General features: G+C 70.3%; 46 protein-coding genes and 2 tRNA genes. 15 read left to right on the top strand and 33 right to left on the bottom strand.

From position 1 onward, the window contains the following. Positions 1–567 precede the first annotated feature (567 nt). Complete coding sequence (locus tag Vlu01_RS26685) at positions 568–795, top strand: hypothetical protein (RefSeq protein ID WP_204004711.1); 228 nt, start codon at positions 568–570, stop codon at positions 793–795. A gap of 5 nt (positions 796–800) precedes the next feature. Here the strand turns inward: Vlu01_RS26685 and Vlu01_RS26680 are convergent, their stop codons facing one another. The 6 genes from Vlu01_RS26680 to Vlu01_RS26655 all read right to left on the bottom strand — a co-directional run bounded on the left by Vlu01_RS26680 (position 801) and on the right by Vlu01_RS26655 (position 6,231). Then, positions 801–1,598, bottom strand: coding sequence for a carbon-nitrogen hydrolase family protein (locus tag Vlu01_RS26680; protein ID WP_204004708.1), 798 nt, complete (start codon positions 1,596–1,598; stop codon positions 801–803). A 61-nt stretch (positions 1,599–1,659) separates the two neighbouring features. Next, positions 1,660–2,955 carry an ATP-dependent Clp protease ATP-binding subunit ClpX gene (clpX, locus tag Vlu01_RS26675; protein WP_204004705.1) on the bottom strand — a complete coding sequence of 432 codons (1,296 nt, stop codon included), beginning with the start codon at positions 2,953–2,955 and terminating at the stop codon, positions 1,660–1,662. A 208-nt stretch (positions 2,956–3,163) separates the two neighbouring features. Beyond that, a complete protein-coding gene (locus tag Vlu01_RS26670) occupies positions 3,164–3,826 on the bottom strand; it encodes an ATP-dependent Clp protease proteolytic subunit (RefSeq protein ID WP_093411492.1) in 663 nt (220 codons plus the stop codon). Between the two features lie 14 nt (positions 3,827–3,840). After that, positions 3,841–4,482, bottom strand: a complete 642-nt coding sequence (locus Vlu01_RS26665; RefSeq protein ID WP_169600058.1) for a ClpP family protease — start codon at positions 4,480–4,482, stop codon at positions 3,841–3,843. A 171-nt stretch (positions 4,483–4,653) separates the two neighbouring features. Next, positions 4,654–6,000: a trigger factor gene (tig, locus tag Vlu01_RS26660; RefSeq protein ID WP_204004702.1), complete on the bottom strand. Its 1,347-nt coding sequence runs from the start codon at positions 5,998–6,000 to the stop codon at positions 4,654–4,656. A 157-nt stretch (positions 6,001–6,157) separates the two neighbouring features. Beyond that, positions 6,158–6,231: transfer RNA gene (locus Vlu01_RS26655), tRNA-Pro, on the bottom strand. 293 nt (positions 6,232–6,524) lie between these two features. On the opposite strand from Vlu01_RS26655, the gene Vlu01_RS26650 reads away from it, so the two are divergent. Beyond that, positions 6,525–6,598: transfer RNA gene (locus Vlu01_RS26650), tRNA-Gly, on the top strand. A 140-nt stretch (positions 6,599–6,738) separates the two neighbouring features. Beyond that, positions 6,739–7,095: a hypothetical protein gene (locus Vlu01_RS26645; protein ID WP_204004698.1), complete on the top strand. Its 357-nt coding sequence runs from the start codon at positions 6,739–6,741 to the stop codon at positions 7,093–7,095. 101 nt (positions 7,096–7,196) lie between these two features. Here the strand turns inward: Vlu01_RS26645 and Vlu01_RS26640 are convergent, their stop codons facing one another. Next, a complete protein-coding gene (locus Vlu01_RS26640; protein WP_204004694.1) occupies positions 7,197–9,677 on the bottom strand; it encodes an IPT/TIG domain-containing protein in 2,481 nt (826 codons plus the stop codon). Between the two features lie 438 nt (positions 9,678–10,115). Continuing rightward, positions 10,116–11,129 (bottom strand): fatty acid desaturase family protein, encoded by a 1,014-nt coding sequence (locus tag Vlu01_RS26635; protein ID WP_204004691.1) that lies wholly within the window; start codon positions 11,127–11,129, stop codon positions 10,116–10,118. A gap of 195 nt (positions 11,130–11,324) precedes the next feature. On the opposite strand from Vlu01_RS26635, the gene Vlu01_RS26630 reads away from it, so the two are divergent. Then, positions 11,325–12,545 (top strand): sensor histidine kinase, encoded by a 1,221-nt coding sequence (locus tag Vlu01_RS26630; RefSeq protein ID WP_308440988.1) that lies wholly within the window; start codon positions 11,325–11,327, stop codon positions 12,543–12,545. 21 nt (positions 12,546–12,566) lie between these two features. On the opposite strand, the gene Vlu01_RS26625 is transcribed toward Vlu01_RS26630, so the two are convergent. From Vlu01_RS26625 to Vlu01_RS26615, 3 genes are all read right to left on the bottom strand, one after another. Continuing rightward, positions 12,567–13,625: a hypothetical protein gene (locus Vlu01_RS26625; RefSeq protein WP_204004686.1), complete on the bottom strand. Its 1,059-nt coding sequence runs from the start codon at positions 13,623–13,625 to the stop codon at positions 12,567–12,569. Continuing rightward, positions 13,622–13,966, bottom strand: coding sequence for a PadR family transcriptional regulator (locus Vlu01_RS26620; RefSeq protein WP_239096145.1), 345 nt, complete (start codon positions 13,964–13,966; stop codon positions 13,622–13,624). Before Vlu01_RS26620 ends, Vlu01_RS26625 begins: the two co-directional genes overlap by 4 nt. Positions 13,967–14,241: 275 nt before the next feature. Beyond that, a complete protein-coding gene (locus Vlu01_RS26615) occupies positions 14,242–14,781 on the bottom strand; it encodes a hypothetical protein (RefSeq protein WP_204004683.1) in 540 nt (179 codons plus the stop codon). Between the two features lie 112 nt (positions 14,782–14,893). On the opposite strand from Vlu01_RS26615, the gene Vlu01_RS26610 reads away from it, so the two are divergent. After that, complete coding sequence (locus tag Vlu01_RS26610) at positions 14,894–16,126, top strand: GNAT family N-acetyltransferase (RefSeq protein WP_204004680.1); 1,233 nt, start codon at positions 14,894–14,896, stop codon at positions 16,124–16,126. A gap of 126 nt (positions 16,127–16,252) precedes the next feature. Next, on the top strand, positions 16,253–16,582 hold the full coding sequence (locus Vlu01_RS26605; protein WP_204004677.1) for a hypothetical protein: 330 nt from the start codon (positions 16,253–16,255) through the stop codon (positions 16,580–16,582). A gap of 111 nt (positions 16,583–16,693) precedes the next feature. Here the strand turns inward: Vlu01_RS26605 and Vlu01_RS26600 are convergent, their stop codons facing one another. From Vlu01_RS26600 to Vlu01_RS26590, 3 genes are all read right to left on the bottom strand, one after another. After that, a complete protein-coding gene (locus tag Vlu01_RS26600; RefSeq protein WP_204004675.1) occupies positions 16,694–17,161 on the bottom strand; it encodes a ribose-5-phosphate isomerase in 468 nt (155 codons plus the stop codon). A 71-nt stretch (positions 17,162–17,232) separates the two neighbouring features. Further along, on the bottom strand, positions 17,233–18,438 hold the full coding sequence (locus Vlu01_RS26595; RefSeq protein ID WP_204004672.1) for a DUF1015 family protein: 1,206 nt from the start codon (positions 18,436–18,438) through the stop codon (positions 17,233–17,235). Between the two features lie 693 nt (positions 18,439–19,131). Then, complete coding sequence (locus tag Vlu01_RS26590) at positions 19,132–19,755, bottom strand: mycothiol-dependent nitroreductase Rv2466c family protein (protein WP_204004671.1); 624 nt, start codon at positions 19,753–19,755, stop codon at positions 19,132–19,134. A gap of 218 nt (positions 19,756–19,973) precedes the next feature. Between Vlu01_RS26590 and pepN the strand changes: the two genes are divergently transcribed. Further along, a complete protein-coding gene (pepN, locus tag Vlu01_RS26585) occupies positions 19,974–22,523 on the top strand; it encodes an aminopeptidase N (RefSeq protein ID WP_204004670.1) in 2,550 nt (849 codons plus the stop codon). 186 nt (positions 22,524–22,709) lie between these two features. On the opposite strand, the gene Vlu01_RS26580 is transcribed toward pepN, so the two are convergent. From Vlu01_RS26580 to Vlu01_RS26515, 14 genes are all read right to left on the bottom strand, one after another. Further along, positions 22,710–23,123, bottom strand: coding sequence for a DUF5130 family protein (locus Vlu01_RS26580; protein ID WP_204004669.1), 414 nt, complete (start codon positions 23,121–23,123; stop codon positions 22,710–22,712). Further along, entirely contained in the window at positions 23,110–23,418 is a 309-nt protein-coding gene (gene ctaJ, locus Vlu01_RS26575) for an aa3-type cytochrome oxidase subunit CtaJ (RefSeq protein WP_444543448.1), read from the bottom strand. Before ctaJ ends, Vlu01_RS26580 begins: the two co-directional genes overlap by 14 nt. A 46-nt stretch (positions 23,419–23,464) precedes the next feature. Beyond that, positions 23,465–24,928, bottom strand: a complete 1,464-nt coding sequence (locus Vlu01_RS26570; RefSeq protein ID WP_204004667.1) for an amidase — start codon at positions 24,926–24,928, stop codon at positions 23,465–23,467. Between the two features lie 220 nt (positions 24,929–25,148). Further along, on the bottom strand, positions 25,149–26,174 hold the full coding sequence (locus Vlu01_RS26565; protein WP_204004665.1) for an amidohydrolase family protein: 1,026 nt from the start codon (positions 26,172–26,174) through the stop codon (positions 25,149–25,151). Beyond that, a complete protein-coding gene (locus Vlu01_RS26560) occupies positions 26,174–26,698 on the bottom strand; it encodes a 3-hydroxyanthranilate 3,4-dioxygenase (protein ID WP_204004663.1) in 525 nt (174 codons plus the stop codon). Before Vlu01_RS26560 ends, Vlu01_RS26565 begins: the two co-directional genes overlap by 1 nt. Beyond that, a complete protein-coding gene (locus Vlu01_RS26555; protein WP_204004660.1) occupies positions 26,695–27,123 on the bottom strand; it encodes a RidA family protein in 429 nt (142 codons plus the stop codon). The genes Vlu01_RS26560 and Vlu01_RS26555 overlap by 4 nt, the downstream gene beginning before the upstream one ends. A 123-nt stretch (positions 27,124–27,246) precedes the next feature. After that, positions 27,247–28,020 (bottom strand): 2-keto-4-pentenoate hydratase, encoded by a 774-nt coding sequence (locus Vlu01_RS26550; protein WP_204004657.1) that lies wholly within the window; start codon positions 28,018–28,020, stop codon positions 27,247–27,249. Continuing rightward, entirely contained in the window at positions 28,017–29,072 is a 1,056-nt protein-coding gene (gene dmpG / locus Vlu01_RS26545; RefSeq protein ID WP_204004655.1) for a 4-hydroxy-2-oxovalerate aldolase, read from the bottom strand. The genes Vlu01_RS26550 and dmpG overlap by 4 nt, the downstream gene beginning before the upstream one ends. Next, complete coding sequence (locus Vlu01_RS26540; protein WP_204004653.1) at positions 29,069–30,052, bottom strand: acetaldehyde dehydrogenase (acetylating); 984 nt, start codon at positions 30,050–30,052, stop codon at positions 29,069–29,071. Before Vlu01_RS26540 ends, dmpG begins: the two co-directional genes overlap by 4 nt. Then, entirely contained in the window at positions 30,049–30,855 is an 807-nt protein-coding gene (locus tag Vlu01_RS26535; protein ID WP_204004650.1) for a 2-keto-4-pentenoate hydratase, read from the bottom strand. The genes Vlu01_RS26540 and Vlu01_RS26535 overlap by 4 nt, the downstream gene beginning before the upstream one ends. Further along, entirely contained in the window at positions 30,852–32,333 is a 1,482-nt protein-coding gene (locus Vlu01_RS26530) for a 2-hydroxymuconic semialdehyde dehydrogenase (RefSeq protein ID WP_204004727.1), read from the bottom strand. Before Vlu01_RS26530 ends, Vlu01_RS26535 begins: the two co-directional genes overlap by 4 nt. 20 nt (positions 32,334–32,353) lie before the next feature. After that, positions 32,354–33,685: an FAD-dependent oxidoreductase gene (locus tag Vlu01_RS26525; RefSeq protein WP_204004645.1), complete on the bottom strand. Its 1,332-nt coding sequence runs from the start codon at positions 33,683–33,685 to the stop codon at positions 32,354–32,356. Beyond that, on the bottom strand, positions 33,682–35,037 hold the full coding sequence (gene kynU, locus Vlu01_RS26520) for a kynureninase (RefSeq protein WP_239096144.1): 1,356 nt from the start codon (positions 35,035–35,037) through the stop codon (positions 33,682–33,684). Before kynU ends, Vlu01_RS26525 begins: the two co-directional genes overlap by 4 nt. A 16-nt stretch (positions 35,038–35,053) precedes the next feature. Further along, positions 35,054–35,953, bottom strand: coding sequence for a tryptophan 2,3-dioxygenase (locus Vlu01_RS26515; protein WP_204004643.1), 900 nt, complete (start codon positions 35,951–35,953; stop codon positions 35,054–35,056). A 148-nt stretch (positions 35,954–36,101) separates the two neighbouring features. Between Vlu01_RS26515 and Vlu01_RS26510 the strand changes: the two genes are divergently transcribed. The 3 genes from Vlu01_RS26510 to Vlu01_RS26500 all read left to right on the top strand — a co-directional run bounded on the left by Vlu01_RS26510 (position 36,102) and on the right by Vlu01_RS26500 (position 38,020). Beyond that, positions 36,102–36,551 carry an Lrp/AsnC family transcriptional regulator gene (locus tag Vlu01_RS26510; protein ID WP_204004641.1) on the top strand — a complete coding sequence of 150 codons (450 nt, stop codon included), beginning with the start codon at positions 36,102–36,104 and terminating at the stop codon, positions 36,549–36,551. Positions 36,552–36,625: 74 nt separating this feature from the next. Continuing rightward, complete coding sequence (locus tag Vlu01_RS26505) at positions 36,626–37,171, top strand: hypothetical protein (protein WP_239096143.1); 546 nt, start codon at positions 36,626–36,628, stop codon at positions 37,169–37,171. 12 nt (positions 37,172–37,183) lie between these two features. Beyond that, positions 37,184–38,020 (top strand): class F sortase, encoded by an 837-nt coding sequence (locus Vlu01_RS26500; protein WP_204004639.1) that lies wholly within the window; start codon positions 37,184–37,186, stop codon positions 38,018–38,020. Positions 38,021–38,211: 191 nt separating this feature from the next. Here Vlu01_RS26500 and Vlu01_RS26495 read toward each other — a convergent pair whose 3' ends face one another. Beyond that, positions 38,212–38,745, bottom strand: coding sequence for an HNH endonuclease (locus tag Vlu01_RS26495; RefSeq protein WP_204004637.1), 534 nt, complete (start codon positions 38,743–38,745; stop codon positions 38,212–38,214). Between the two features lie 250 nt (positions 38,746–38,995). Between Vlu01_RS26495 and Vlu01_RS26490 the strand changes: the two genes are divergently transcribed. The 3 genes from Vlu01_RS26490 (at position 38,996) to Vlu01_RS26480 (ending at position 42,141) form a co-directional block, all read left to right on the top strand. Beyond that, positions 38,996–40,048, top strand: a complete 1,053-nt coding sequence (locus Vlu01_RS26490; protein WP_204004634.1) for a mechanosensitive ion channel family protein — start codon at positions 38,996–38,998, stop codon at positions 40,046–40,048. Positions 40,049–40,270: 222 nt separating this feature from the next. Continuing rightward, the gene (locus tag Vlu01_RS26485; protein ID WP_204004631.1) at positions 40,271–41,650 is read left to right on the top strand and encodes an MFS transporter; all 1,380 of its coding nucleotides are present in this window, start codon (positions 40,271–40,273) and stop codon (positions 41,648–41,650) included. A 62-nt stretch (positions 41,651–41,712) separates the two neighbouring features. Next, positions 41,713–42,141, top strand: coding sequence for a globin (locus Vlu01_RS26480; protein ID WP_204004628.1), 429 nt, complete (start codon positions 41,713–41,715; stop codon positions 42,139–42,141). A 36-nt stretch (positions 42,142–42,177) separates the two neighbouring features. Here the strand turns inward: Vlu01_RS26480 and Vlu01_RS26475 are convergent, their stop codons facing one another. The 4 genes from Vlu01_RS26475 to ettA form a co-directional block, all read right to left on the bottom strand. Next, on the bottom strand, positions 42,178–42,765 hold the full coding sequence (locus tag Vlu01_RS26475) for a type III secretion system chaperone family protein (protein ID WP_204004625.1): 588 nt from the start codon (positions 42,763–42,765) through the stop codon (positions 42,178–42,180). A 130-nt stretch (positions 42,766–42,895) separates the two neighbouring features. Further along, a complete protein-coding gene (locus tag Vlu01_RS26470; RefSeq protein ID WP_204004622.1) occupies positions 42,896–43,576 on the bottom strand; it encodes a DUF8185 domain-containing protein in 681 nt (226 codons plus the stop codon). After that, entirely contained in the window at positions 43,573–44,019 is a 447-nt protein-coding gene (locus tag Vlu01_RS26465) for an acyl-CoA thioesterase (RefSeq protein ID WP_204004619.1), read from the bottom strand. The genes Vlu01_RS26470 and Vlu01_RS26465 overlap by 4 nt, the downstream gene beginning before the upstream one ends. A gap of 14 nt (positions 44,020–44,033) precedes the next feature. After that, the gene (gene ettA / locus Vlu01_RS26460) at positions 44,034–45,710 is read right to left on the bottom strand and encodes an energy-dependent translational throttle protein EttA (protein ID WP_204004616.1); all 1,677 of its coding nucleotides are present in this window, start codon (positions 45,708–45,710) and stop codon (positions 44,034–44,036) included. Positions 45,711–46,051: 341 nt separating this feature from the next. On the opposite strand from ettA, the gene Vlu01_RS26455 reads away from it, so the two are divergent. Together Vlu01_RS26455 and otsB are read left to right on the top strand one after the other, a co-directional pair. Continuing rightward, a complete protein-coding gene (locus tag Vlu01_RS26455; RefSeq protein ID WP_204004613.1) occupies positions 46,052–47,452 on the top strand; it encodes an alpha,alpha-trehalose-phosphate synthase (UDP-forming) in 1,401 nt (466 codons plus the stop codon). Positions 47,453–47,493: 41 nt separating this feature from the next. Beyond that, on the top strand, positions 47,494–50,055 hold the full coding sequence (otsB, locus tag Vlu01_RS26450) for a trehalose-phosphatase (protein ID WP_204004721.1): 2,562 nt from the start codon (positions 47,494–47,496) through the stop codon (positions 50,053–50,055). Positions 50,056–50,151: the final 96 nt, after the last annotated feature.

The raw sequence follows: 50,151 nt of genomic DNA, 5'->3' as shown, positions 1-50,151 counted from the left end.
AAACCCAGCCTCACAAAGAAACTGCGTTTGGGGCAACCGCTCCAAACTATCCGAACCGTGCTTCGAGGTCAACCTGATGATCAGGCATCTCGTAGCTAGCTCGGACCCACGCCATCGACCGCCTTTCGGCGGTCAGAACTGTCGCGGAGAGCCGCAGACCGGCCGATTGCCACTCAAGGCAACCCGCCCGGCTCCTGCCGGCTCCAGAACCTTACCCGGTCGGCTTCGCGATCGCAACTCCATCTTGCAGAGTCGCTCCACACCGCCCGGCCTCAGCCTCGCGCCGACGTGGTCGGTGCGTTGCTGGCGCCCGTTCTCGGCCGGTTTGCCCGGCCTCCCGCGTGCAGAGAGAAAGTTACGCGGACGCCTCGGATAAGGCAAATCAGTGCTCATCGATGCAATCGATGCGGGTTCGTCAGGACGTTGGTTGTGCTGCCGTCGCCCCAGGTGGTCGGCCCGTCCGACGGCTCGGCGGGCCAAGCCGGGGGTCAGATGCGGAGGCGGGTCGCGGCGGAGTGTCTTCGCGTCGACGACCACGAGGGGTTCCGGCGTGCCAGAGTGTCTGGCATGGATGACGTGTCCCGGCCCGCAAGCTCGGTCCTCGCCGAGGACGCGCTGCTCGGCCTCCTGTTACCGATCTGGCAACTGGTCATCGGGGCTTTCGTGCTCTTCGCGGTCCTCGTCTCTATCCGCCGCCTGGCCCAGCGTGGCCCGTCCCGAATGAGCACCGCCCTACTGATCACCGCCGCCGCCATCGCCGGCTTCGCGTTGGTCGGCGTACTGCTTCAGGGATAGCAGCGTCAGAGCCGACGGTTCGCCAGACTCGGCAGCTCGGCACGGATCCGGTCCAGGCAGCTCAAATCGATGTCACTCACCGCGAACCCCGGGCCGTCGGGGACCTGCGACAGGACCGTCCCCCACGGGTCGATCACCATGCTTCGTCCGTAACAGGTGCGGCCCGGCTCGTGATCACCGGTCTGTCCAGCTGCCGCGACGAAGCACTGGTTCTCGATGGCGCGGGCCCGCAGCAGCACCTCCCAATGGTCCCGCCCGGTGTGCATCATGAAGGCCGCCGGCACCACGAGCAGTTGGGCCGCGCCGACGGTCGCCAGCTGCCGATAGAGCTCCGGAAAGCGCAGGTCATAGCAGATGGACAGGCCCACCCGGAGCCCTTCGACGTCCACCACGACCGGCTGGTCACCGGGTGCGACGGTCGCGGACTCCCGATAGGAGACGCGGCCGGGAATCTCCACGTCGTACAGGTGGATCTTGCGGTAGGAGGCGGCAAGCGTGCCGGAGCGGTCGAAGACCAGCGTGGTGTTCCAGGTGCGGTCCGGGTCGGGGCCCGCCTCGTGGAAGGAACCGACGATCAGCCAGACGCCACATCGGCGAGCGACAGCGGCGAAGAACCGACCCACCTGGCCCTCTGCGGACTCCGGCGCCGGCATTCCAGCACTCGGACCGAGATAGTCGACGTACTCCGGCAGCAGCACCAGGTCCGCGCCGGCCCCGGCGGCACGATCGATCAAGGCTTCCGCGGCGGCCAGATTCGCCTCGCGGTCGTCGCGGGAGTTCAGTTGGCAGACGGCGACGCGCATGGCTGCCAGCGTACGGGTGAAGGGTTGCCGGCCGCAGCGTGCGGACGCCGCGCAGGTCGGATCAGGCCGACTTCTCCTCGCGCTCGCGTCGGGCCCGGCGACCCGTAAACTCCCGCGGAACGATCGTCGGGTTCACGTTTTCCAACACCGCCTCACGGCTGATCAGCACGCGGGCGGCATCGGGGTTGCTGGGTACCTCGTACATCACGGAGAGCAGCACCTCCTCCATGATGGCGCGCAGCCCACGAGCACCCGTACCACGAAGCATGGCCTGGTCGGCGATGGCTTCGAGGGCCGGCCGCTCGAACTCCAGCTCGACGCCGTCCAGCTCGAACAGGCGCTGGTACTGCCGGACCAACGCGTTGCGTGGCTCGGTGAGGATCTGTACCAGCGCGCTGCGGTCCAGGCTCCGGACACTCGTGATCACCGGCAGTCGGCCGATGAACTCAGGAATGAGCCCGAACTTGAGCATGTCCTCCGGCATGACCTGACTGAAGATGTCGTCGGTGGAACGATCGGAGACCGCGCGGAGCCGAGCGCCGAAGCCTGTGCCTCCGTGCCCCGTACGCGCCTCGATGATCTGATCCAGACCCGCGAAGGCCCCACCGCAGATGAACAGCACATTTGTGGTGTCGATCTGAATGAACTCCTGGTGGGGGTGCTTGCGGCCGCCCTGCGGGGGCACGTTCGCGACGGTGCCCTCAAGCATCTTCAACAGCGCCTGCTGGACGCCCTCACCAGAGACGTCCCGGGTGATCGACGGGTTCTCCGACTTGCGGGCGATCTTGTCGACCTCGTCGATGTAGATGATGCCGGTCTCGGCCCGCTTGATGTCGTAGTCCGCTGCCTGGATCAGCTTGAGGAGGATGTTCTCCACGTCCTCGCCGACGTAGCCGGCCTCGGTGAGCGCCGTGGCATCGGCGATCGCGAAGGGCACGTTCAGCATCCGGGCCAGGGTCTGGGCCAGGTGGGTCTTGCCACAGCCGGTCGGCCCCAGCAGCAGGATGTTGGACTTGGCCAGCTCCACCCCGTCGTTGCCGGCACCCGGCGCGCCGGCCGCCTCGGCCTGGATCCGCTTGTAGTGGTTGTAGACGGCGACGGCGAGCGCCTTCTTGGCCTGCTCCTGCCCCACGACGTAGTTGTCGAGGAACTGGCAGATCTCCATCGGCTTGGGAAGCTCTTCCCACTTCACCTCGCCGGACTCGGCCAACTCCTCTTCTATGATCTCGTTGCAGAGATCGATGCACTCGTCGCAGATGTAGACCCCGGGGCCCGCGATGAGCTTCTTGACCTGCTTCTGCGACTTCCCGCAGAAGGAGCATTTCAGTAGGTCGCCGCCGTCACCGATCCGTGCCACCTACGTTCTCCCTGCACTCATCGGCCGGAGCTCCGGCCACGACCTGCGGACGCTGACGCTCCGCCCGTCTTCCTCTCACCCCGCCGGTCGCCCGGCGACGCGGTACGGACCCGACGTTACCCGCTGCCGGAGGTTTCTCCGACCCCCAAAACGGGTGTGTCAGAGGTCGGCCGGCAACGAGCCCGGCCGACCTCTGCCCCGGTAGCGGTCAGCTAGCCGCGTTCGCGGCCAACAGACCCTTCTTACGACTGGTGAGGATCGTGTCGACCAGCCCGTACTCACGGGCCTCTTCGGCCGTCATGATCTTGTCGCGGTCGATGTCCTTGCGCACCAGGTCGACCGGGCGGTTGCAGTGCCGGGAGAGCATCTCCTCCAGCTGCGTACGCATCCGCAGGATCTCCTTGGCCTGGATCTCGATGTCCGATCCCTGCCCGTAGCCGCCCTCGGTGGCCGGCTGGTGGATGATGATGCGCGAGTTCGGCAGGGCCATCCGCTTGCCGGGAGTGCCGGCCGAGAGCAGCACCGCGGCGGCCGATGCGGCCTGGCCGAGGCAGACCGTCGAGATGTCCGGCCGGACGTACTGCATCGTGTCGTAGATCGCCGTCATCGCGGTGAACGAGCCACCCGGCGAGTTGATGTACATGATGATGTCCCGGTCAGGGTCCGTCCCCTCCAGGGTGAGCAACTGGGCCATCACGTCGTTGGCCGACGCGTCGTCCACCTGCACGCCGAGGAAGATGATGCGGTCCTCGAAGAGCTTGTTGTACGGGTTGGACTCCTTGACCCCGTACGACGTCCGCTCGACGAACGACGGCAGGACATAGCGGTTGTGCACGGCCGCGAACTGGGGCGGCAGGCTGAGGTCGGTCATCGTCTGCTCCTCGATCAGCTCAGGGTCCCGGCGCCCTCGGGAACCTGAGCGGCCCCCGTGATCACCTTGTCGATGAAGCCGTAGTCGACGGCCTCCTGGGCGGTGAACCAACGGTCCCGGTCCGAGTCCGCCTCGATCTGCGCCGGCTGCTGACCGGTGTGGAAGGCGACGCGCTCCTGGAACATCCGCTTGGTGTACAGCATCTGCTCGGCCTGGATCGCGATGTCGGCGGCGGTGCCGCCCATTCCGCCGGAGGGCTGGTGCATCATGATCCGAGCGTGCGGGAGGGCGTAGCGCTTGCCCTTCGTACCCGCGCAGAGCAGCAGCTGACCCATGGACGCGGCCATGCCCATCGCCACGGTCGACACATCGTTGTCGATGAACTGCATCGTGTCGTAGATGGCCATGCCGGAGTAGACCGAGCCACCCGGCGAGTTGATCCAGAGATTGATGTCGCGGTCCGGGTCCTCCGCGGCGAGCAGCAGCAGCTGCGCGCAGATGCGGTTGGCGACCTGGTCGGTCACCTCGCTGCCCAGGAAGACGATCCGCTCCTTGAGCAGCCGGTTGTAGACCGAGTCGTCGAGGTTGCCAATGGTGTCACCGCCGCGGGCGTCAATCGCCCGAAGTGGCTTCGCTGGGATGTGCATGTCGGTCATGGCAGCCCTTCGCTCTCCGTACCGTCGTGTCCGACACTAACCGCTGGGCCGGGCACCAGACTCCCGGTCCGGGCACTGTTCGCTCTCAGCGCAGCAAGGTGGAAGGCGTACCCGGAAAAGGGATCGGGCCACCACCCACCACGACCGGCGGACGGTGGCCCCACCCGGCGATCAGTGCTCGTGGGAGTGCTCCTGCTCGCTCGCCTCACGCAGCGCGTCCATGGTCACCGCGTTGCCGGCCGAGTCCTTGATCGTGATGCGCTCCATCACCGAGGCCAACGCCTTGCCCCGCCGAACGTCACCGTAGACCGCGCCGGCGGTGCCGGAGCGGACGAGCTGGTCGTAGTACTGCTGGGGGGCCATGCCGGCACGCTGGGCGCGGTGCACGATCTCGTGACCGAACTCGTCGTCGGAAACCTGCACGTCCTCGGCGTCGGCGAGGGTGTCCAGCAGCAGCTGAACCTTGACGCCCTGGGTGGCGGCGTCGTTCAGCTCGGCGTCGATCTGCTCCTCGGTCTTCTCCTCGGCGGCGAGGTAGTCCTCCATCGAAGCGCCGATGCGCTCCAACTGGTCGACCATCGCCTGCTTGCGGCTCTCCACCTCGTCGCGGATCACGCCCTCCGGCGCCGGCACGGAGGCGGCCTCGACCAGCTGCTCCAGGGCCTTGTCCCGGGCCGCGTAGATCTGCTCGACCCGCTTGCCCCGGCTGACCCGCTCGCGCAGGTCTCCCCGCAGCTCCTCGATCGTGTCGAACTCGCTGGCGAGCTGGGCGAACTCGTCGTTCAGCTCCGGCAGCTCCTTCTCCTTGACCGTACGCACGGTCACCAGCACCTCAGCGTCACGACCGGCGAAGTCGCCGCCGACGAGCTGGGTGGTGAAGGTGGTCTCCTCGCCGGCGGACAGGCCCACGACCGCCTCGTCCAGCCCCGGCAGAAGCTGCTTGCTGCCCACCTCGTGCGAGATGTTGGTGGCCGAGCCGCCCGGCACCTCCTCGCCGTCGACGGTCGCCCGCAGGTCGATCTGGACGTAGTCGCCCTCAGCCGCGGCACGCTCGACGGTCTTCAGGGTGGCGAAGCGCTCACGCAGGCCGTTCACCTGCTCGTCGATCTCGCTGTCGTCGATCTGCAGCTCGTCGACGGTGACCTCGATCGAGCTCAGGTCGGGGACGGTGATCTCCGGCCGGACGTCCACCTCGGCGGTGAAGTTCAGCGAGTCACCATCGTTGAACTCCGTGATCTCGACCTCGGGACGACCCAACGTCTTCAGGTCGTGCTCGCGTACGGCGGAGAGGATGTTCTGCGGAATGGCCTCCTGCACCGCCTCGTTGAGCACGGTGCCCCGGCCGACCCGCTGGTCGATGATCGCCGGCGGCACCTTCCCCTTACGGAAGCCGGGGATCTGGATCTGCTGGCCGATCTCCCGGTACGCCTTCTTGAGGCTCGGCTCGAGCTCGACGAACGGCACCTCGATGGCGAGCCGCACGCGCGTCGGGCTCAGAGTCTCGACGGTGCTCTTCACAGGCGTACTCCTTGACGGATCTCGGTTGAATCTGGGCGCACTTTCGGCCCATCGAGTGTAGGCGAGCCGACACGGCGGACCAGCAGCACCCAGGGCCGGCGGCGGGCCTGCCCCGCGTGCCGGTCTTCCAGGCGCCGCCGTCCGGTGCTTGCGGCAGTCGGGGTGGCGGGATTTGAACCCACGGCCCCTCGCTCCCAAAGCGAGTGCGCTACCAAGCTGCGCCACACCCCGTGGCGACGAGCAGTCTATGCCGTCCCTCCGACACCAGGTTGCCGGGGAGTCACCCAACGCGCCGAACGAGGACGAACCCGACATCCAGGCGGCAGGCGGCAGGCGGCAGGCGGCAGGCGGCAGGCGGCAGGCGGCAGGCGGCAGTTTCCCGGATGTTGCGGCCTCCACAGGGGCGCACGGCCGCAACATCCGGGATGTTGCGCGGATCGATGCGGCGCAGCACGGGGATACGGCCGCGCGCCCGCCGTGGGTATTGGGTAGGCTGTCGGGCGCACCCGGTCCTCCGGGTGTACGCGGGCGTAGCTCAATGGCAGAGCTTCAGTCTTCCAAACTGACGGTGCGAGTTCGATTCTCGTCGCCCGCTCCAGCAACACCGGCCCAGGTCAACGGCGCGATCGCCGAACCTGGGCCGTTTCGTTCCAGTCTTCTTTGATCTTGCCCAGTCCCTGCCCGCTTGGCCACGTCGGGCCGGGAGCACATGAGCGTTGGTTGGTTAGGCTGCGCCGGGTGAGCGAGGGACGGGTGCAGACAGTCGAGGAGGCACTCGCCGTCTTGCGAGGCGAGTTCGGGTGCGATGACGGGTCCTTCCTGATGCAACTGCGCATCGATCTGGAGTGGGATCGGGCGGCATTTGCACGTCTGGAGGCGGCGCTGCGGGTCGTCTGCGAGAGGTACGACCGCCGGGAGGCATCCGACGAGTGGTTGACGGAGAGCTGTCGGTCCATTCCGAACTGGGTCGCCGGGCATACCGCGCACCCCAGCTTCCCGCGTCCGCAACCTGAGAGCTACTACAGGGACAGCCTCGACCGCCTGCGAGCACTCGCCGCCTGGTTCCTCCACGGTGTACCTGCTGAACAGGCTTGAATCACTGAGGCACCGGGCACCATCGTGTCCACTTGAGATACAGCAGGCGGTCCGCACGTCCCGGCCAGGACCCGGTCGGGGTCCTGGCCGGGACTATCCGGTCAGTCGATTCGACCGGTGCGCTGCCCGCGACGGGTCAGCAGCAGCAGTACGGTGCCGAAGAGAGCGAGCGTCGCGCCGATGGTCAGGGGCGCGGCGAGGGTGTCACCGGTCACCGGCAGGATCCGCGTGACGTAGCGGAAGGCGAGCCCGTTGGAGGCTCCACCGTCGGTGCTCACGACGACCGTGGTGTTTCCGGCCGAGCAGGGCGGCGTACGGAAGGTCAACGAGCGGCCGTCCGCCGTCACCGTGATCTGGCTCGCCGGGATGGTCCGACCGCAGATGGTGACCTCGGTCGCGCCCGGCACGAACCCGGAGCCACTGATCGTCACGGTCGTGCCGCCGCCGGTCGGCCCCTGCCCCGGGGTGACGATGTCGATGCGGGGCGGGGCGGTTTCATAAGTGAAACCTTCCGCTGCGGTCACGTCGTCACCGGGCAGTTGCACGGTGACGTCCACCGGGCCGGGCAGGCCGGGTGGGGTGACGACGGTCAGCGAGGTGCCGTCCGGGTTCACCACGAGGTTGGTGCCCGGGGTGCCTCCGAAGGTCACGCTGGTGGCACCGGTGAGGCCGGTCCCGGTGATCGTCACCGTGGTGCCGCCGGTGGTCGGGCCGCTGTCCGGCACGACCGAGGCGATCGTTGGAGCGAGGTACGTGAACGGGGGCGCGGCGGCGGTGCCCGCGGGGAACACCAGCCGCACGTCGGCGGGACCGGCGGTGTTCGGCGGGGTCACCACGGTGATCGTGGTGCCGGCCGGGTTGACCGTGAACCCGGTGCCGGGCACCCCGTCGAAGGTCACTCCGGTCGTCCCGGTGAATCCGGTCCCGGTGATGGTGACCGTGGTGCCACCGGAGGTCGGTCCGCTCGTCGGGGTCAGGCCGGTCACGTTGGCGGCGCTGCCGTCGGCGAGGTACGTGTAGTCAAGTGGTGCCGCCGTACCGCCGCCGGTGGTCACCACGACCACGGCCGGGCCGACTGCGCCGGGTGGGGTGACCGCCGTCAGCGACGTGCCGCCCGGGTTGACAGTGACGTCGGTGGCTGGCACACCGTCGAAGGTGACGGTCGTGTCGCCGGGGACGAGTCCGGTGCCGGTGATCGTCACCGCCTGGCCGCCCGACTGCGGGCCCGCGTTCGGCGTGATCGACCCGGCGGTCGGCGGTGCCGCCACGTACGTGAATCCGTCCGGTGCGGTCGCGTTCGCGCCGGGGATGAGCACGGTCACGTCCACCGGGCCGACCTGCCCCGGCGGGGTGTCCACGGTCAGCGAGGTGCCGCTCGGGTCCACGACGAGGCTGGTCCCCGGCGTGTCGCCGAAGGTCACGCCGGTGGCACCGGTGAGGCCGGTCCCGGTGATCGTCACCGTCGTGCCGCCGGTGGTCGGGCCGCTGTCCGGCACAACCGAGGCAATCGTCGGCGCGATGTAGGTGAACGTCGGCGCGGTCACCCGACCGGCGGGGAAGACGAGCTCGACCAGGGCGGGTCCCGCCGGGTTCGGCGGCGTCACCACGGTGATCGTGGTGCCGGCCGGGTTGACCGTGAACCCGGTGCCGGGTATCCCGTTGAAGTCGACCCCTGCCGCCCCGGTGAAGCCGGTCCCGGTGATCGTCACCGTCGTACCACCGGAGGTTGGCCCGGAGGTAGGCGTGAGACCGGTGATGACGGCCGCGCTGCCGTCGGCCAGGTACGTGTAGCCGAGCGGCGGTGATGTGCCGTTCACCGTGCTGACCACGACCGACGCGGGACCGACCGCGCCGGGCGGGGTGACCGCCGTCAGGGAGCTGCCGCCCGGCGCCACCGTGACGCCGGGCGCTGGCACGCCGTCGAAGGTGACAGTGGTGCCGCCCGGAATGAAGCCCGTACCGGTGATCGTCACCGTCTGGCCACCCGACTGGGGGCCCTCGTCGGGGGCGATCGTCGCGGCGGTGGGTGCTGCGGGCGGACGCTCGCACGTGGCCTCGGCCACGATCACGGTTCCGACCGGGATGGTCGTCGGGACACCGAGGACGGTGCCCGACAGGGTGAGTGTGGCCCGCACGGCGATCGCCGTGGCGCCGGTGGCGGTGGTTGTCTCGATGCGGTTCAACGCGGCGTTCAGACTCGCGTCCACCAGCCCCGGAACCACGACGGCGGTGCTGCCCACGACGGCGGGAGTGTTCGCCGTCAGCGTCACCGCCGAGCCGAACAGCTCCAGCCCGACGAGCGTGGTGTCCGCGCTGGTCGCGCCGACCTGCGGACAGGTCGCGGTGGCGGTGACCTCGGTAGCGTCCAGTACGTCTACACCGAGCACGGTCAGGTCGAGGTCGTTGACGCTGGCGGACGCCGACGACGACCCGGCCGCCCGGGTGGCGGTGACCTCTTCAACGGTGCCGCTGGCGGTCACTCCGAGCGCCCCGGGTATCGAGACGGCCAGCAGTGTCTCGCTGTCGGTACCGCCGGCGGCCGGCGCGGTGGCCGTACCGATGGTGGCCTCGGCGGTGATCACGGCTACGCCGGCCACCTCTGCGGCCAGGTCGACGACGACACCGCGCGCGTTCGCGTCGCCCGGCGCCGCCCGTGCCGGTGCCCCCCACCACCACGGTTGCCAGGCCGGCGACCAACATCGCCGTGGACGCGCTTGTGATTCTTCGCAGGACAGGCCTCACCGATTCCCCCGTTCAGATCGACTGACGGGCCTGCTCGACGTGCGGAACCCGTCAACGACTGAACGACATGAAACCGGACAAGTTATGGCATAACACCCATCGGGTCAATCTCCTGGACCATCGGTTGCCGGTTCGGTCCCCTCGGCCCGGTTCCGCTCCACGACGAGTATCTACGGTCCGGCCACGGGCAGGGGTGACGGTCGTGGTGACGGTGGACGGGCACTGCTTCCGGGTTCGGTGCCGGGCGGGCCCACCCGGCACGTACGACTTCGACTGGCTCAGCGTGCCGAGTGTTCGGCACGGGCGGGTGCGCCCACCTCGTGCAGGTGTCGCAGTGCCTGGCGGTAGGAGTCGATGAGGCCGGTCTGTTCGTAGGGCACGCCGATCTCGGCGCAGTACGCCTGCACGATGGGTTGAGCCTTGCGCAGGTTGGGCGTCGGCATGCCGGGGAACAGATGGTGTTCGATCTGGTAGTTCAGGCCGCCGAGCGCCACGTCGGTCAACCAGTTGCCGTGGACGTTTCGGGAGGTCAGTACCTGCTTGCGCAGGAAGTCCTCGTCGCCGGTCGGGTGCGGCATGCCCTTGTGGTTGGGGGCGAACGTCAGGCCCAGGTAGACGCCGAAAATGGCCTGGTGCAGCAGCAGGAAGGCGATGGCCTGAAGCGGCGTGAGAACCACCAGCAGCGCCGTGAGGTAGCCGACGGCATGCAGCACCAGTAGGGCGCTCTCGACACCGCGTCGGCGTACCGTGCCGTCCCGCAGCGCCTTGACGCTGGACACCTTGAGGCTGACGGCGAGCAGCGTGAGGAGGGGAAAGAACAGTACGGCCTGGTGCCGGGTGATGAAGCCCTTGAGTCCGCGCCGGCCGGCGGCTGCCTCGGCGGCCCAGATGAGCACCTCGGGGGCCACGTCGGGGTCGAGGTCGTCGTGGTTGGGATTGTTGTGGTGGCGGGTGTGCTTGTCCATCCACCAGCCGTAGCTCATCCCCACGCCGAGGTTCCCGGCGAGCAGTCCGGCGATTTCACTGGGGCGTCTGGTACGGAACACCTGACGGTGCGCCAGGTCGTGGGCCACGAGCGCCACCTGGGCGAAGGTGACGGCGAGGAACACGGCCGTGAGCATCTGCCACCAGGAGGAGCCGATCACGAAGAACGCCGTCCATCCGCCGAGGTACATCAGCGTGACAACGCCCAGGCGGACGGCGTAGTAGGCGGGCCGGCGCTGCATCAGTCCGGCGCCGGTGATCCGGCGGGAGAGGGCCGCGAAGTCGCTGCCGGTCGTCGTGGTCGTCATGCCTCCAGCAGACCGCACCCGGGACCGCTTCGTCAGGAGGTTTGCCTCCTCTATCGAAGGGGTGCTGGCACCACCGACGAACGGCGGCCGGGTGCGCACAATAAGCCTGTGGTGGTGGCCGGAGCTGGTGAACGGATGGGCCCATGGGTCCGCCGAGGGGCCCGCTCGGTGCTGGCCGGTTTAGCCGCTATCGGTTTGTCGCTCACGAACGTTCCACTCCTCGTCCTGGCGATTGTCGCGTTGGCACTGGTGCCGGTGCCCTTCGTCGGCATGGCGCTGGCGCCCTGGACGATGGCGCTGGTCAGGAAGCGGAGTGATCTTGAGCGGAGGCTCGCCGCCCAGGCCGGCGTCCCGGTGGCACGTCCGTACCATCCGCCGCCGGAGCGGGCCGTGCCCGGCGGTTGGCGCCGCTTCCGGTGGACCGTCACCGACCCGGCCACCTGGCGGGACCTCGCCTGGCTGGTGCCGGGCGCCATCGTCGGAATCGTCCTCGGCGTGGTCGCGCTGGCCATTCCGCTGTACGGGATGGTGGGACTGACGCTGACGCCGCTGTGGATCTGGCTCGGCACCGACTGGTACGGCTACGGCACCGTCTGGTCCGTCGACACGGTGGGTGAGGCCCTGCTCTGCGTCCCGCAGGGTGCCGCCATCCTCGCCATCGGCCTGTGGTCGGCACCGTGGCTGCGCCGCGTCGACGCCTTGTTCGACAGGCTTCTCCTCGCGCCGACCAGGGCCGCCGAACTCCGGTTGCGCGTCACCCAACTGACGGTGACGCGGGCTGGCACGGTCGACGCCCAGGCCGCCGAGCTGCGCCGTATCGAGCGCGACCTGCACGACGGTATCCAGGCGCGGCTCGTCTCGCTGGGCATGATGATCGGTCTCGCGGACGAACTGATCGACCGGAATCCGGCCGCAGCTCGCGGGATGCTCGCCGAGGCGCGGGAGTCGAGCGGTACGGCGCTTGTCGAGCTACGGCACCTGGTGCGCGGCATCCACCCGCCCGTGCTCGCCGAACGTGGTCTGGAGGGCGCGGTGCGGGCACTCGCGCTCAGCCTGCCCGTGCCGATCACGGTCGACGCCGAGTTGCCCGGCCGGCTCGACACGCCTGTGGAGTCGGCGGCGTACTTCGCAGTGGCCGAGACCCTGACGAACGTGGTCCGGCACAGTCGCGCGCGCCACGGGTGGGTGTCGCTGCGGCACGGCGAGGGACGGTTGACGATCGTGGTGACCGACGACGGTGTCGGCGGTGCCGAATCCGCCGCCGGTACCGGCCTGCGCGGTATCGAACGCCGGCTCGCGGCCTTCGATGGCACGATGGCGCTGTCGAGCCCGCCTGGTGGGCCCACCGTCGTCACCATGCAGTTGCCGTGCGCGTTGTCATCGCCGAGGACCACGCACTCCTTCGTGCCGGACTGACCCGGCTCCCGTGGGTCGACGTCACGGATCGGTGTGATGCGGCTCCACGGCGGCCGACACCGGCTGTAGTTGGCGCAGCGCCCGGAACGCCACGACGGCAAGCGGAACTTCGACCGCCAGGACGGCGACGACCTGCGCGGAGGCGACCGTCAGCAGTGCCGTGCGCTCCACCTGGCCGCCGATGTCGGGCAAGGTCGCGGTCCGCAGAGCGAGCGCGGTCGTGGCGAGCAGCACCAGCGCCAGCGACCAGGGCAGGGTGCGCCCCGGCGGGCGGGATGCCCGTACGACCAGGTGAACCGTCATCGCGACGACGACCAGCGCACAGCACAGGCCCGGCCAGTCCAGCAGCCGAAACGCGGACGTGGTCGCCTGGGCGACGAACAGCGGCACGGGAACCGCGAGGATGCCGACCGGCAGGGCCAGCAGCCAGGGACGGCGTGCCACCGCGGCGGCGTCGCGGTGGAAGGCCGACATCCCGACGAGCAGCAGCAGCTCGACCAGCAGCATCGCCCACGGCGTCACGGTCAGCGGTACCGGGCCGGTGACCTGCTCGACGGCGACCGCGATGCCCTGCGGCACGACGGCGATCGCGGCGACGGCCTGGGCCACCCGCCGGTGCCCGAGGACCAGGGCGAGGAAGGCCGGCAGCCAGGCGTACCCGGCGACGTTCAAGGTGGCCTGCCAACTGCTGCTGGGCGGGACGAGAGTCCATTCGGAGGCGGGCTCGGGCAGCCGGCTCAGCGCGCCGGAGAGCCACAGTGTGATGCCGAGACCGGCGGTGGCCATGACCGCCTGGGTCAGCACGCCGGCCAGCACCGCCAGGCGGACCCCCTGTCCCCAGGCGTACGTGCGCGGTGGTGCGTCAGGTCCGCCGATCCGCAACCGGGCGGCGAGGGACAGGATGCTCGTCACCTCCGCCAGGCTCGGGCGGCCGTGGTCTGCGAGGTACTCGTCGGTCTCGGCGTCGCCGGTCTGCATGGTTTCCAGGAAGGCGGCGACCATGTCGTCCTCCCACTGCCGCCGGTATCCGGCGGGCAGCAGCCGCAGGACCCGGCGGTAGCGCTCCTCCAGCCGGCTCATCCGGACGTCCCTTCGATCGGGCTCTGTCGGCGCAGCCGGGTCGAGGCGAGCCGGGCGTTGGCGGCCAGCCGTCGCGCCTCCGCGTCGAGGGCGTGGCGTCCCCGTTCGGTCAGCCGGTAGTACCGGCGCAGCCGACCCTGCCAGGCCTCCTCGCGGTCCAGCTCGATCAGGCCACCACCGACGAGCCGGTCCAGGGCTCCGTACAGTGACCCGATTTTCAGCCGCACCCGACCCTGCGACAGGTCCGCCACGTCGGCGACGATGCCGTAGCCGTGACGCGGGCCGTCGAGCAGCGCGGTGAGGACGAAGAAGGTCGGTTCGGTCATCGCCCCGGAACTCATCAGCCCAATATAGTGGCCGGCAAGATATCTTGGCCAGGATCACCTCTCGAGATGGGCGCTCGTATGCCTTCACCGGGGCACGCACACCCCGCCAGCGGGGATGAACCGCGGCGGGCTGGGTAAGCAGGCCGCTGTCCTGGTGGAGTGACGACCTCGGTCGCGGTGCCACGCGACCATTTCCCGGGCGGGCCGGCCGACGGGCCGGCCCGCCCGGCGGCACCATGACAAGTACCTCGGCGCACCGCACGCGGCGGCCCGCCCGGCTGGGAAGGAACCTAGTTCGTCAGCCAGTTCCAGGCGTCCATGACCCATTGCGTCTGTTGCAGGTAGGCGACGCCGACGCCGGTCAGGAACACCGCCGTGACCAGGTGCGCACCCCGGGCAGTGCGCCGCATCCGGCCCAGCTGCCGTTCCAGTACCACCCGGCCGAGCAGTCTGGCCAGGGTGAACAATCCAGCCGCGACCAGCAGGCTCAGCACGAAGATCACAATCGGTCCGACAAGGTCACCGCCGCCGGAGATCGCCCAGATCCCCCAGCACACGAACGCGAACAGCGCACCCGCGAAGCTCCACTCGCCACCGCGCTTCAGCCGGGCCACGTGCCAGCTCAACGGTTGACGCGGCACCGGCTCGCCTGGCCAGCCGGTGCCGGTCGGCGAGTGTTCCACCGTCGGAAGCGGCTCGGTACGCGGCGTCTTGGCACCGACCTGGGCCACCCCACGGCGGTACGGGTCGCGCTGCGGCGGCACGCCGTTACCGGGCTGCGGCGGCACCTCGACGGTCCGCTCCGCCCACGGCTGCGTCTGCTCGGCCATCTTGTTCCCTCCCCTGTCACCGGCGGCACCCCCGCACGCCGCTGGAGACTTCGAGAGTAGCCAGCCCGCAAATCGGTCGCCGTACCCGCACCAGATCGGTTAGACACGAGCAGTGACCACCACCACCCTGCCCATCGAGGCAGCCCGCGCCGAGGACTACGACGAGATCGGTCGCTTCCTCGGCACCATGTTCCATCACAATGTCGAGCCCGAGGCCCACGAGGCCGAGCGTGCGATCTTCGAACCGGAACGGGCCCTGCTGGTACGCGACGGATCGGACCTGGTCGCTAGCGCAGCGGCGTACACCCGGGACCTGGGTGTGCCGGGCGGCGCGGTGCCGGCGGCGCACGTCACGCTGGTCGGGGTCGCGCCCACCCACCGTCGGCGGGGCCTGCTCACCGCGATGATGCACCGCCAACTCCGTCAGATTCACGACGATCGCCGGGAGCCGGTCGCGGTGCTCTGGGCCAGCGAGGGCCGCATCTATCCGCGTTTCGGCTACGGCCTGGCCTCGCAGCGCTTCCACGTCTCCGGCGAGACGACCGAACTGCGGCTACCGGCACCGACGCCGGACGAGGGCCAGCTGCGGCTGGACCACCCGGCCGACCGGCAGGCCGACCTGGCCCGGGTCTACGACCGGGTCCGCACCGACCGTCCCGGCTGGTCCGCGCGCGACGAGCGGTGGTGGCGGTACGTGCTGGTCGACCCCGAGGCACACCGTGGCGGTGGCACCGAGCGGCGGGTGGTGCTGCACGAGGGGCCCGACGGGGTCGACGGCTACGGACTGTTCCGCACCAAGGCCGAATGGAGCGATGCCGGCCCGAACAGCCTCACCACTGTCGACGAAGTGGTGGCGAGCACCCCGGCCGGTTACCGGGCGATCTGGCGAATGCTGCTCTCGCTCGACCTGACCCGGCGGCTGGCCTGGATGCGGGCCGCGGTGGACGAGCCGCTGCTGCGGTTGGTGAACGAGCCGCGCCGGCTCGACTTCCGGCTGATCGACGCGCTGTGGGTACGGGTGGTGGATGTGCCGGCCGCTCTCGCCGCCCGGCGCTACGCCGCCGACATCGATGTGGTCGTCGAGGTGACCGACCCTCTGCTGCCGGAGAACACCGGCCGGTGGCGGCTGCGCGGCGGGCCGGCCGAGGCCACCTGCACACCGACGACCGGACCGGCCGACCTGTCCTGCGACGTACGTTGCCTCGGCGAACTCTTCCTCGGTGGCGTGGCGCCGGTCGCGCTGGCCGACGCCGGCCGGCTGCGCGAGCTACGCCCCGGCGCTCTCGCGACCGCCAGTCCCGCCTTCACGTGGCACCGCGCCCCCTCCGCCATGGAAATCTTCTAGCCACCGCCGCCTCGCCGATCATGCACAAATGGTCGTTGGTATGAGGTGTTTCGCACCTTCTGCCACTGCCACAACTGCATGATCCACGAGGCGGGGGTGGGGGCGGGTGGGGGGTAGGGTTGGGGGGTGGGGGATGGCGGGGAACGGCGACGGCGGCGGCATCGGCACCACGGTGGGCAGGCCGGTGGGGTTGAGAGTGGCGCGGCGGCGGCGATCACGACCGGGGTGCACGACGGGGGCGAGCCGCCTCGCGGGCGGCGCAACGGCGGTGCCGACGAGGGTGAGCGAGGGCTACGCGGACTGGTCGGTTCCGGCTCGTCCCAGGTGAGCGTCACCGCCGCGATGCGGGCCCGCGACGCCGCCCGACCCACCGACGAGGATCTCGCCGAGGCGGCGGACAAGGTCGTCATCATCCGTCGGAACTGGAGCCCCCGCGAAGATCTGCCGCGGCGTTGACCCGCGCCCGACACCAAGTGTCCGGGGCGCGACGGTCCCACTTCCGTCTCCACACCTGACCCGGGGTCGAGGGCATCATCCCGGCCGCCGACCCCGGACCAGACGTGATCATCAGGGCAGGTCGGGCAGCTGCTGGGTGCGCTCGTACTCGGCGACCTGGGCGATGCGGCGAGCGTGCCGGTCACTGCCCGAGAACGAGGTGGTCAGGAACGCCTCGACGATGGCGGTGGCCTCGTCGAGGGTGTGCTGACGGGCACCGACGGCGACCACGTTGGCGTCGTTGTGCTGCCGGCCCAGCTGGGCGGTCTCGACGTTCCACGCCAGCGCCGCCCGTACCCCGGCGACCTTGTTCGAGGCGATCTGCTCGCCGTTGCCCGAGCCGCCGATGACCACACCCAGACTGCCCGGATCGGCCACCACTCGGGTGCCGGCGTGCAGGCAGAAGGCCGGGTAGTCATCCTCCGGGTCGTAGGCGTGCGGGCCGATGTCGACCACCTCGTACCCCTGCTTGGCCAGGTGGTTGGCCAGGTGCACCTTCAACTCGAAACCGGCGTGATCGGATCCCAGGTAGACGCGCATACCGCGCAGTCTGTCAGGCCCGCCCCACCGCGCACCGCCGGGGCGGGGGTCGGATGGGACGGGCCGACGGATCAGGGCCGGTCGGGCAGCTCAGCGACCACCAGGCCGCCACGCGCCTTCGGGGTGAACCAGGTGCTCTTGCGGGGCATCTTCTCCCGGGCCAGGTTCACCGCGACGAAGTCGTCGACGGTCACCGGCGCGATGAGGATGGCCAGTTCGGCCCGACCCGCCTGGACCTCGCCGACGAGCCAACTCGCCGGGTAGTCACCGCCGACGTAGGTGATCCGCTTGTCACCCGGATCCAGACCGAGGGCGTCCCGCAGCAGCATCCGCTCGACCAGGGCGTGGTCGAGATTCTCCAGGCGGCTGGCACCGGTGTGCGGCAGCGTCACCGCGTACGCCTGATCGGCAAGCTGGAGCACGACGGTGCCGCCGGTCGCCGGGACCTCGGCCGGACCGTCGACGGCGGTGATCCGCGCACCGGCCGCACCCAGCCGCTCCAGCAGTTCCTCGGGGGTGCTGGTCAGCTCGCTGACCAGCCGGTTGTAGGGCTGGATGGCCACCGACGCCGGCGTGGTGACGACCGCCAGGAACCGGGACATGCCACCGGTCTGCGCGGCCAGGCTGCGGTGGTTTCCGTCGGCGACGACCAGCTCACCGCCACCGGCCAGGGCGGTCAGCTCGTCCTGCTGCGGACCGGGACCGAGCAACCAGATGGCGTGGGTACGTCCCGCCTGGTCGGTGTCGGTGGCGGCGGGAGCACCGGCCGCGTCGGTCGCCGCCGCGAGCGCCGCGTGCAGCTCGTCGCCGCGCCCGGTCTGCAGCAGCAGTACGGGCGAGAGCAGGTGTCCCAGCGCCTCGGCCAGCGCGACCCGCTCACGCACCTTGGCGATGAAGACGTCCTCGTTGCGGATGACCAGGCCGGGCTCGTCGGCCCGGGTGGAGATCTGATCGGTGTCGACCATGGCGAACAGGCCGTAGGCCGCCTCTTCGCCCGGCGCGCTGATCCGGTACAGCACCACCACCTGTTCGGCCGGGGTGTAGCTGCCGTCGGCCTTCGCCTCCGCGAGCCGACTCACCGCGTCCGGCAGGGCGTCGACGAACGATTTGCCGAGGCTCTCCGGAGCCTTGTGCGGCATCTCGATGCCGAGGGCGCTGTGCGGATTCGCCTCGATGATCGCGGTGATCTCCGCGTCGTCGGCGAACTCGTCGTAGTTCTGGGCGCCGGTACCACCTGTGGTGATCCAGGCTCGGGTGATCGGGTGCACGACCGTCATGACCGTTGACGCTACCGGCGGCACGTCGAGCGCCGCTGCCGGACCCACCCCGAGCCCACCAGGTGAAAGGAAGGGCACCTTGTTAACGCCTGGGGTAGAGCAAGGGTCCCTTGTTAACCCTTCGGCTCGGTGCACCGCCGATGCCGGCCGACGGACGCAGGTGTCACGGTGGGCCGGTGTGCCAGCGTCGGGCGTGGCCCCTGACGGCGGATCTCCCGACCGGGAGGGGTCAACCGCGAGGTGGCGGGCACCGGAGCGACACCCACCGCACCGTTGCGTCGCGCCCCGCCCACCGGAGTCGGGACGCGCTCCTCACGACTCCAGCGATCCTCGACCGGGGCACGATGCTTGGCCATCAGGCACCTCCACGAGCGGTGAGCTGCGGACATCCGGACAAACGAATCCGTCAAGGCACCGGTAACGCCGTGCCCGGCAGCGACGGCGCTGCCGGGTACGCGTTCGATGGCGTGTTAACAGGGGACCCTTGCTCTACCCCAGGCGTTAACAAGGTGCCCTTCCTTAGAGCGACCGGCAATAGGGCTGGCGGGGCTGCGGCACGCCCTGGCACTTCGGCTGGCGGCGTTGTCGTCGTCGGCCATGCAACACCGGCATGGCCTCCTCCTCCGCCTTGCCACCCTCGGCCAAGACCCGCCTCGCCTCCACCGCCCTACTGCCGGTCGCTCTTACTCCGAATCAGTCGAAGATGGGGTCGAGGTCGCGGGAGCGCTTGAGTTCGAAGAAGCCAGGAGTGCCAGCGACCAGCAGGACGCCGTCCCAGAGCCGACCGGCGCCCTCGCCCTTGGGCACCGGGGTGACCACCGGACCGAAGAAGGCGACCTGCTGGCCGTCGGGCCCGGGAGCGTGGATGACCGGGGTGCCGACGTCGGTGCCGACCGGCCGCATACCAGCCTCGTGGCTGGCCCGCAGGGGCGTGTCGAGCTCACTGTCTCCGGCCGCCTCGGCCAGCGCCGGTTCCAGGCCGGCGTCGGCCAGGGCGGCGACGTACAACTCCGGTCCGAGCGGCTCCTTGCCGAGATGGATCCGCGTCCCCAGGGCCGTGTAGAGCGCCCGCACGGCGTCCGGGCCGTGCCGCTGCTGCACGGCGACGCAGACCCGCACCGGACCCCACCCGTTCCGCATCAGTTCGCGGTAGTCGTCGGACAGTTCCCGACCCTCGTTGAGCACCGACAGGCTCATCACGTGGAAGCGGACGTCGACGGGGCGGACCCGCTCCACCTCCAGCAGCCATCTGGACGTCAGCCACGCCCACGGGCAGATCGGGTCGAACCACATGTCTACGTTGACGCGCTCGTTCACGACGAGATCCCTTCCCACTGGTGACGCCGGGTGCACCGGCATACTTCCGATCTTGCTTCGTTCCACTGCCCCCGACCCGAGGATCGACCCGTGACCTCGCCCACCACTACCTACCCGTACATGGAAGACTCAGGCCCGGACCGGCCGTCACGAGCGGTCGACGGACCATGCGGCCGTGACGGACGGCGATAGTGGGATGGAGACGAACAGTGCCGGGAGTGCGCAACCTGACGCAGGTCGAGGCGACCGAGCGGGCCCGCCTGCTCGACGTGACCGGGTACGACATCAGTCTTGACCTGACCAGTGCCGTTCACGCCGCCGACGGTCGTACCTTCCGGTCGACCACCGAGGTGCGGTTTCGCTGCACCGAGCCGGGCGTCAGCACGTTCATCGAGGTGGCGGCCGACTCGGTACGCTCGGCGACACTCAACGGCAGCCCGGTGGACCTGACCGGCTTCTCGGCCGAGAAGGGGCTCACGCTGACCGGGCTGGCCAGCGAGAACACGCTGATCGTCGACGCGGACTTCGCGTTCTCCAACTCGGGGCAGGGGCTGCACCGGTCCGTCGACCCGGTTGACGGTGAGACCTACCTCTACAGCCAGTTCGAGACGGCCGACGCGCAGCGGGTCTTCGCCTGCTTCGACCAGCCGGACCTGAAGAGCGTCTACACCTGGCACGCCACCGTCCCGGAGCACTGGAAGGTGATCTCCAACATGCCGGTGGAGCGCGAGGAGGCTGCCGGCGAGGGCCACAAGACCGTGCACTTCGCCACCTCGGCCCGGATGAGCACCTACATCACCGCGCTGTGCGCCGGGCCGTACCACGAGGTCAGGTACACCCACGACGGCATCGACCTGGGCTACTTCTGCCGGGCGAGCATGGCGCAGTACCTCGACTCCGACGACCTGAACCTGGTCACCACGCAGGGCTTCGACTTCTTCCACGAGCAGTTCGGGGTGCGTTACCCGCTCCCCAAGTACGACCAACTGTGGGTGCCGGACTTCAACGCCGGCGCGATGGAAAACTTCGGCTGCGTGACCCACGCCGAGTCGCACTACCTGTTCCGCTCGCAGGTCACCGACTTCGAGTACGAGCAGCGCGCGAACACCATCCTGCACGAGCTGGCACACATGTGGTTCGGCAACCTGGTCACCATGCGCTGGTGGAACGACCTGTGGCTGAACGAGTCGTTCGCCGAGTGGGCCAGCCACTGGTGCAACACGCACGCCACCCGGTTCACCGAGGCGTGGACGACCTTCCTGTCCATCCGGAAGAACTGGGGCTACCGGCAGGACCAGCTCTCCTCCACCCACCCGGTCTACTGCGAGATGCCCGACCTGGAGGCGGTCGAGGTCAACTTCGACGGCATCACGTACGCCAAGGGCGCCAGCGTGCTCAAGCAGTTGGTCGCCTATGTGGGCGAGGAGCCGTTCCTGGCCGGTCTGCGCGCCTACTTCGCCCGGCACGCCTGGGGCAACGCCACCTTCGACGACCTGCTGGCCGAGTTGGAGACCGCCTCCGGCCGCAAGTTGACCACGTTCGCCTCGCAGTGGCTGGAGACCGCACAGGTCAACACGCTGCGCCCCGAGCTGACCGTCGGTGCGGACGGCAACTACCAGCAGGTGCTGGTCCGTCAGGACGCACCGCAGGGTCACCCGACCCTGCGTACCCACCGGATCGGGGTGGGTCTCTACGACCTTCGCGACGGTCGGTTGGTACGCCGCGAGCGGTACGAGGTCGACGTCGACGGCGAACTGACCGAGCTCACCGAGCTCAGCGGTGTGCCCGCCGCCGACGTGCTGCTGCTCAACGACGACGACCTCAGCTACACCAAGCTTCGGTTGGACGAGCGGTCGATGGCGACGGTGGTGCAGCACATCGCCGGCTTCGAGTCGTCACTGGCGCGGGCGCTGTGCTGGACCGCCGCCTGGGACATGACCCGGGACGCCGAACTGGCCACCCGCGACTACGTCGCCCTGGTGCTGGCCGGGCTGCCGGCGGAGACGGACATCAACGTGGTGACCGCGACGCTGCGCCAGGTCAGCAGCGCGCTGACCTTCTACGCCGACCCGGACTGGGCGCCGACCGGCTGGGCCGACCTGGCCCGCTCCGCGAAGGCGGCGCTCGCCGCGGCCGAACCGGGCAGCGGTTTCCAGCTGGCCTGGGCCCGGGCGTACGTCTCGGCGGCCCGGTCCGGCGAGGACCTGGCGGTGCTGCGCGGCTGGCTGGAGGGCACCCAGGTGACTCCGGGCTTGACCATCGACACCGAGCTGCGGTGGAGCGTGCTGCAGGCCCTGGTGGCCAACGGCGTGGCTGGGACGGCGGAGATCGAGGCGGAGCTGGCCCGGGACAAGACCTCCAGTGGTGAGCGGGAGGCTGCCTTCGCGCACGCGCTGGTGCCGACCGAGGCCAACAAGGCCGCCGTCTGGGCGCAGTTGACCGGCCCGGAGGCGCTGCCGAACTGGCGACACCGGGCGCTGTTGCAGGGCTTCAGCCACCCCACGCAGGTGGAACTGGTCACGCCGTTCCGGGACCGGTACTTCGCCGCGGTGGGCCAGGTCTGGGCAACCCGGGACAGCGAGCCGGCGCAGGAGTTCGCCATGCTCATGTACCCGGCGTACCTGGTGGCGGAGGAGACCGTCGAAGCCACCGATGCCTGGCTGGCGCAGGAGGGTCACCCGGGGCCGCTGCGGCGACTGGTCGCCGAGGGCCGCGACGGCGTGGTCCGCGCGCTCGCCGCGCAGGCCTGCGACGCCCGGACGGCCTGATCGACGCGGACCTGGAGCCGGCGTGGGTGGGAGTCCGCGCCGGCTTCGTCGGTTAGGTGACGGAGCCATGGCCGGGGGCTCGATCCGTCCACCTGGACACGGTGCGACCGGGCGCAGGATCCCGGTCACGGAAAAGCCCGGCCGCGCGAGGCGCGCGCCGGGCTCTTACGTCGCAGGGGTCGGGCTTCAGCCCTTGCCGGCGTAGCGGGAGAGCTGGTCGAGGCCCTGGATGATGCCGCCGGCAAGGTCGCCGCCGCCGAACGACGCCACCATCGACAGTGCGGCGATCTTGGCGTACGTGTCCGGGACGCGCTTGCGGGCGTACCGACCGGTGACGATCTCCAGCTGCCGCTGGTTGGGCGAGATCGCGATGAGCACCGACCGGTCGGGCTCGGCGAGCTGCCGGTGCAGCCGCTCGGCGTGCTCCCGGATCGGCTCGTCGAGGCCACCCACGAAGACGGAGAAGACCAGGCCGGTGGAGCGGTCGGCGAGGCGCAGCGCCTCGTCGATGCGCAACAGCTGGCGGGTCGAGAACGGCCCGTCGAGCACGTCGGGCGGGGTTTCCGTCCCGGCCTCGTGCTGCTTCTCACCAACGGTCACTTGCGCCTCCGGTTCCACCGGCCGGCGCCTCGACGCCGGTCTGGTCCTGCGTGCGGCTGGTCAGCGCGGGCGCCTGTGCCCCCACCGACAGCGCGGTGCCCGCGGAGTCGGCCAGCTCCTCCGGGCGGCCGAGGAACCACACCGGAGTGAAGCTGAACGGCCGGCCCGGCCGGTAGCGCTTGGCACCGCCACCACCACCCTGGCTGCCCGCGTAGACGAGGCCGGTGATCACCAGCACGATGGCTGCCGGGATGCCGACGAAGACCAGCAACGTGTCGGTTACAGACAATCCCAACGCCCCCAGGCGGAAAGAGAGACCTTCGATCGGATCGGGTGGCGGATCACGACGGTGACCTCCCGACCCCGCTGTCATTCACGTTAGCGGAGCCGACGCTCCGCCAGACCGCGGGGTGCCGATCCCACCCGCCACTGGAGGCTTCCAGTTGCGCAGCGGTCGCGATCAGTCTCGCATCGTCACCGTAGTGACCGGTGAGCAGTACGCCGACCGGCAGCCCTTCGGCGGTCACCCCGACCGGCAACGAAACGGATGGCTGGCCGGTGACGTTGAACACCGCGCAGTACGGCGAGAAGCGGCGTTGCCGGTCGAAGTCCTCCGCCGGAGTGCGTCCCTGGGTGAACCAACCGATCGGTGCCTGCGGGGCCGCCAGGGTCGGACAGAGCAGCAGGTCGCAGCCGGCGGTCCGGCGGACACCGAGGCGTACCTGTGCCTGGATCTCGCTGAGGGTCGCGGTGAGGGTGCCGGCGGAGATGCCGGCGGCCTGAGTCCGCAGGTGACGGGTCAGTGGCAGCAGCTCGGACTCCCGTTGCGGCGGCACCGGGGCGAGCGCGAGGACGTACCAGACGATCTCGAACAGCGGCCAGACCTGCGGGCCGAGCGGCGACGGCACCTCGACCACCTCGTGCCCGGCGGCGGCGAGCAGCGCGGCGGCCCGGTCCACCGCGGCGACGCAGTCCGGGTGGACCGGTTCGTCGGCGAGCATCGGAGTGGTGAACCGGCCGACCCGCAACCGGCCGGGCGAGGCGGCGCGGGCGGCGGCAAGGTAGCCGCCGGGCGGCGGTGGCGGCGGCAGGTAGGGCTCGCCCGGCACCGGTTCGGCCAGCACGTCCAGCAGCGCGGCCACGTCGGAGACGGTCCGCCCGAGCGGACCGCTGGTCGGCAGGCCGAAGGCGCCGAAGCCGAGCGGGCCACCGGAGACGAGGCCACGGCTGGGCTTGTACCCGATCAGCCCGCACAGCGACGCGGGGATCCGCAGGGAACCACCGCCGTCGGAGCCCTGCGCCACCGGCACCAGGCCCGCCGCCACGGCCGCCGCCGCGCCGCCGCTCGACCCACCGGCGGTGTTGGCCAACGCCCACGGATTGCGGGCCGGCGGTGCCACCAGGGTCTCCGAGTACAGCGAGCAGCCCAGCTCCGAGGTGGTGGTCTTGCCGAGGCTGACCAGGCCCGCAGCCCGCATGAAGCGCACCACGTCGGCGTCGACGGGCGGCACGAAGTCAGCGAAGGCCGCCGAACCGAAGGTGGTGCGGACACCGGCCGTCAGCGTCAGATCCTTGATCGCGGTCGGTACCCCGTGCAGTGGCCCACGCTGATCCGCCGGCACCGCGTCGGCGGCGCGGGCGGCGTCACGCGCCAGCTCCGCGGTGACGGTGACGAAGGCACCGACGGTGTCGCCGAGCGCGTCGACCCGCCGCAGGTGATGCTCGACCAGGTCCAGGCTCGACAACTCGCCATTGGCGATCGCGGCAGCCTGTTCCAGCGCGGTCAGGTCGTGCGGCTCGGCCATGCCGCCATCCTGCCCGCTCCGGCCACCCGCCGCCTCCCGACACGAGTGTCACCGGCTCAGGAAAGAGTTCCCGGCGGCGAGACCCACTCCGAGCGTGGTCCACCCACCTCCGCCAACAGGTCGAATCCCCGGTCGTAGTGGAGAACGGTGGCCGCGTTTTCAGCGGCCGAGGCGGCCACCATGAGATCTACCGGGCTGGCGGCTCGGTGGTGGCCCCCGCTCAAGCAGCTCGGTCGAGGAAGCGGAGGGCGTTGGTGGAGAGCAGATTGGCGCGCTGGGCGTCGGTGAGGAAGTCGGCCTGGTGGACCACCGCGCCGGCCGGGCGTTCACCCAGGGGGTACGGGTAGTCGCTGCCCATCAGCACCCGATCGGCGCCCATGGTGTCGACGAGCAGGCGCAGCGCCGGAGCCGAGAAGACCACCGAGTCGACGTAGAACCGGTCGACGTAGGAGCTGGGCGGGGCGGCGGACGCACCGCGTACCAGGTCGCCCCGGCGGTGCCAGGCGTTGTCGGCGCGCCCCAGCCAGAAGGGGAAGCTGCCGCCACCGTGGGCGAAGCAGATCCGCAACGTTTCCGGCACCCGGTCGAACACCCCGCCGAGGATCATCGCCAGCACCGACAGGTGGGTCTCGGCGGGCATCCCGGTGAGCCACCGGGCCATCCAGCGGTCCAGCCGGGGACCGCCGGCCATGTCCCAGGGGTGGACGAAGACCGGCGCGCCGACCTCGGCGCAGTGGGTCAGGAACGTCACGATGCCGGCGTCGTCAAGATCCCGCTCGCCGACGTGGTTACCGATCTCCACGCCGACGTGACCGGCCCTCAGGCAGCGGTCCACCTCGGCGCAGGCCGCGTCCGGGTCCTGCAACGGCACCTGGCAGAACGGCAGCAGCCGGCCTCCACCGGCGGCGGCGATCTCCAGAGTCAGGTCGTTGAAGATCCGGGCCACCTTCACCGCCTGCTCGGCGGGACGGTCATAACAGAAGAAGACCGGCGTGGGAGAGATCACCTGCACATCGACCCCGTCGGCCGCCATGTCGGCCAGCCGGGTGTCGGCGTCCCAGCACTCCGCGCCGACCGGGCGGAACTCCGTCTCCCCAACCATGATCATGGCGGCGCGTTCCGAGTCGATCCGGAGCCAGGGCCAACCGGACCCGCCGCACGCCACGGTCAGGTCCGGCCATCCCTTCGGTACGACGTGCGTGTGCACGTCCACCACCGGCGACACCGACGGCGTTGGACCGGCCATCAGCCCTTACCCGGGTGCAGGGTGCCGCAGTTGTCGCAGGTACGCGCCGACTCGTCGGCGTAGAACGCCGCGAAGACCGGGGGCAGGTCGGCGGCGATGTCGCGCACCTGCAACTCGACCTCGTGCACCTTGTGCGAGCACTCGAGGCAGTACCACTGGAACTTCTCCAGCGTCCCCTCCTCGCGTACCCGCTCGATCACCATCCCGATGGAGCCGGCCTCCGGCCGCTGCGGCGAGTGCGGCGTGTTCCGTGGCAACATCCACATCTGCCCCTCGCGCACGTGCACCGTACGCGGACCGTCCGGAAGCATCAGGTTGATGTGCATGTTGCCCTTGACCTGGTAGAAGAACTCCTCGTACGGGTCGACGTGGAAGTCGGTCCGCTGGTTCGGCCCACCGACCACCATCACGATGAAGTCCTCGGAGCCGGGCAGCATCTCCTTGTTGCCCACCGGCGGCTTGAGCAGGTGCTGGTTCTCCGCAATCCACCCGGGGAAGCTGAACGGCTCGGCGATCTCACTCATGACTGGCCTCCTTCTGGGAGCAGGGCGACGGCCTGCATCTCGATCAGCAGGTGCGGATGCGGCAACTGGTGCACGGCGACGGTCGTCCGGGTCGGCCCGGTCGCGTCGAAGAACTCCGCCCACACCTCGTTGTAGCCACCGAAGTCATTCATGTTGACCAGGTAGGTGGTCACCTGGACCAGGTCGGTCAGCTCGGCACCGACCGACCGCAGCAGGTCCGCGATGTTCTCGATCACCGCTCGCGTCTGAGCCCGGATGTCCAGATCGGTCGTGCCGAACTCGTCCACCGACACGCCCGCGAACGTGTTGTCCGGTCGCCGAGACGACGTACCGGACACGAAGACGAACCCACCCGCCACCTTGACGTGCGGAAACGCCCCCCGAGGAACCGCCTTCCCCGCCACCACCCGAGCCCCGTCACCCATGACACCCACCTCGCAGCGGCGCACGAACCCCGACCACGTCGGGGTTCCGGGCAGCCCGACCGGCGCAGGGATCAAGCCTGACCGCCCGGAGCCGGTTGGGCTGCCCGGAACCCTCGCCCCAACTCACGACGAACTCCGCAACGAAGCCGTACCGAGCTTCTCGACAACCGCACGCACATGAGCGCCAGCACGCAACGGAACAGCAGCCGTCGCCGCGCCGGCCAGGAAGACCCAGCCCTCGCGCAGCCGCACCCCGTGCCGCCCCGCCAGCCGAATGCCCTCGTCGAGCGCCCGGCGCGGGTCACCGAGGATGGCCGCCGTCGAGCCCACCTGCGTCGGGCGTCCGTCGATCTCCAGCAGCACGCCCAGGTTGTCCAGCCCGTCCGGCACCGGCGACCACGGCCCGATCACGAAGGCACCGGCCGAGGTGTTGTCGGCGATGACGTCCGGCAGGGAGAAGGTGAAGTTCGCGTACCGGGAGTCGATCAGCTCGATCGCCGGAGCGACCGCCCGCACCGCGTCGGTGAAGTCACCGACCGGCTCACCCGGCTCGGGAAGCCGGTCCAGCAGAAACGCCACCTCCGGCTCGACCCGGGGGTGGATGAAGTCGGCCACGTCGATCGTGCCGCCGTCGGGGATCCGCATCACGTCGGTGAGCCGACCCCAGATCACCTCGTCCACCCCGACCTGGGCCATCTTCGCCTTGCTGGTCAGGCCCATCTTCAACCCGACGAGCCGCTCCCCCCGGTCCAGCCGGCGCTGCACCAGGGCCGTCTGCACCGCGTACGCGGCGTCGACGTCCAACCCGGTCTCGGCGGCGAGTTGAGCGATCGCGGTCGCGGTGTCGGCGGCTCTGCCGAGCGTCTCGGCGATCCCCGCGATGTCCGGCCCGATCATGAGTTCTCCTTGCCAGCCAGGTCCAGCGCCACGTCGACGATCATGTCTTCCTGCCCGCCGACCATCCGGCGTCGGCCCAGTTCCACCAGGATCGAACGGACGTCCACGCCGTAGCGCGCCGAGGCCCGTTCGGCGTGGCGCAGGAAGCTGGAGTAGACCCCCGCGTACCCCAGGGAGAGGGTCTCCCGGTCGACCTGGACGGGCCGGTCCTGCAATGGACGGACGAGGTCGTCGGCGGCGTCCATCAGCGCGAAGACGTCGCAGCCGTGTTGCCAGCCGTGCAGTTCGGCGACCGCGACGAAGACCTCCAGGGGCGCGTTGCCGGCGCCGGCCCCCATGCCGGCGAGGGAGGCGTCCACCCGGACCGTCCGGCCGGCCGGCGACCCGACCGGGCCGGTACCGGCGATCCGGCCGTGTTCGACGGCGATCACGCTGTTGGCCACCCCGAGGGAGAGGTTGTGGTGGGCGTGGATGCCGATCTGGGTGGTCGGTTCGAGGACCTGCCGGTACGCGTCGACGCGCTGCGCGACGTCGGACATCAGCAGCCGGCCGCCGGAGTCGGTGACGTAGACGCAGTGCGCCCCGTAGGACTCCATCAGCTTGGCCTGCGCGGCCAGCCCGGCCGGGTCGTTCATGTGCGACATCATCAGGAAGCCGGCCACGTCCATGCCGTTCTCCCGGGCCCAGGAGATGTGCTGGGCGGAGATGTCGGCCTCGGTGCAGTGGGTGGCGATCCGGACGCTGCTCACCCCGAGCGCCCGGGCGGCCTTCAGGTCGGCGATGGTGCCGATGCCGGGCAGCAGCAGGGTGGTCAGCTTCGCCCTGGTCATCACCTCGGCCGCCGCCGCGATCCAGTCGGCGTCGCTGGCCGCGCCGTGGCCGTAGTTGACGCTCGACCCGGCCAGCCCGTCACCGTGGGCGACCTCGATCGCGGCGACCCCGGCGGTGTCGAGCGCGGCGGCGATGGTGCGGACCTGGTCGACGGTGTAGCGGTGCGCGATGGCGTGCATCCCGTCACGCAACGTCACATCCTGGATGTACAGCTCCGTCACCGGTGCCTCCCGTCGTCCGCGATCGCAGGCTCCGCTGCGCTCGGAGCGCCCACCCCGGCAACCACCTTCCGCAGGGCGACCAGCCGCTGCGCGGTACGCAGCGCGGCCGAGGTCATGATGTCCAGGTTCCCGGCGTACGCGGGCAGGTAGTGCCCGGCGCCGGAGACCTCCAGGAAGACCGAGACCTGCAACCCGGTGAGTTGCCGCCCCAGCGACGGCACGTAGGCGTCGACGGGGTCGAACTGCACGTCCTGCTTGAGCCGGTAGCCGGGCACGTACTCCTGCACGGTGGTCACCATGTCGGCGACGGAGGCGGCGATGGCCGCGCGGTCGGCGTCCAGGTCGGGGCAGAGGCAGTAGACGGTGTCACGCATCAGCAGCGGCGGATCGGCCGGATTGAGCACGATGATCGCCTTGCCTCGGTCGGCACCGCCGACCACCTCGATCGCTCGGGCCGTGGTCTCGGTGAACTCGTCGATGTTGGCCCGGGTGCCCGGACCGGCCGACCGCGAGGCGATCGACGCGACGATCTCCCCGTACGCCACCGGCGTCACCCGCCGTACCGCGGCGACGATCGGCACCGTCGCCTGCCCACCGCAGGTGACCATGTTGAGGTTGGTCTCGCCCAGGTGCTCTTCCAGATTGACCGGCGGCACGACGTACGGGCCGATCGCCGCCGGCGTCAGGTCGATCACGGTCCGTCCGTGCGCGCGCAGCACCGTGTCGTTGTGCCGGTGCGCGCCGGCCGAAGTGGCGTCGAAGACCAGCTCCACGTCGGCGAACTCAGGCATCGCGACCAGGCCCGCCACGCCGTCGGCCGTGGTGGCCACGCCGAGCCGTCGCGCCCTCGCCAGCCCGTCGGAGGCGGGGTCGATACCGGCCATCGCCACCATCCGCAGCGAATCCGACAGCCGCAGTACCTTGATCATCAGGTCGGTGCCGATGTTGCCCGACCCGATCACCGCCACGCCCGTCGTCATCCGGCTGATCCCTCCTTCGTGAAGCAGGTCCGCACCGAGCCGAGGCCGGAGATCCGGGCCTCGTACGCCGCGCCCGGGGTCACCGCCACCATCGGGCCGAGCGCGCCGGACAGCACCACGTCCCCGGCGCGCAGCGGTTCACCGGCGCGGGCCATGGTGCCGGCCAGCCAGGCCAGCGCGTGCAACGGATTGCCCAGGCAGGCCGCCCCGGCACCCACCGACACCGGCTCACCGGCGTGTTCGAGGACCATCCCGCACAGCCGCAGGTCGACCTCGGTCGGCCGGCGGGGCGTGGTGCCGAGCACGAACAGGCCGCTGGAGGCGTTGTCCGCGACCGTGTCCACAATGGAAATGTCCCAGCCAACGACCCGCGAGTCGACGATCTCGATGGCCGGCAGCAGATGGTCGACGGCGCGCAGCAGGTCAGCGGTGGTGACCCGCTCGTCGGGCAGGTCGACACCGAGCACGAAGGCCACCTCCGCCTCCACCCGGGGTTGCAGCAGGCGGCCGATCGGCACCTCGACGCCGTCGGGCACCGCCATCGCGTCGGTGAGCACCCCGAAGTCCGGCTCGTACACCCCTAAGCTCTCCTGGACCACCCGGGAGGTCAACCCGATCTTCGCGCCCACCCGGCGCTGCCCCGACGCCAGCCACTCGCCCACCTGGCGCTGCTGCACCCGGTACGCGGCCTCGACGTCCCCCTCCGGAAGCAACCGTCCACGCAACGGCGGACAGGGCTTCCCGCTCGCCCGAGCCTCGGAAAGTTCCCGGGCCGCCACCTCAACATCGCAACGCTCGCTCATGACAGATCCACGCAGACGTTCGTCAGTTCGGAGTAGAAATCCAACGAGTGCACGCCGCCCTCCCGCCCGATACCGGAGGCCTTCACCCCACCGAACGGGGTGCGCAGGTCACGCAGGAACCAGGTGTTGACCCAGACGATGCCGGCGTCCAACCGGGCACCGGCCCGGTGCGCGCGACCCACATCACGGGTCCAGACCGTCGCCGCCAGGCCGTACTCGGTGCCATTGGCCAGGGCGTACGCCTCGTCCTCGTCGTCGAACGGCGCTACGTGCACCACTGGACCGAAGATCTCCTCGCGGTTGGTCCGCGCCTCCGGTCCGAGCCCGGTCAGCACCGTCGGCTGCACGTACGCGCCACCGTCTCGGGCGTCGTCGAACCGTGGCACTCCACCGCCCACGAGCACCCGCGCGCCCTCGGCCCGCGCCAGGTCGTAGTGCCCGAGCACCTTGTCCCGATGGCCGTGCGAGATCAGCGGCATGTTCACCGTCGCCGCATCGGCCGGCCAGCCGTACGCCAGCTCGCCAGCGCGCTCGGCCAGCCGCGCGGTGAACTCCTCGAAAACCGGTCGCTGCACGTAGATCCGTTCGGTGCAGAGGCAGACCTGCCCACCGTTGGTGAAACTCGACCGCACCGAACCGGCCACCGCCGCGTCCAGATCGGCGTCGGCGAAGACCAGCCCGGCGTTCTTGCCACCCAGCTCGAAGCTGACCGCCTTCACCCCGTCGGCAGCAGCCCGCATGATGGCGCCGCCGGTGGCCGACTCACCGGTGAAGGTGATCGCGTCGACGCCCGGGTGGCGGGTGAGGAACTCGCCGGCCGAGCCGGGCCCGAAGCCGTGCACCAGGTTGAACACGCCGTCCGGCACCCCGGCCGCCGCCATCACCTCGGCGAGCAGCGTGGCCGATGCCGGCGTCTCCTCGCTCGGCTTGACCACCACCGCGTTACCGCAGGCCAGGGCGGGGGCGACCTTCCAGGTGAGCAGCAGCAGCGGCAGGTTCCACGGGACGATCACCGCGACCACACCCACCGGCTTGCGCACCGCGTAGTTGAGCGCCCGACCACCGGTCGGCGTGACCGTGGTGAACGACTCGGTCGGCGTGGTCGCCACGATCTCCGCGAAGGCCCGGAAGTTCGCCGCGCCACGCGGGATGTCCAGGGTACGAGCCTGCGAGATGGCCTTGCCGGTGTCGGCGACCTCGGCGGCCACCAGGTCGTCGAAGCGGCGCTCCAACTCGTCGGCGACCCGGCGCAGCACCTCGGCGCGCTCCCGCTCCCCTGCCCGGCCCCACGGGCCCCGCAACGCCGTCCGCGCCGCCGCCACCGCGTCGTCCACAGTAGATCGGTCAGCCTCGACGACCTCGAAAACCGGCTCGCCGGTCACCGGGCTGCGTTTGGTGAACCGGGTTCCGGCGTCGACGAACTCGCCGCCGACGAAGTTGCGCAGCAAGCCCGGCCCGTCCGGTGCCCGGCCGGCCATCAGTCGTGGATCCCAGCGGGTCATCCGCGCCTCCTGAGCGCGGACGCCACCACCGCGCCGGCCACCGCCACCAGGCCGGCCGCCGCCAGGCCGACCACCTGGTACTGCCGGCGGACGCGACGTCGCACCTGCGCGTACGGGACGGTGGAGAAGGACACCAGTTCGTACTGGGAGACGTACCGGCCGGGCAGCGCACGCTCCAACGCGTGCTCGACCTGCTTGCGGGCCCGGAAGACCGGCGAGCCGACCTTGTCGCGCATCTCCACGAAGTTGGCAAGCGCCATCCGGGCAATCGCCTCGGCATTGTCCTGCCGGCGGTGCTGGAACAGCGGCAGTGCCGCCGACCAGTCCCCGGCGCACTCGTCGAGACAGCGGTCCAGCTCCACCACGTCTTCGAAGGCGCAGTTCGCGCCCTGACCGTAGAACGGCACGATGGCGTGCGCCGCATCACCGAGCAGGGCGACCCGCCCGTCGACCTGCCACGGGTCGCACCGCACCGTGCCGAGCACCCCGACCGGGTTGTGCTGGTAGTCGTCGACCAGGTTCGGGGCGATCGGCGGCAGGTCCGGATAGTGCTGCGCGAAGTGCCGCTCGATCGCCGCCGCGCTGCCCAGCGAGGCGAAGCTGGCGGTGCCGTGGGTGGGCCAGAACAGGGTGCAGGTGAACGAGCGGTCCGGGTTGGGCAGCGCGATCATCATCGAGGTGCCGCGCGGCCAGATGTGCAGGGCCCCCGGGTCCAGGGCGAAGTCGCCACCGAGCGGCGGGATGGTCAGTTCCTTGTAGCCGTAGTCGAGGAAGTCGACGCTCTCGGTGACCAGGTCGTGGGCGAGCAACTGCCCGCGTACGGCCGAACCGGCACCGTCGGCGCCGAGCACCACGCGCGCCCGCGCGGTGGCCGTGCCCTGCGGCGTCTCGAAGGTCATCGTCCCGGTCGCCGGATCGAGCCCGACCAACCGGTGATCGAAGGCGATCCGCACTCCCGGCAGCTTGGCGGCGGCCTCCAGCAGGGCATTGTTCAACGCGCCACGGCCTATCGAGTTGATCGCCAGATCACCGGAGCTGCTGTACGGCTGGAGTCCCGGGGCACCGTTCACCGGATGGACCATGCGGCCCCGCATCGGCAACGCGTCCGCCATCACCTGCTCGACGAGTCCGATCCGACGCAGCGCGTCGAGCCCCCGCTCGGAGAGCGCCAGGTTGATCGAGCGACCTCGCTCGGGCGTGCCGCTACGCGGGTCCGGACGTCGCTCGTAGAGCGCCACCGGATAGCCCCGGTGGGCCAGGAAGCAGGCCAGCAGGCAACCGGCCAGCCCGGCGCCCACCACCGCGATCTCGTCGCGTTCCTGGGTCAACGGGCCACCTCCGCAACCGTCGCGGCCAGCGCGTCGGCGACCCGCCAGCAGTCGTGGTACGTCGAGTACAGCGGCACCGGGGCGAACCGGACCACATCCGGTTCCCGGGCGTCAGCGATCACCCCGTGTTCGTGGCGCAGTCGCTTGGTCAGCTCGTTGGCGCTGCCCTCACCGATGCGTACCGAGAGCTGACAACCACGTCGCCGCGGCTCGCGGGGGGTGATCACGGTGAGTGGACGGCTGGCGGTGACCTCGTCCAGCAGCCGCTCCAGGTAACCGGTGAGCCGAAGGCTGCGCTCCCGCAGCGCCGGCATGCCGACCGAGTCGAACAGCTCCAGCGACGTGCGGACCGGACCCATCGCGAAGATCGGCGGGTTGGAGATCTGCCACGCCTCGACGGTGGTCGGTGGCCGGCTGACCGGTGCCATCTCGAACCGGGTGGCCGCCGCCGTGCTCCACCACCCCTCGAAGCGGGGCAGCGTCGGATCGCCGTGGTGCCGTTCGTGCACGAAAACCCCGGCCAACGCCCCGGGGCCGGAGTTCAGGTACTTGTAGGAGCACCAGGCAGCGAAGTCGACGTCCCAATCGTGCAGCGACAGCGGCACGTTACCGGCCGCGTGCGCCAGGTCCCACCCGACGACCGCGCCGGCGGCCCGGCCGGCCGCGGTGATCGCCGGGATGTCCATCAGCTCGCCGGTGAGGTAGTTGACGCCACCGAGCAGGACCAGCGCCACGGTGTGCCCCTCGGCCGCCAGGTAACCGGTGACGTCCTCGGTCCGCAGGGTGTCCTCACCGGGACGCGGCGCGAGCCGGACGACCGTGCTGTCGGGGTCGAGGCCGTGGAACCGCGCCTGGCTGCGCACCGCGTAGCTGTCCGACGGGAAGGCGGTGTCCTCGATGACGATCCGGGTCCGCTCCCCCACCGGCCGGTAGAAGCTGACCATCAGCAGATGCAGGTCGACCGTCAGCGAGTTCATCACCACGGTCTCCGTGGGCAGGGCGCCGACCAGTCGGGCGGCCGGCGCCGTCAACAGCTCGTGGTACGGCAGCCAGGGCCGTTCCCCCGCCAGGTGCCCTTCCACGCCGAGCCGGCGCCAGGCATCCAGGTCGGCCAGGAGTTCGTCGCGGGTGGCCCTCGGTTGCAGGCCGAGCGAGTTACCCGCCAGGTACGCGGCCTCCGGATAGCGTCCACCGTCGGCCGGCGGCACGTGAAACAGGTGCCGGTGCCCCGGCTCGGCCGCGTCCAGGCGGAGCGCCTCAGCCTCGCCGAGGCCCGGCTGCTCAGCCTCGCCGAGGCCCGGCTGCTCCTCGCCGAGGCGCGGAGCGACCGCGTCGGCCTTCCTCTTTGCCATCTCCGTCACGCCTGCCTCACATCGCCGTCCGGGCCGACCACAGTTCTGGGAAGACCACCCGGGCCATACTGCGTTGCAGCCATGCCAACCCGGCCGAGCCGCCGCTGCCGACCTTGGCACCCATGGTCCGCTGCACCGCCTTGATGTGGTGGTGCCGCCAGTCGCCGAACTGCTCGGCCACCTCGGTCAGCGCCTCGCCGAGCAGCCGCAGGTGGTTGTCCGGGCCGGTGTCGGCGTAGATCTGCACCCAGGCCGCCTCGACGGCGGGATGCGTCTCATGTTCGGTGGCCACGTCCCGCTCCAACAGTTCGGTTGGCAAATCGTGACCGTACCGGGCGAGCAACGCGACCACTTCGTCCCAGACGCTCGGGGTGGCCAGGGCGTCGGTGAGTTCGGCGTACACCTCGGTCTGCCGACGGAACGGGCGGATCAGCGCCGGGTCACGGAGCCCGAGCAGGAACTCCAGGTGGCGGTACATCGCCGACTGGAAGCCCGAACCCTCGCCGAGCAGGTTGCGGAAGCGGTTGAAGTCGGCCGGGGTCATCCAGCGCAGGCCCCGCCAGGCCGCGTTGAGTCCCTCCAGGTGCAGTGCCGCGCGGCGCAGCGGGGCCAGCGCCTCCCACACCCGGTCGGCGCGCAGCAGCCGGGACGTCTCCCGCAGCTCGTGACAGGTCAGGCCGAAGTACAACTCCATGATCTGGCTGACCATCAGGAAGGACATCTCACCCGGGTCGCCGCTCAACGGCTGTTGCAGCCGATGCAACGTGCTGGCCTGCACGTACGCGTCGTACGGCACCCGCTCGGCGAAGTCGAGGGTGGGCTCGCCGCCGTTGCGTGCGGCCCGGGCCATCCGCTGTCGCGCGGTGACCGGACGCACCTCCGTCCGGGTCGCCGGGCGCAGATCCGTCTGCTCCATGCGTCCGCTCCTTCCGGGTCGCCCGTCCAGTCATGATCTCCTGCCAGGTTGGCCCGATGGAATGCCTGTTCAACGGCACTTTCCGCGATCGACCTGCGGAACGGAAGCCGATCGCCGGGAACGGCCTGTCACACGTAAGGTCACGGGCATGGACGAGATGGACTGGGCCCTGCTCCGCGAGTTGCAGGCCGACGCACGGTTGTCCTTCAGCGAACTGTCCCGGCGGGTACACCTGTCGCCGCCCGCGGTGGCCGAGCGGGTGCGTCGGCTGGAGGAGACGGGCGTGATCAGTGGGTACCACGCCCACGTCGATCTGGCCCGGGCCGGCCGCCGGGTGGTCGCGCTGATCCGGATGTCCTGTTACGGCGCCCGCTGCATCCTGCACGACCCGGAGGTCGCGCGGTGGCCCGAGATCCTGGAGATCCACCGGATCACCGGTGACGCGTGCAGCGTGCTGAAGGTCGCGGCCGGCTCGATCGGCGACTTCGAGGCGGTCATTGACCGACTCGCCCCCTATGGGCAGCCGTCGAGCACGATGGTGCTCTCCACCCCGCTCGGCTGGCAGGCCGTCGCCCCGCTGCCCGGCACGGGAGGTTAGCCACCGGAGCGGGGGGAAAGCACGCGGGTCGCCCCAGCAGGAACCGGTGCGCCGGTGCCGGGAGGGAGGATCCCATGCGAGGTCTACGACGGTACGGGGGCCACCACGCCCCGTCGCTCATCGCCCGACTGTTCGGGGCGTTCGTCCTGGTCGCGGCATTCGCGCTGGCAGGGCTGTTCGTCCTGCCCGGTGCCGCACCTGCCCGAGCGGGTGAGAACACCTTCGTCGAGGTCACGCCGAACAGCGTCCAGGCCGGCTCCCGGGTGAACATCCGGGCCAGTTGTGACAACGCCAACGACCGCCAGGCCGAGGTGACCTCGGACGCGTTCAACCGGGTCTTCCTCCGGCCGGACAACGGCTTCCTCACCGGTTCGGTCACCGTGCCCGGCAACAAGGCGGCCGGCGACTATCCGGTGCACCTGCGCTGTGACAACGACCGGACGGCCAGCACCACCCTGACCGTGCTGAACATGGACCAGCCCACCAAGGGACCGGCGACCGGTGGCGGGGGTACCGCCGAGCGGGGCACCGGCTCGATGCTGCTGCTGGGCGGCGTCGCCACGGTGACCGCAGCGGTGGTCTTCGGGCTGCTGAGCAGCCGACGCCGGGCCGGTTCCTGACCCACCGTCGTCATGCCCGGCTTCCGCGTACCCACGCCGGAACCCGGCCCCGGTCCACGCCGGAGCGCCACCCGTCGGAGCCACCGCGCCTGGCGGCGAGCGGTCGCGGCGGCGAGCCGGCTGGTCCGGGTCGCCGCGCAGGTGGGCTCGGCCAGCGTCGCCACACCCGATCCCACGGCGGCACCGCTACCGCCCAGGCGGCGTAACGCCCGGACGGTGGGGACCAGGCGGCTCGGTCACTCCGGCCCGGGGCTGCCGGTGGTGGTGATCGGCTCGCTGATGATGCTGATCATCGCGATGCTCGGCGTCGAGCGACTGACCGGCCTGAGTCTGCTACCGGACCGCTTCATCGCCGGGCTCGCGCAGCCACCCAGGAAGTTCCCGTTGCTGGCGGCGAGCGAGCCGGTCGGCATCGAGATCAACACGATCGACCTGACCGCCCCGGTACACAACGTGGGCATCGCACCCGACGGCAGCATCGCCGCACCGCCCGCCGAACGGGCCCAGGAGGCCGGCTGGTACGACCAGGGGCCGACCCCCGGCCAGTACGGCCCGGCCGTCATCGTGGGGCACGTCGACACCACCACCGGCCCGGCGGTCTTCCATCAGCTGTCGAGGTTGCGGGCCGGCGACCGGGTCGAGGTCGCCCGCTCGGACGGCTCGGTGGCGGTCTTCGAGGTCGACCGGGTCGACCGGTACGACAAGGAACAGTTGCCGACGGACGAGGTGTTCGGGGACTTCAGCCGTCCGCAACTGCGGCTGATCACGTGCGGTGGGCGCTGGGTTGGTGGGGAGACGGGGTACGCGGACAACGTGGTGGTGTTCGCTTCGCTGGTCGAGGCTCGGTAGGGGTTGCGGTGGGGTTTTCGGGGGAGCCCGACCCGCTCCGGGCGGTCAGGCTTGATCCCTGCGCGGGTCGGGCTCCCCCGAAAACCTGGTCGGCGCGCTCCCCGCTGGAGTGGCGCGGGTGTTGGCCGCGCAGGCCGACGGGGATCTGCTACCGGCGGGTGAAGATCTGGGAGGGCAAGCGGTCGGCCCGGTCAGGCGGCTTCGGGTTCGCGGAGGTCGAGCCAGTCTGCCCAGCGTGGGTCGGGCGCGCGGTGGCCGAGCACCCGCCAGGCGATCCCTTTCGGGGCGGTGGGCAGACAGTGCAGTCGCCAGCCCAGTTCGGCCGGGGTCTTGTCGCCTTTGGTGTGGTTGCATCTGGCGCAGGCGGCGACCACGTTCTCCCAGGCGTGCCGGCCACCCCGGCTGCGCGGGAAGACGTGATCGATGGTCTCCGCCGGGCCCCGGCAGTAAGCGCAACGCCAACCGTCCCGGGCGAAGATGGCCCGGCGGGACAAGCCTACGTGGGTGCGGTACGGCACCCGGACGAAACGGGTGAGCCGGACGACCGAGGGCACCGGCAGCGCGCTGCGGGCGCTGTGCAGGATGCCGTCACCGTCGGCGACACAGACCGCTTTGGCGGAGAGCACGAGAATCGCGGCACGACGTACCGACACGACACACAGCGGCTCGTAGGTGGCGTTGAGGACCAGCGCGCCGGAGCCCACCGTGGGTCGTATGTCAGGCATCGCGTCACCCTCCCGGTCAAGCGGCTTACCACTCGCCACCGCCGACCGGCGCCGGGCACAGCCCCACACCACGTCGACGCCGGCCGGATCACCGACGTCCGCTGCGCCAATCGTCCCTGATCGGACCCGCGAATGCACGTACTAATCCGGGGTACCCCGGCGCTTTCCGGCGGGCCGCGCTCACGAGTCGACGGTCGCCGGTGGGTGGGTCGCCGACAGGTCCGCCGGCCGGTTGCGGTACGAAAACAGGGTGACCGTCAGCAGCCCCAGCCCCACCCCCGCCCAGCCCGGCGCGGAACCCGACGAAACGCCCAGCCCGGAATGCCTGGACGAGTTGCTGTGCAAGGCCGTCTGGAACTGGACGGACTCGGTGTGGTTCGCCGAGGGCAGCTTCTGGATCCTCGTCAAGCCGCTGCGGATCATCCTGATCCTGCTGCTGGCGTTGGTGGCCCGGTGGCTGGTGCACCGTACGATCCGCCGGCTGGTGCGCACCACCAGCGACGCCGGGGTGCCGACCATGCTCCGTCCGCTGCGCGAGCGCATCCCGAGCGCCGCCACCGAGCCCGGCGAGTTCATCCCCGAGCGTCGCCGGCAGCGTGCCGAGGCGATCGGTTCGGTGCTCCGGAGCCTGAGCACCGCGTTCATCTTCGGCATCGCCCTGCTGATGGTGCTCAAGGAGTTCAGCTTCGACCTGGCGCCGTTGCTGGCCAGCGCCGGCATCGCCGGTGTGGCTCTCGGCTTCGGCGCGCAAAGCCTGGTCAAGGACCTGATCGCGGGGTTGTTCATGCTGATCGAGGATCAGTACGGGGTGGGTGACAACGTCGATCTCGGCGAGGCGACCGGCGTGGTGGAGGCGGTCGGACTGCGCGTCACCACCGTCCGGGACGGACGGGGAGTGCTCTGGTACATCCGCAACGGCGAGATCGTCCGGGTGGGTAACAAGAGCCAGGGGTGGGCGTTGGTGGTGGTCGACCTGCCGATCGGTTTCGCCGGCACCGAGGAGGCGACGGCCGTGCTGCGTACCGCCGCTGCCTCGATCGCGGTGGATCCGGACCTGGCCCCGTCGATCGTCGAGCCACCGGAGGTGCTCGGCGTCGAGCAGGTCACGGTGGAGGGCACGGTGATCCGGACCGTGGTGAAGACCACCGCCGATGGTCAGTTCAGCGTGGGCCGGGAACTGCGCCGTCGGCTGGCCGAGGCGCTGGAGAACTCGGGCATCACGGCGAGGATCGCGGCGGGCCGCCTCTACTCGGGGGTACCTACTCGATCGGACAGCGAGACCGGTCAGGGCGGTGCCACCTGAGCCGACCGGCAGGGGTCGCGGCTGAGCGGCCCCTCGGGTATCGTCCGTTCGTTCAGTCGGAGATGCGACCGACCAGCCGTTCGCCCTAGCCAGTTGTCAGACGATCGGGCAGAATCCGGTGCACGCGCTTACCGAGCGGTGTCACGTCCTCGCTGATCCGCAGACCTGACGATGGTCCCGGGCCGCCATCACGAGTGGCCAGACGCCGGGACGATGGAGGCGATGGTGTCCGACGAGCGACCTTCTCCGGAAGGGCCGGCCACCTTCCGGGAGGTCTTCGGCCAGCGTGAGTACCGCGCCGTCTTCGCAGCCAGCACGCTGACCTGGGTCGGTGACTACGTCGCCAAGGCAGCCGTCACCCTCCTGGTCTACCGGGAAACCGAGTCGGTTGCGCTGTCGGCCGCCGCCTTCGCGGTCAGCTACCTGCCGTGGTTGGTCGGCGGCCCGCTGCTGGCCACGATCGCCGAACGGCATCGCTACCGACAGGTCATGGTCGTCTGTGACCTCATCCGGATGGCGTTGATGCTGCTCGTCGCCATCCCCGGGACGCCGGCACCGGTGATCCTGGCGCTACTGTTCGCCACCACGCTGGCGAATCCGCCGAGTCAGGCCGCCCGATCGGCGTTGCTGCCACTGATCCTGCCCGGGGACCGGCTCGTGGTCGGACTCTCCGTCAACGCCAGCGTGGGGCAGGCCGCCCAGGTGGTCGGCTATCTGCTCGGCGCCGCCGTAGCAACGGTCAACCCCACCGCCGCGCTGCTGATGAACGCTGGCGCCTTCGGCCTGTCGGCCGTGATCGTCCGGCTCGGCGTGCAGGACCGGCCACCGGCGATGACCGGTGCACACCGCAGTCATCTGCTCCGGGAGACCGCCGCGGGCTTTCAGATGGTCTTTCGAACGCCGGTGCTGCGGGCGATCGCCGTCCTGGTCTTCAGTGCCATGCTCTTCTCCATCGTGCCCGAAGGGTTGGCCGCTGCCTGGGCCAATGAACATGCCGGCGAGAGCATGAACCCGGGGCTGGCGCAAGCGGTGATCATGGCAGCCACCCCGGTCGGCTTCATCCTCGGCGGGTTGATCATCGGTCGTGCCATCGCGCCGGCTCGCCGGCTGCGGCTACTCCGACCGTTGGCCGTGGCCGCCCCACTGGCGCTGGTGCCCGCGTTGCTGGACCCGCCGCCGGTGGTGGTGGCGCTGCTCGCCGCGGTCTGCGGCTTCGCGGTCGCCGGGCTGCTCCCGATGGCCAACGGGCTCTTCGTCCAGGCCCTGCCGGACGGCTTCCGGGCCCGTGCGTTCGGTGTCATGGCGACCGGCGTGCAGGTCATCCAGGGCGCGGCCGTCCTGGTTACCGGGTTGCTCGCCGAGCGTTTCCCGCTTCCGGTCGTGGTGGGGGTGTGGAGCGCCGCCGGGGTGGTGCTGATGTCGGTCGTCGCGCTGCGCTGGCCCGACCAGCAGACCGTGACCGCTTCCATCGAAGCCGCCCGCGCCGCGTCCGGCAGGGCGGATGGTGCGCCCGCCCCGGATGCGCCGTCCGAGAGCGCCTCCCCCGATGACCCGGGCCCTGGGCACGTGGGCCCCGGGCGACCCCGGCAGGCGGTGACCTGAACCACCCCGTTGCCCCGGTGCCGACCGGGCGAAGGCCGGTCCGAGCCTGGCAGGATGGAACGGTGAATCCAGCAGCTGAGTCCGAAGGCCACGGCAAGGCGGTCACGTTCTTCGACGCCGTCGGCGGCGAGCCCACGTTCCGCAAGCTGGTCGAGGAGTTCTACGCCGGCATCGCCGCCGACCCGCTGCTGCGCCCGATGTACCCGGAGGAGGACCTGGGCCCCGCCAGCGACCGGATGCGGCTCTTTCTCATGCAGTACTGGGGTGGCCCGAACACCTACTCGGCGCAGCGCGGCCATCCCCGGCTGCGGATGCGCCACGCCCCGTTCCGGATCGGCGCCGCCGAACGCGACGCCTGGCTGCGTCACATGCGCCGGGCGGTCGACAGCATCGACCTGCCCCCGGCGCTCGCCACGGAACTGTGGAACTACCTGGAACGGGCGGCGTACTTCATGGTGAACGACATGGAGGACCCGGCAGCACACGGTTGACGTCCACGCCCCGCCACAGCACGGGGCGGTCACCGGTCAGAGCAGGGCACCCTCGTCGTGCAGCCAGTCGACGAAGCTGGTGGCCACCGCGGCGCCGCAGTCCAGCAGCTCGACCAGGAGCGCGTCGTGCGCACCCGCCGCGAGCGGTACCTGCAACTCGGCGTAGATCGGCAACTGACCGCGCTCGGTGGGGTCACCCACGTACGCCTTGCAGAAGCGTCGGGTGTGGTTCCACTCGTTGACCACCCGATAGGCGCGGTCCGCCCAGTCCGGCGGCACCGTCGCGTGTGGCCGGGCCCGCAGCACGAGGATCTCGTCCTCCGGCCCCTCCAGGGTGACCAGCACCGCGTGCCGCTCCCACATGGCCAGCAGGTTGCCGTCTCCGTCAGCCAGGTAACGCACGTCGAGCAGGTCGAGCGCGTCGCAGATGCGGCGCAGGGTGACCTGTTCGACGGTGGCTGGCATGTCGGCGATCAACGGGCGCTCCGCCGCCGGGCAGTCGTCTCCCGGTTGACGTGGCGCCGGCGGGCTGACCCGAACGGTGCCTTCCACCATGATCCTGCTTCGAGTTTCCGGGTCACCGCCGCCACTGGCGGGACCTGGACGCCATGACCACCACGGCATCGCTCGCGCACCTCACTCCCCAGCGGATCCGGTCGCCTACAGTGGGTGGATCCGAGGATGGACGGTACCCGGACAGCCGGAACGAAGCACCCCCCCAACGCCAGCACCAAGCCGGAAGGATGACTAGAGGTCATCCGTTCGCATGAGCCATGGACGGCCGTACGACAAGATCCGTGGCCTTCTGCGACCAGACGGCTCCGTACGGTCCCACCAGCCCGACCCATCGGCCACTCGCACGTACCTGCACGCCGTCACCGGCTGACGAATCCCCGGACGGACCGAGGAAGCCCATTCGAACCAGACCCTGCACCATTCGCTGGGTCACCTCCACCGGACGGTCAGGATCGTCGTCGGGGGTGACCACTACCGCCACGTGGTCCAGCAGGGCGTCACGCAGCATCCGCTGCCCCACCGCCCGGCCGCCGACGCCATGCTCGGCTGCCTCGCGCAGGGTCCCCGCCGCCGCCTCGGCCAGCCGACGCAGTTCCCCGCCCGGCAGTGTCTCGACCGGGCGACTGGCGGCAGGCGGCAGGGCCCACCGCCACTGCGCGTCGCGGCGGGCCGGCAGGTCCGCCCGACCGGCCGCGAACGCGGCGAGCAACTCCCCGGCGGCGACGGTGACATCACCGGCACCCGCGCCGGCCACCGTCCGCACGGCCAGCACGCCCCACGGCAACCGCGCCCAGAGGGCGGTACGCGCGTCAACGACGGCCGGCCGGAGCCGGACCAGGGCGGCGCGCTCCAACCGGACGAGCCGGGCCAGGAACGCCCCCGCGTCGGCGACGTCGACGACGCCGTGCCCGGCGCTCACGGCGTACCGACCGGCAAGGCGTAGCCGACCAGGAAGGCCCGCTCCGGCTCGCTGAGCCGCCGAGGCACCTGTCGGGCCAGATCGAACGGCACCAGCACCGAACGTGCCCGACTGATGAGCAGTTCGCCGTCGTACATCTCGTAACCGACGGTGAAGGATGCGGCGCGCATCTGCTCCACCCACAGCTCGATCCGCACCGTGGGTGCCGTCTCGGTGGTGGCCCGGTCGAGGGAGTAGTCCACCGGGTGCAGGTAGTCCACCTCGTGCCGACGGATCACCACGCCGTCGGCGAACGACTCCACCCCGTGCGCCCGGGCGCCGACGAACATCAACGCCACCCGGGCCTCCTCGTAGAGAGTGAGGAAGCGGGCGTTGTTGACGTGCCCGTACGCGTCGAGATCGGACCACCGCAGGGTGCAGTGGTAGACGAACCGGTCAGCCACGACAGACCTCCTGGTCAGTCGCGGGTCAGCTTGCGGTACGTCACCCGGTGTGGACGGGCCGCTTCAGCGCCGAGCCGGTCGACCTTGTTCTTCTCGTACGCCTCGAAGTTGCCCTCGAACCAGAACCACTTCGCCGGGTTCTCCTCGTCGCCCTCCCAGGCCAGGATGTGCGTGGCGACCCGGTCCAGGAACATCCGGTCGTGGGAGATCACCACGGCGCAGCCGGGGAACTCCAGCAACGCGTTCTCCAGGCTGGAGAGGGTTTCCACGTCCAGGTCGTTGGTCGGCTCGTCGAGCAGGATCACGTTGCCGCCGATCTTCAGCGTCAACGCCAGGTTGAGCCGGTTGCGCTCGCCACCGGAGAGCACCTTGGTCGGCTTCTGCTGGTCGGGGCCCTTGAAACCGAACGCCGCGATGTACGCCCGCGACGGCATCTCGACCTTGCCCACCATGAGGTGGTCCAGGCCGTCGGAGACGACCTCCCAGACGGTCTTGTCGCCGTCGAGGCCCTGTCGGTTCTGGTCGACGTAGGACAGCGACACCGTCTCGCCGACCCGGACCGAGCCGGCGGTCGGCTCCTCCAGCCCCACGATCGTCTTGAACAGGGTGGTCTTGCCGACGCCGTTCGGACCGATGATGCCGACGATGCCGTTGCGCGGCAGCGAGAAGGAGAGGTTGTCGATCAGCAGGCGGTCGCCGAAGCCCTTACTCAGGTTCTTCGCCTCGATGACGGTGTTGCCCAGCCGGGGGCCCGGCGGGATCTGGATCTCCTCGAAGTCCAGCTTGCGGGTCTTCTCCGCCTCGGTAGCCATCTCGTCGTACCGGTCGAGGCGGGCCTTGGACTTGGTCTGCCGGGCCTTGGCGTTGGAGCGGACCCACTCCAGTTCCTCGGAGAGGCGCTTCTTCATCTTGGCGTCGCGGCGGCCCTCCACGGCCAGCCGGGCGGCCTTCTTCTCCAGGTAGGTGGAGTAGTTGCCCTCGTACCCGACGGCACGGCCCCGGTCCAGCTCCAGGATCCAGCCGGCCACGTTGTCCAAAAAGTACCGGTCGTGGGTGATGGCGATGACGGTGCCGGCGTACTTGGCCAGGTGCTGCTCCAGCCACTGCACGCTCTCCGCGTCCAGGTGGTTGGTGGGCTCGTCGAGCAGCAGCAGGTCGGGTGCCTCCAGCAGCAGCTTGCACAGCGCGACCCGACGACGCTCACCACCGGAGAGCTGGGTGACGTCGGCGTCCGGCGGCGGGCAGCGCAACGCGTCCATGGCGAGTTCGAGCTTGGAGTCGATGTCCCACGCGTCGGCGTGGTCCAGCTCCTCCTGGAGCCGGCCCATCTCCTCCATCAGCTCGTCGGAGTAGTCGGTGGCCATCTGCTCGGCGATCTTGTTGAACCGCTCCAGCTTCGCCTTGGTCTCCGCGACCGCTTCCTCGACGTTGCCGAGCACGGTCTTGGCGTCGTTGAGCGGGGGCTCCTGGGCGAGCATCCCCACGGTGTAGCCGGGCATCAGCCGAGCCTCACCGTTGCTCGGCCGGTCCACCCCTGCCATGATCTTGAGAAGGCTGGACTTACCGGCGCCGTTGGGACCGACCACACCGATCTTGGCCCCCGGCAGGAAGCTCAGCGTCACGTTGTCGAGCACGACCTTGTCGCCGTGCGCCTTGCGCGCCTTCTCCAGGACGTAGATGTACTGGGCCACGGTGCGGGCTCCTCCGTCGCTTCGATCGCCGATTCGCGTGGTGCGGGCGCGGGTCAGGGCCGCCGTCCGCTGCCGTCGGCCGGGAGCCGGCCGCGCGCACGCCAGCGTCAATCCTGACAGGTATGCCGCGCCGCGCCCACATCGCCCCGCCAGCGGGTGTACGCCCATCCCGAAGTCCGCGCCCCAGCGGCCCGCCGGGCCGGCTCACCTGTCAACATGATCACGTCAGGGTTCGCCGAGTTCGGGACGGGTAGGTGAGTCCGGCACAGGGGAACAGACGCCGCAGCTACGCTCAGTACGCTCATCGCGGTGGACCCGTCAGCACCCGGAGGTGGCCGATCGTGACCGTCCGTAGCTCCTTTGTCGTAGTGGCGAACCGACTGCCGGTCGACGAGGTGAGCACACCCGAGGGGCGGCAGTGGCGGCGCAGCCCCGGCGGGCTGGTCACCGCGCTGCACCCCGTCCTCGCCGAGCATCAGGGCACCTGGGTCGGTTGGGCCGGCGGCACCGGCGCTGCCCCCGACCCGTTCGACCTGGAGGGCATCCGGCTCCATCCGGTGCCGTTGAGCGCGGAGGAACTGGAGCGCTACTACGAGGGGCAGTCCAACGCGACGATCTGGCCGCTCTACCACGACGCCGTCGAGACGCCCGCCTACAAGCGCCGCTGGCGGGAGGCGTACCGCCTGGTCAATGCCCGCTTCGCGGAGGCTGCTGCGGAGGTCGCCGCCGAAGGCGCCACCGTCTGGGTCCAGGACTACCAGCTCCAGTTGGTGCCGGCGATGCTCCGGGAGTTGCGCCCCGACCTGCGGATCGGCTTCTTTCTGCACATCCCGTTCCCGCCGATCGAGTTGTTCATGCAGATGCCGTTCCGCACCGAGCTCCTGCGTGGCCTGCTCGGCGCCGACCTGGTCGGCTTCCAGCAGCGGCTCGCCGCGCAGAACTTCGTCCGACTGGCCCGGCACCTGCTGGGGCTGCGATACGAGGGCCAGATGATCCAGGTGGACGGTCGCCAGGTCAAGGCCGGCGCCTTCCCCATCTCCATCGACACCAAGGAGATGGAGCGGTTGGCCGCCGACCCGGCGATCCAGGCGCGGGCCAAGGAGATCCGCGAGGAGCTGGGCAACCCCCGGACGATCATCCTCGGCGTCGACCGCCTCGACTACACCAAGGGCATCGAACTCCGCCTCAAGGCGTTCCGCGAGCTGCTCGCTGACGGAAAGTTGACAGTGCCCGACGCGGTTATGGTGCAGGTCGCGACGCCGAGCCGCGAGCGCGTGGAGCACTACCAGGCACTTCGCGTCAAGGTCGAGCGCGAGGTTGGTCGGATTAATGGCGAATTTGGTCGGGTTGGCGTGCCGGCGGTGCATTATCTGCATCAGTCGTACAGTCGGACCGAACTGGCTGCGATGTACGCCGCTGCCGACGTGATGATGGTTACTCCGCTGCGGGACGGCATGAACCTGGTGGCCAAGGAGTACGTCGCATCGAGGGCGGACCACGGGGGCGCACTCGTACTCAGTGAGTTCGCCGGCGCCGCCACCGAGCTGCGTCAGGCGTTCCTGTGCAACCCGCACGACCCCGACGCGGTCAAGGACGCTCTGCTGAGGGCCGTGCATGTGGAGAAGCCGGAGGCTCGTCGCCGTATGCGGACAATGCAACGCCATCTGCGCACCCATGACGTGGGGCACTGGGCGAAGTCGTTCCTCACCGAACTCGGTGTGCCCGACATGGAGGCGGCGTGAACGCAGCGTCCAACGGCACCGTCACGTCCGTCGCGAGCCCGATGGATCCGGAGCTGCGCGCCGCCATCGGGCGCATCGCCCGGGTGCCCCAGCTCCTGGTCGCCTGCGACTACGACGGCACGCTCGCCCCGATCGTGGAGGACCCGAGCAAGGCCGTACCGCTGCCGGAGTCGGTAGCGGCGGTGCGGGCCCTGGCGGCGCTGCCGCAGACCACCGTGGCGGTAGTCTCCGGCCGCGCGCTGCGCGACCTGGCCGCGCTCTCCCGGCTGCCGAGCGAGGTGCACCTGGTCGGCAGCCACGGCTCCGAGTTCGACATCGGCTTCGTTGAGCGGCTCTCCCCGGAACTGATCGCCGTACGCACCCGGCTGCGGGACGCACTGCGGGAGATCGCCGCGGAGCACCCCGGCATCCGGCTGGAACGCAAGCCGGCCAGTGTCGCCGTGCACACCCGGGGGGTGGATCCCCAGGTCGCCGCCGCCACCATCGACGCGGTGCGCAACGGTCCCGCGACCTGGCCGGACGTCACCGTCACGCAGGGCAAGGAGGTCATCGAACTCTCCGTCGTGGCCACCCACAAGGGCACCGCCGTCGACCAGCTGCGTACCCAGCTCTCGGCCAGTGCGGTGCTCTTCATCGGCGACGACGTCACCGACGAGAACGCCTTCGGCAACCTGCACGGCCCCGACGTCGGCATCAAGATCGGGCCGGGCGAGACCAAGGCCGGTTACCGGGTCGCGGAGCCGATCGAGGCCGCCCGAGCGCTCGGGCTGCTGCTGGAGACCCGGCGGCACTGGCTCTTCGGTGAACGGGCGGTGCCGATCGAGCGCCACTCGATGCTGGCCAACGGCCGGACGGTCGCGCTGCTCACCCCGGACGCCAAGGTGAGCTGGCTGTGCAACCCGAAGCCCGACTCGGCGGCGATCTTCGCAGACCTGGTCGGTGGCAGCCCGGCCGGGCACTTCAGCGTCGCCCCGGAACGTGGCGGCATTCCGCTGGGCCAGCGCTACCGGTCGGGCACGATGACCGTGGAGACCCGCTGGTCCGGTCTCACCGTCACCGACTGGCTGGACAAGCCGGACCCCAAGACCACGCCCGACGGCCCGGCGATCATCTCCGGGGACTCGACCCTGATCCGGGTACTGACCGGCACCGGTCGGGTACGCCTGGAGTTCGCGCCCCGACCGGAGTTCGCGCAGGTCGCCGTGCAGCTGCAGCCGCTCGTCGACGGCCTGTTGGTGCTCGGCTCCAACGAGCCGGTCGCGCTCTACTCCCCCGGCGTGCAGTGGGAGGTCGACAACGACGGCGGGTACGAGACGGCGAAGGCGGTGGTGGACCTCGCCGCGCTCGGCGGTCAGGTGGTGCTGGAGCTGCGGTTCGGTACGCACAGCCTCGAACACCACCGGCTGCCCATTCACGAGCGGCAGGCCGCGGCCGAGCGTCCCTGGAAGGAGTGGGTGGCCTCGCTGCGCCTGCCCACCACCGCCCGGGACCTGGTCGCCCGCAGCGCACTGACGCTGCGCGGCCTCTGCCACGAGGCGACCGGCTCCATCCTGGCGGCGGCGACCACCTCACTGCCGGAGGAACTGGGCGGAGTCCGCAACTGGGACTACCGCTACTGCTGGCTGCGTGATGCCGCGATGACCGCCCGGGCCCTGGTCGACCTCGGCTCGATCACCGAGGCCGAAGCCTTCCTGCGCTGGGTGGACGGCTGTGTGGAGCGCACCGGCGGGCACCCCGAACGACTGCACCCGCTCTACACCGTCGACGGTTACGAACTCGGTGCCGAAGCGGTCATCGACACCCTGCCCGGCTACGCCGGATCCCGCCCGGTACGCGTCGGCAACCTCGCCAACCACCAGCTTCAGCTTGACGTCTTCGGCCCGATCGCCGACCTGATCGCCGCCACCGCCGACGTACGCGGCTCGGTACGCGCCGAGGAATGGCGGGTGCTGGAGAACATGGTCGAGGCGGTCCGCCGCCGCTGGCACGAGCCGGATCACGGCATCTGGGAAGCCCGTCTGCCACCCCGGCACCACGTCTTCTCCAAGGTGATGTGCTGGATGACCGTCGACCGGGCGCTGCACGTGGTACGCCAGCACGGCGGCGAGGACCGGTCGGAATGGGTCGAGTTGCGTGACCGGATCGGCGCCAACGTGCTGGAGTTCGGCTGGCACGAGCACGCCGAGGCGTACAGCGTGGCGTACGGCGACGAGGACATGGACGCCTCGTCGCTGTGGATCGGCATCTCCGGCCTGCTGGCCGGTGACGACCCCCGCTTCCTCTCCACCGTATTGAAGATCGAGGCGGATCTGCGCAGCGGGCCGGTCGTCTACCGCTACCACTGGGACGATGGCCTGCCCGGTCGCGAGGGCGGCTTCCACATCTGCACGGCGTGGCTGATCGAGGCGTACCTGCGCACCGGCCGGCGAACCGACGCCGAGGAACTGTTCATGCAGATGATCGACACGGCGGGCCCGACCGGGCTGCTGCCCGAGCAGTACGACCCGCTCGCGGAGCGCGGCCTGGGCAACCACCCGCAGGCGTACAGCCACCTCGGGGTGATCCGCTGCGCGCTGCTGCTGGACAACATGCTCAAGCAGTAACGGACCATCACATCGGAAGCGGTCCGGAGATCAGTGATCTCCGGGCCGCCTCATCGTTGTGGGCGCCGGCTGGCGCGTCCCGTTGTGGGCGCGGTT

Source organism: Micromonospora lutea, from assembly GCF_016863535.1.
GTDB lineage: Bacteria > Actinomycetota > Actinomycetes > Mycobacteriales > Micromonosporaceae > Micromonospora > Micromonospora lutea.
The sequence above is the reverse complement of the archived record's forward strand: the minus strand, read 5'-3'. Positions and strand labels throughout refer to the sequence as shown.

What these genes read in the sequence shown, in the direction of transcription:
- Vlu01_RS26550 (WP_204004657.1), bottom strand. Translation starts at nt 28,020, where the DNA reads ATGATCGGGCCGGACATCGCGGGGATCGCCGAGACGCTCGGCAGAGCC.
- Vlu01_RS26535 (WP_204004650.1), bottom strand. Translation starts at nt 30,855, where the DNA reads ATGAGCGAGCGTTGCGATGTTGAGGTGGCGGCCCGGGAACTTTCCGAG.
- Vlu01_RS26595 (WP_204004672.1), bottom strand. Translation starts at nt 18,438, where the DNA reads ATGACGGTCGTGCACCCGATCACCCGAGCCTGGATCACCACAGGTGGT.
- Vlu01_RS26505 (WP_239096143.1), top strand. Translation starts at nt 36,626, where the DNA reads ATGCGAGGTCTACGACGGTACGGGGGCCACCACGCCCCGTCGCTCATC.
- Vlu01_RS26475 (WP_204004625.1), bottom strand. Translation starts at nt 42,765, where the DNA reads ATGCCGTGGTGGTCATGGCGTCCAGGTCCCGCCAGTGGCGGCGGTGAC.
- Vlu01_RS26530 (WP_204004727.1), bottom strand. Translation starts at nt 32,333, where the DNA reads ATGGCCGGCCGGGCACCGGACGGGCCGGGCTTGCTGCGCAACTTCGTC.
- Vlu01_RS26565 (WP_204004665.1), bottom strand. Translation starts at nt 26,174, where the DNA reads ATGGCCGGTCCAACGCCGTCGGTGTCGCCGGTGGTGGACGTGCACACG.
- Vlu01_RS26600 (WP_204004675.1), bottom strand. Translation starts at nt 17,161, where the DNA reads ATGCGCGTCTACCTGGGATCCGATCACGCCGGTTTCGAGTTGAAGGTG.
- Vlu01_RS26625 (WP_204004686.1), bottom strand. Translation starts at nt 13,625, where the DNA reads ATGAGCCGGCTGGAGGAGCGCTACCGCCGGGTCCTGCGGCTGCTGCCC.
- Vlu01_RS26540 (WP_204004653.1), bottom strand. Translation starts at nt 30,052, where the DNA reads ATGACGACGGGCGTGGCGGTGATCGGGTCGGGCAACATCGGCACCGAC.
- Vlu01_RS26485 (WP_204004631.1), top strand. Translation starts at nt 40,271, where the DNA reads ATGGTGTCCGACGAGCGACCTTCTCCGGAAGGGCCGGCCACCTTCCGG.
- Vlu01_RS26570 (WP_204004667.1), bottom strand. Translation starts at nt 24,928, where the DNA reads ATGGCCGAGCCGCACGACCTGACCGCGCTGGAACAGGCTGCCGCGATC.
- Vlu01_RS26510 (WP_204004641.1), top strand. Translation starts at nt 36,102, where the DNA reads ATGGACGAGATGGACTGGGCCCTGCTCCGCGAGTTGCAGGCCGACGCA.
- Vlu01_RS26685 (WP_204004711.1), top strand. Translation starts at nt 568, where the DNA reads ATGGATGACGTGTCCCGGCCCGCAAGCTCGGTCCTCGCCGAGGACGCG.
- Vlu01_RS26555 (WP_204004660.1), bottom strand. Translation starts at nt 27,123, where the DNA reads ATGGGTGACGGGGCTCGGGTGGTGGCGGGGAAGGCGGTTCCTCGGGGG.
- kynU (WP_239096144.1), bottom strand. Translation starts at nt 35,037, where the DNA reads ATGGCAAAGAGGAAGGCCGACGCGGTCGCTCCGCGCCTCGGCGAGGAG.
- Vlu01_RS26495 (WP_204004637.1), bottom strand. Translation starts at nt 38,745, where the DNA reads ATGCCTGACATACGACCCACGGTGGGCTCCGGCGCGCTGGTCCTCAAC.
- Vlu01_RS26615 (WP_204004683.1), bottom strand. Translation starts at nt 14,781, where the DNA reads ATGGCCGAGCAGACGCAGCCGTGGGCGGAGCGGACCGTCGAGGTGCCG.
- Vlu01_RS26560 (WP_204004663.1), bottom strand. Translation starts at nt 26,698, where the DNA reads ATGAGTGAGATCGCCGAGCCGTTCAGCTTCCCCGGGTGGATTGCGGAG.
- Vlu01_RS26515 (WP_204004643.1), bottom strand. Translation starts at nt 35,953, where the DNA reads ATGGAGCAGACGGATCTGCGCCCGGCGACCCGGACGGAGGTGCGTCCG.
- Vlu01_RS26635 (WP_204004691.1), bottom strand. Translation starts at nt 11,129, where the DNA reads ATGACGACCACGACGACCGGCAGCGACTTCGCGGCCCTCTCCCGCCGG.
- Vlu01_RS26500 (WP_204004639.1), top strand. Translation starts at nt 37,184, where the DNA reads ATGCCCGGCTTCCGCGTACCCACGCCGGAACCCGGCCCCGGTCCACGC.
- otsB (WP_204004721.1), top strand. Translation starts at nt 47,494, where the DNA reads ATGGATCCGGAGCTGCGCGCCGCCATCGGGCGCATCGCCCGGGTGCCC.
- Vlu01_RS26670 (WP_093411492.1), bottom strand. Translation starts at nt 3,826, where the DNA reads ATGACCGACCTCAGCCTGCCGCCCCAGTTCGCGGCCGTGCACAACCGC.
- Vlu01_RS26620 (WP_239096145.1), bottom strand. Translation starts at nt 13,966, where the DNA reads ATGAGTTCCGGGGCGATGACCGAACCGACCTTCTTCGTCCTCACCGCG.
- Vlu01_RS26680 (WP_204004708.1), bottom strand. Translation starts at nt 1,598, where the DNA reads ATGCGCGTCGCCGTCTGCCAACTGAACTCCCGCGACGACCGCGAGGCG.
- Vlu01_RS26665 (WP_169600058.1), bottom strand. Translation starts at nt 4,482, where the DNA reads ATGACCGACATGCACATCCCAGCGAAGCCACTTCGGGCGATTGACGCC.